The organism is Streptomyces sp. NPDC048288 (assembly GCF_043201555.1).
In the GTDB taxonomy this organism is placed as follows: Bacteria; Actinomycetota; Actinomycetes; order Streptomycetales; family Streptomycetaceae; genus Streptomyces.
On the sequence record NZ_JBICZD010000011.1, the window covers coordinates 169335 to 224228 of the forward strand.

Sequence of the window (54894 nt, forward strand, 5' to 3'; positions counted from 1 at the left end):
GAAGAAGATGGTCGAGTTCGGCCGGGACCTGCTGAGGGGGGCGGAGGGGGCCGAGTCGGCCGAGCCCGTCTAGCGGCGAGGCATATGCCAGGCGGGCAAGATACCCTCCTGCGCCCGATCCCGTCCCGATTTTCCGCAACTCACGGCGAGCGGCAGCTCACGATGGGTATCAATCTCCCATGAGCAGTCCGACGAGCAGCACACCGCACGAGACGCCTCTCCGTGGCCCCGGCGACCGCTCCGACGCGGCCGGGGTCACCCCCGAAGGAGCCGCCTGGCTCGCCTCCGCTGGAACGTATCCGCGGAGCACGCTCGCCCTCTGGGAGGAGCGGCCGGACGCCCCGGTCGTACTGCCCTGCGGTACGGCGTTCGACGTGGTGAACACCCCGGCGCTGTTCGGCCGCCGGATGCTGGACCGGCTGTGGGACGAGGGGCCCGGCTCCGGACCGGTCGCGGTGTTCCGGGGCCGCATGCTCCTGTTCGCCGCCCCCGGCACCGCCGCCCGACTGCCCTCGCTGCTGGGCTGGGAGGAGTGGGGCGGCCGCGGCCAGGCCGTACCGCCGCTGCTCTGCCACGGCACCGGCGACGCGGTGACCGTCCCGGCGCTGAACGCGGACCGGTCCCCCGCCCCCGCCGGCACCCGCTGGCTGGTCGCCCCGGACACCCGGCACCCATGGCTCCCCGGGCCGGAGATCCTGCTCTGGGCGGCCGTCCGGGCGGCCCGCTCGGCCGTGCGGATTTCGATTTTTCCTCCCGCCGATCAGGATGCTAAGGTCTACGACGTCAGCAGGCGCCGCTAGCTCAGTTGGTTAGAGCAGCTGACTCTTAATCAGCGGGTCCGGGGTTCGAGTCCCTGGCGGCGCACGCGAAGTAGCCGGAAGGCCAAGCTCCTGTGAGCTTGGCCTTCGGGCTTTTCTGCGGTCACCGCGGCTCACTCACGCCAGCGGCCCCGGCGTGATCCGCACGTTCCAGGACCCGGACGCCGTCCGCCCCTCCACCTCCACCTTCACGCCGTCACCCGGCACGGTGAAGGTCTCGCCGAGGGCGACCGGGGCGTCGGCCAGCGGCGGGTAGACCGAGTTCTCCCAGCAGGCCTCCGTGTGCGGGTGGGCGTCGATCACCTCGACGGGGCCGCCGCCGGAGGCGGTCTCGTCGCGGACCCGGTAGACGAGGATGCCCTCCCGGCAGGCCGCGCTGTCGTTGCCCAGGGTGCCGCGCGCCTCGAAGGCCAGCGCGCTGTCCGGCCCGGTGCGGACCACCGCCAGCTTGGTGCCGTCGCCGAGCCCGAAGGCCGGGGCGCCCGCCGCACCCTGCGCCGGGCCGCCCGGTCCGGCGGAGAGCGGTTCCAGGGTGAGCCGGGTCGGCCCGGCCCCCCGGACGCACGCCACCTGGCGCGGATCCAGCCATCCCAGCTTCCACTTGTGCCAGCCGAACAGATCCGGCGAGAGCCCGAACTGGCTGCCCATCAGGTCCCAGTCGCCGACATAGGTGTCCCAGTCGCCCTTGCCGTCCACCGGACGGTGGTAGAGGTCGGGGAGGTCGAAGACATGACCGGTCTCATGGGCGAGAACCAGCCGGTCCGGCGGATGCTTCTCGAAGACGGTGACGACCCGGCGGACATCCGTGCCGTCCACATGGAACGGGGTCGTCAGATTGACCACCTTCGTGGCGTCGGAGTCCACGCCGGGCGCGTCCGGGTCGGCGACGAAGTACACGATGTCGTAGCGCTTGAAGTCGACCTCCCGGTCGGCCGCCGCGAACGCGTCCCGCAGGTAGGCGGCCCGGAGGGCGATGCTCCAGTCCCGCTGTATCCCGTAGGCGACCGACGGCCTGGGCATTCTCAGCCAGTGCGTCAGCGGGTGCGGCCGGATGGTGAACTTCCCGTAGGAGGCCTGCTCGTAGTACCGGCTGGTGGCCGGGAAGTGGTCGGCGGCGAGCTCCGCGGGGGTGGTGCGGGGCGGTGAGTCCGGGAAGGACAGGAACACCATCACGGCCGAAAGCGGCTGGGTCGGGCGGGTGTAGGCCGCGTTCCAGGTGTCGACGCCCTCGGAGTGGTGCGCGTCGGTGCGGGGCAGGGCACAGGGGGCGGTGGAGAACGGCTCGGCGGCCGACGGTCCGGTCAGGATCGTCGTCGCGACGAGCGCCGCCATCGTGGTGGACACGGCGGCGGTGCTGCGCAGCGGGAGACGCGGCACGGAAGGACCTCCGGGGCGGTTCGCGGGACACCGCCACCCAGCCTGTGTGAGTTTGTCGCGTTATGACCTGTTTATCTGCACCAGAAGGGTGAGGAACCCCCTGCTCACCACGGGGAGACCCGAACGGCCGACACCCCGACACACTCACGGAACGTCACAAGTGGTCGGGCGCCTCAAGAACCCGTCCAGGTGCGGGCAGAAACGATCTGTCAGAACCGGTGCTTCATCGTGGACACTGGACAGTGGCTGGAAGGCCCTCGGGCCAGCCTCTATGATCGGCACACTTTCCTGCACGGACAGAGATCGAGTGCACTGCGGGAGCGAGCGGTGAGCGGAACGTCCGAAGGGCCGACGCCCGCGGCAGACCTCGACCGGTCCGCCGTCACAGAGAGTGACAAGAGCTATCAGAAGTCGTACGACGAGACGACCGACCCGAACACCTACGAGCACGCCTTCACGGCCGCCGCGCTGCCCATGGCCGTCGTCGACCGCGAAGGCCATGTCACCACCGCCAACGAGGCGTTCGGCACCCTGATCGGTGCCGACCCGGCCGGGCTGACCGGGCGGGTCGCCGCGGATCTGGTGGACCTGGCCTCCGACGCCCGTACCTGGCACGCGTACCGCGAGGTGCTGCGCGGCCGGCAGGCCAAGCTGCGCTGCACCCGCCGGCTGAAGCACCCCGACGGGCACTCGCTGTGGGTCCAGGTGACCATCGCCCCGTTGTCGAAGACGCGACCGGGCGTCCTGCTCTCGGTCTCCGACATCAGCGAGCGCCGTGAACTCCAGGCCCGGCTGCGCCACTTGCAGATGCACGACCCGGTGACCCGGCTGCCCAACCGGACGCTGTTCTTCGAGCGGCTGTCGGCCGCGCTGGAGGCGGAGGCGTACGAGCAGAGCGGCACCGGCCGGATCGGCCTGTGCTATCTGGACCTGGACGGCTTCAAGGCGGTCAACGACACCCTCGGCCACCGGATCGGCGACCGGCTGCTGGCCGCCGTCGCCGAACGGCTGACCCGGGTCGCCGACGAGGCCGGCTTCGCGCGGGCCGGGGCACCGCTGGTGGCCCGGCTCGGCGGCGACGAATTCGCCCTGCTGGTCGAGGACTCCACGGGCACCGAGCAGCTGGCCGACCTGGCCGAGTCGGCGCTGGCGGCCCTCCAGGCGCCGTTCGACCTGGCCGGCCAGCGGCTGTCCCTTTCGGCGTCGATCGGCGTGGTGGAGCGGCACGCGGCCGGCACCACCGCCACCGGCCTGATGCAGGCCGCCGACACCACGCTGTACTGGGCGAAGGCCGACGGCAAGTCCCGCTGGACGCTGTTCGACCCGGAGCGCAACGCGCACCTGGTGACCCGCCAGGCGCTCTCCTCCACGCTCCGACCGGCCATCGAGCGCGGCGAGTTCACCCTGGAGTACCAGCCGCTGGTGGGCATGGACGACGGCCGGCTGCGCGGTGTCGAGGCGCTGATCCGATGGAACCACCCGCAGTTCGGCACGCTGACGCCGAATCGGTTCATCGGAATTGCCGAGGAGGACGGCTCGATCGTCCCGCTCGGCCGCTGGGCCCTGACCACCGCCTGCCGGCAGGCCCGCCGCTGGCAGCTGGACCACCCCGGCGAGCCGCCGATCTTCGTCAGCGTCAATGTCGCCGTCCGCCAGGTCTGGGACTCCGACCTGGTCGCGGACGTGGCCGAGACACTGGCCGAGACCGGCCTCGCCCCGCACCTGCTGCAACTGGAGCTCACCGAGTCGGCGGTCATGGGCTCGGCGGGCCGCCCCCTCCAGGCCCTGCAGGCCCTCAGCGACATGGGCGTCCGCATCGCCATCGACGACTTCGGCACCGGCTACTCGAACCTCGCCTACCTCAGCCGCCTCCCGGTCTCCGTCCTCAAACTGGACGGCTCGTTCGTGAGGGGCTTCCAGTACGACGACCCGGGCGACCGCCCGAACCCGGCGGACGAGGTCGTGGTCGAGGCAATGATCCAACTGGCCCACCGCCTCGGCCTCACCGTCACCGCCGAGTGCGTGGAGACCTCGGCGCAGGCCTCCCGCCTGCGCCACATCGGCTGCGACACCGGCCAGGGGTGGCTCTACTCCCGGCCGGTGGCGCCGGATCGTATCTCCGAGCTGCTGGGCACCCGGAGCTACGCGGACACCCCGGTCGGCAACCCGTAGGCGTCGGCGACCAGTTCGTAGGAGCGCAGCCGCAGCTCGCCGCGGTGGGCGTGCGAGGTGAGCATCAACTCGTCGGCGCCGGTGCGCTTCTGCAGGTCGTCGAGACCGGCGCGGACCTCGTCGGCGGTGCCGTGCACGATGTTGGAGGTCCAGGAGTGCACGAACTCCTCCTCCATCGGGGAGAACTCGTGCTTCTCGGCCTCGTCCGGGTCGGGGAACAGCCCCGGCCGTCCGGTGCGCAGCCGCAGCATGTTCAGCGCGCCGGCCCGCACCTGGCGCCGGGCCTCGCGCTCGTCGTCCATCGCGAGCACGGAGACGCCGATGAGGGCGTAGGGCTCGTCGAGGACGGCGGACGGGCTGAAGGACTCGCGGTACAGGTCGAGGGCCGGGACGGTGTTCTGCGCGGAGAAGTGGTGCGCGAAGGCGAACGGCAGCCCGAGGATGCCGGCGAGCCGGGCGCTGAAGCCGGAGGAGCCGAGCAGCCAGATCGGCGGCCGGTGCGGCGACTGCGCCCCGCCGGGGGTGGTGGCCTGGACCGGGCCGGGGATCGCGTGGATCCTCCGGTACGGGTGCCCGTCCGGGAAGTCGTCGTCCAGGAACCGGGTGAGCTCGGCGAGCTGCTGCGGGAAGTCGTCGGCGCCCTCGCCCAGGGTCTGGGTGCGGCGCAGCGCGGCGGCGGTGGCCCCGTCCGTGCCGGGCGCCCGCCCGAGCCCCAGGTCGACCCGCCCCGGCGCCAGCGCCTCCAGCGTGCCGAACTGCTCCGCGATCACGAGCGGCGCGTGGTTGGGCAGCATGACACCGCCCGAGCCGAGCCGGATCCGCTCCGTGTGCGCGGCGAGGTGGGCGAGGATCACCGCCGGCGACGAGGACGCCACCCCGGGCATCGAGTGGTGCTCGGCGACCCAGTACCGGTGGAAACCGCGCGCCTCGGTGAGCCGCGCGAGCGCCGCGCTGGTGCGCAGGGCGTCGGTGGCGGTACTGCCGGTGCCCACGGTCACCAGGTCCAGTACGGAGAGGGGGACGGGGGCCGTCCCGTGCGTGATGCCCCGGATCTCGTCTGCCGACACGGTGAGAGCCTCCTGCTTTAGCGGCCGTGAACTGTCCTGGGGGGCGATAACAGGAGGATGGCTCCGCTTATTCCTGGGCTCTCTGTCATATCGCGGCTGCGGGTGGGTGGGGGCTGGTCGCGCAGTTCCCCGCGCCCCTTGGTCGGCTGCGCTGCCCGGCACTGAAAGCGACCGGGTCAGACCTGCACGAGGGGCTCGCGGGTGAACAGGGTGCCCAGCGCCGGCGCGTTCACTCGGCGGTCCGCCAGCCGCAGGCCCTCCCAGACGGTCACCTGGTTCGCCGTGAGCACCGGCTTCGACAGCGCCTTCTCCAGGAGGGACAGGTGCGCCGCCGTGTGCAGGGCGGTGTCCGGGAGCAGCACGGCCTCCGCGCCGGAGGCGTCCGCGGCACGCGCGAGGGTGAGGACCTCCTCCTCCCCCCACGTGCCCACCTCCGCCGCCGTGACGATCCCCGAGGAGCGGACCCCGGCCACCTCCAGGCCCGCGGCCCGCAGGAAGTCGGCGAAGAGGGCGGCCACGTCGTCCGGGTAGGTCGCGCCGACCGCCACCCGCCGCACCCCGAGCTCCCGTGCCGCGCGCACGAAGGCGAAGGAGGTGGAGGAGGCGGGCATCCCGGCGGCCGCGGCGAGGGCGCGGACCTGCCGCTGGGCGCCCTCCCAGCCGTACACGAAGCTCCCGCTGGTGCACGCCCACACCACCGCGTCGGCGCCCGCGAGCCGCAGCTGGGCCACTCCGGCGGCCAGCCGCGCCTCGGCGCCCATCTCGCGCAGCGCGTCCACCCGGTGCGCGTCCTCGCCGATGTCGGTGTGGACGACGTCCACCCGGACGTCGCTGCCCAGGAGCTGTTCGATCCGGGGGTAGTCGTCCTCGGCGGAGTGCCCCGGGTAGAGGAGTCCGAGCGCTGTCATGTCCACCCTTCCTGCTGTTCTTCCGGCAGTGCGGGCCAGTCACGCGACGCCGCCGATCCGTCCCGGTGGTCGTCACCGTGACGGATCAGCGCCTGGTACGGCCCCACGGCTCGGGTACCCAGCCTGCGCAGCGCCGCCCACATCGTGACCTGGTTGGCCGACAGGACGGGGATGCGCAGTTCGGCCTCCAGCTGGGGGATGACGTCGTAGGTGGGGAGGTTGGTGCAGGAGATGAACAGGGCGTCGGCGGCCCCGGGCCGTACCGCGCGCCGGGCCATGGTCACCACGTCCCGGTACGGCACCTGCCAGATGTGCCGGGTCAGCCCCATGAACGCGCAGCCGGCGACCCGTACGCCCGCCTCCGCGACGTACTCCTTCAGCACCCGGGTCACCGAGACCGTGTAGGGCGTGACCAGCGCGAGCCGTCGTACGCCCAGCTCGGTCAGCGCGTCGAGGAGGGCTCCGGAGGTGGTCACGGACGGCACGGCGCCGGACCGGGTCATCGCCTCGCACATCGCGCGCTCCCCGGCGATCCCGCCGACGAAGCTGCCGGAGGTGCAGGCGTAGGCGACCACCTCGGGGGCGACGGCGGTCAGCGCGCGGACCGCCTCGCCGAGGGTCTCGTGCTCGCTGACCAGCCGGGCCAGGTCGAGACTCACCTCGACCGGCACGAAGGGGGTCCTGGTCAGGTGCAGGGAGACGTCGTCCGGCACCCAGCGCCACAGCTCGCGGTCGAGCGCGAAGTCGAAGGGCGCCACGACGCCCACGCCGCGCTGGGGCCGAGGTCCGCCCAGAAAGGAGACGTCCATGGGAAGTCACCGGCCTCACCTTGGAGATCGAGGAGGTAACGGTCGACGGATACGCCCGTGTTGACGAAGGTAGGTTCGAGTGCCAGCGTGGTCAATCCGCGCATCTGAGACCTTGCGTCCGCCCATGTCAGACGCTGTCGGACACCGGGAGACCACCCCGAATGACGCCGCCCGTGCCCACCCTGCTGGTCCTCGACGCCGACCCGCCGCCGCGGCTGGGGCGGCTCACCGGCCGCGCCCGGATCGTCCGCACGGACGCGGCCGGCCTGGCGGCCCGGCTGCCGTCGGCCGATGTGCTGCTGGTCTGGGACTTCGCCTCGCACGCCGTTCGTGCGGCCTGGCCCGGCGCGGGGCCCAGGCCGCGCTGGGTGCACACGGCGAGCGCGGGCGTGGACCATCTCATGTGCCCCGAGCTGGCCGCGTCCGACACGGTCGTCACCAACGCGCGCGGGATCTTCGACCGGCCGATCGCCGAGTACGTGGCCGCGCTGGTGCTGGCCGTCGCCAAGGACCTGCCGGGGACCCTGGGCCTCCAGCGGGAGCGGACCTGGCGGCACCGGGAGGCGCGCCGGGTGGGCGGCACGCGCGCGTGCGTGGTGGGCTCCGGGCCGATCGGCCGGGCGATCGTCCGCACGCTCAAGGCCCTCGACATCACCACGGCCCTCGTCGGCCGCGTCCCGCGCACCGGCATCCACGGCCCCGCCGACCTGGACCGGCTGATGTCCCGCGCGGACTGGGTGATCTCGGCCGCACCGCTGACCGAGCAGACGTACGGCATGTTCGACGAGCACCGCTTCGGTGTGATGCAGCCGTCGGCCTGCTTCATCAACGTGGGCCGGGGGCAGCTGGTCGACGAGGAGGCGCTGGTGCGGGCGCTGACCCGGCGCTGGATCTCCGCCGCGGCCCTGGACGTCTTCGCGACCGAGCCGCTGCCCGCCGACAGCCCGCTGTGGGACGTGCCCGGCCTGATCGTCTCCCCGCACATGAGCGGGGACACGGTCGGCTGGCGGGACGAACTGGGCAGTCAGTTCGTGGAGTTGTACGAGCGGTGGGCGGCGGGCAGATCTCTGCTGAACGTGGTCGACAAGCAACGCGGATACGTGCCAGGTCACTGACCCTCGGGAGGGGCCCATGGAGCTCACCGACCTCACCGCCCGTCAACTCCTCGACGGCTACCGCACGGGCGAGTTCGGCCCGGTGGAGGCCACCCGGGCGGCCCTGGAACGGGCGGCGCGGATCCAGCCGGAGGTCAACGCCTTCGTCCGTCTCCTGGAGGAGGACGCGCGGGCGCAGGCGCGGGCGGCGGAGGAGCGGTGGCGGCGGGGCGAGCCGAGGGGTCTGCTCGACGGGGTCCCGGTCACCGTCAAGGACATCCTCCTGCTGCGCGGCCACCCGACCCTGCGCGGCTCCCGCACGATCCCCGCGGCCGGGTCCTGGGACGAGGACGCGCCCTCGGTCGCCCGGCTGCGCGAGCACGGCGCGGTGTTCGTGGGCAAGACCACCACTCCGGAGTTCGGCTGGAAGGGCGTCACGGACTCCCCGCTCTCGGGGATCACCCGCAACCCGTACGACCCCTCGCGCACCGCCGGCGGATCGAGCGGCGGCAGCGCGGCGGCCGTCGCGCTGGGGGCCGCGCCGCTCTCCCTCGGGACGGACGGCGGCGGCAGCGTCCGTATCCCGGCCGCGTTCTGCGGGATCTTCGGCCTGAAGCCGACGTACGGCCGGGTGCCGCTCTATCCGGCGAGCGCCTTCGGCACGCTGTCGCACGTGGGCCCGATGACCCGGGACGCGGCCGACGCGGCGCTGCTCCTGGACGTGATCGGAACACCGGACGCCCGCGACTGGTCGGCCCTGGGACCCGCGCCGGGGTCCTTCTCCGCGGCCCTCGGCGAGGGCGTGCGCGGGCTGCGCGTGGCCTTCTCCCCCTCGCTGGGCGGGCAGGTGGCGGTCCGTCCGGCGGTCGCGGCGGCGGTACGGCGGGCGGTGGCGGAGCTGGCCGGGCTCGGCGCGTACGTCGAGGAGGCCGACCCGGACTTCAGCGACCCGGTGGAGGCGTTCCACGCGCTGTGGTTCGCGGGCGCGGCCCGGCTGACCCAGCGTTTCTCCCCCGAGCAGCGGGCGCGACTCGACCCGGGGCTGCGGGAGATCTGCGGGCGGGGCACCCGGCTGAGCGCGCTCGACTATCTCGCGGCGGTGGACGTCCGGATGGACCTGGGCCGCCGGATGGGTCTCTTCCACGAGCGGTACGACCTGCTGGTGACGCCGACCCTGCCGCTCACCGCGTTCGAGGCGGGGGCGGAGGTACCGAAGGGCGCGGGCCACCGCAGGTGGACCGGCTGGACCCCGTTCACCTACCCGTTCAACCTGACCCAGCAGCCGGCCGCGACGGTCCCCGTCGGGACGGACCCCGACGGCCTGCCGGTCGGCCTGCAGCTCGTGGCCGCCCGCCACCGCGACGACCTGGTCCTGCGGGCCGCGCACGCGCTGTACGAGGCGGGGGTGGCCCCGGCACCGGCGGGCGTCGCGGCTATGCCCTCCGGAAGCTGAGCGTCTCCCCCGCCGCCCCGGTGCGCCACAGGTCGTTGCAGGCCTCGGCGATCTCCGCGAGGCCGTCCACCACCTGCCCCCACACGATCCCCGGCACCCATCCCACGTCCCCGTTGAGCAGCAGGTTGTTGCGCTCGTAGAAGAGGGCCAGGTCGACCACCGTCGTACCGGCGCGCACCTCGCGGTCGTAGCCGTAGGCCTTCGTGCCCAACTCGGTGCCGGCGAAGGAGAAGTAGCAGAGGTCGCCGGGGATGGGGGTGACGGTCGGGTTCTCCAGGGGCGGTTCCGTCGCGGCGAATGGCGGGAAAAGCGCGTAGATCTCGTTGCGGGCGTACTTGGCGTGGTAGACGTCCCCGGCCAGTGGCAGGGCGTCCCAGACGGCGGCGCAGGTGAGCGGGGCGCGGTCGTCGAGGAGGCGGGCGGTGGCCGTGACGCCACGGCTGACCAGCGAGACTTCGAGGTGTCGATTGCCCATGCAATCCATGGTGCATAAGTGGGTTGGGTCCGGGTAGCCGCGCCGCCATGGCTCCACCACATGCGAACGACATAGACACATCTGGGTACGAATCCAGACAAAGTAGGCGTGCCGTGCTCGCGGGTGTCGCCGCCGTCGGCGCACTCGCCGCCGCCGGGTGCACACGGGTGGCCACCGCGTCCACCGACAACGGCGGTGACCTGCTGCAACGGCTGCGCGCCCAGGGGGTCGTGCGGCTCGGCATCGCCGGTGAGATCCCCTTCGGATACATCGACAGGAACGGCCATCTGACCGGTGAGGCACCGGAGTTGGCGAAGGCGGTCTTCAAGCGGCTCGGGGTCGACTCGGTACAGCCGGTGCCGACCGAGTTCGGTTCGCTGATTCCCGGACTGAATTCGCAGCAGTTCGATGTCGTGGCCGCCGGGATGTACGTCAACCCGGAGCGGTGCGCGCAGGTGATCTTCGCCGATCCCGACTACCAGATGCTCGACTCGTTCGTCGTGCGGAAGGGCAATCCCAAGGGGCTGCACGACTACCGGGACGTCGTCGCGAAGAAGGCGAAGTTCGCCACGGGGACGGGCTACGCGGAGATCCAGTACGCGGTCGAGGCCGGGTACGAGGAGAGCGACATCCTGATCGTTCCCGACCAGGTCGCCGGGCTGAACGCCGTGGAGGCGGGGCGGGTCGACGTGTTCGCCGGGACCGCGGTCACCGTCCGCGCGGTCGTCAAGAAGTCCGCCAAGGCCGAGGCGACCGAGGCGTTCGCGCCGCTCGTGGGCGGCAAACCGCATGTCGACGGGGGCGCGTTCGCGTTCCGGTCGGCGGAGACGCGGCTGCGGGACGCCTTCAACGGGGAGCTGCGCAAGCTGAAGCGGAGCGGTGAACTGCTGCGGATCCTGCGGCCGTTCGGCTTCACCCGGGCCGAGATGACCGACCTGACGGCGAAGGAGCTGTGCGGGGGAGGCAAGAGCGGATGACCTCGGGGCTGTGGGAACTCGTGCTCAAGGGCGTGTGGACCACCGTCCAGCTCCTCGTGCTCAGCGGGTTGCTGATGACGGCCGTCGCCCTGGTGGTGGGCGTGGCGCGGACGAACCGGCACTGGATCGTGCGCTTCCTCGCCGGCTTCTACACCGAGGTGTTCCGCGGCACCTCGGCGCTGGTGATGATCTTCTGGGTGTTCTTCGTGCTGCCGGTCGCCTTCGGCTGGCAGCTGGTGCCGCTGTGGGCGGGCACCCTCGCGCTGGGGCTGACGTACGGCGCGTACGGCTCGGAGATCGTGCGCGGAGCGCTGAACGCGGTCGACCCGGCGCAGCAGGAGGGCGGGATCGCGCTCAGCTTCACGCCCTGGCAGCGGCTGCGGCTGATCCTGCTGCCGCAGGCGGTGCCGGAGATGATCCCCTCCTACTGCAACCTGCTCGTCGAACTCCTCAAGGGCACCGCGCTGGTGTCCGTCACCGGCATGGGCGACCTGGCGTTCAGCGGGAACCTGGTGCGGCTGGCGCTGCAGGAGAGCGCGCACATCTACACGTATCTGCTCCTCGTCTACTTCGTGATCGCGTTCGTCATCACCCGGCTGATGCGCGGTCTGGAGAAGCGGCTGAGGGCCGGGATCGGCAAGGACCCGGGGAACGAGTTCGAGGCACGGGCGCGCAAGCGCCGGGAGACGACCGGGGTCGGTGGTGTCGTATGACATGGGACTGGAGTGCCGTGCGCGCGTTCATGCCGCACTTCTGGGACGGCCTGGCGGTCACCCTGCAGGCGCTGGTCCTCGGCTCGCTGATCTCGTTCTCGCTGGGGCTGGTGTGGACGCTGCTGATGCGGACGCCGACCCGGTGGGTGCGCTGGCCGGTCGGGGCGGTCACCGAGTTCGTGCGCAACACCCCGCTGCTGGTGCAGCTGTTCTTCCTGTTCTACGTGCTGCCCGAGTGGGGGCTGACCTTCTCCGCGCTGACCACCGGTGTCCTCGCGATCGGCCTGCACTACTCGACGTACACCATGCAGGTCTACCGGGCCGGTATCGAGGCGGTCCCGGCCGGCCAGTGGGAGGCGGCGACGGCGCTCAGCCTGCCCGCGCGGCGGACCTGGTTCGCGGTCGTCCTGCCGCAGGCGCTGCGCCGGGTCGTGCCGCCGCTCGGCAACTACGTGATCTCGATGCTCAAGGACACGCCGATCCTGATGTCGATCACCGTCCTGGACATGCTCGGCCAGGCCCGGCTCTTCTCCCAGCAGCACTTCCAGTTCACCGAGCCGGTGACGGTGATCGGCGTCGCCTTCATCGTCATCTCCTACCTCGCCTCCCTTCTCCTGCGCACCCTGGAGCGTCGCCTTGTCCGTTGAGACCAGCAAGCAGCCGAGTACCACCGACACGACCCCCACCGAGCTGATCCGCCTGGAAGGGGTGACCAAGCGGTTCGGGGACAACACCGTCCTCGACGGGCTCGACCTGAGCGTGCAGGCGGGCCGGCACGTCACCCTGATCGGGCCCTCGGGCTCCGGCAAGACCACGATCCTGCGCCTGCTGATGACCCTGACCGAGCCGGACTCCGGCACCGTCACCGTGGACGGGCAGCGGCTCTTCCCGGCGTCGGAGAAGGAGCTGCGGGAGGTCCGCAAGAAGATCGGGATGGTCTTCCAGCAGTTCAACCTGTTCCCGAACATGACCGTGCTGCGCAACATCACCGAGGCCCCGGTGACCGTGCTCGGCCTGCCGAGGGACGAGGCGGAGGCGCGCGCCCGGGAACTGCTCGACCTGGTGGGCCTCGCCGACAAGGCCGACGCCAGGCCGACCCGGCTCTCCGGGGGCCAGCAGCAGCGCGTCGCGATCGCCCGGGCCCTGGCCATGCGGCCGAAGGTGCTGCTCCTCGACGAGGTGACCTCGGCGCTCGACCCCGAGCTGGTCGCGGGCGTCCTGGACCTGCTCAGGGACATCGCCCGCACCACCGACATCACGATGCTGGTCGTGACCCACGAGATGAACTTCGCCCGGGACATCTCCGACCAGGTCCTGATGTTCGACGCGGGCCGGATCATCGAGGCGGGCCCGCCGGAGCGGATCTTCAACGAGCCCGAGCACGAGCGGACGCGGGAGTTCCTCGGCGCGGTGCTGTAGATATATCCCGGTACGGCGCCGTAAAAGTTTCCCCGCGTGGCGCCGTGACTACAGGAAGTGAACGCTCGATCACCCGAGGTCCGGCGGCCGGGGCATTCCTCTGGCATATGCCAGAGGGTCTTTGCCGCAGGCGGGAGCGCTGGAATCTCGCCAACACCCCCTCCGTTTCGGGCTCTTGCCCGTTATCGTGGAGAGGATCCGCAGTCCGGATCGCGGCCCAAGCAGTGCTGACGAAGCAGCAACGCCGAGCGAGCGCAGGGGGACCACCGTGGCGCTGAAGCACGAGCCGACCGCCCCGTACCACTCAGCCCAGGACGCGCTCCGCGTCCTGGAGACGGTGGCCGGGCACTCCACCGGCGTCACCGACACCGAACTGGCCCGTCTCACCCGCCTGGACCCCGACCGGCTGACCACGCTGCTGCGCATGCTGCGCCGCGAGGGGTACGTCGAGCAGGTCGCCGACGGCGCGTACATCACCGGCGAGACCCTGCGCCGCCTCGGCTCCGCGCACGAGCGGGAGCAGGCCCTCGGCGAGCAGCTCCAGCAGACCCTCGACCGGCTGCGCGACTCGGTCGGCGCCGCGATCTACCTCAGCCGGTACGTCGACGGCGAGGTGAGGATCGGCCAGTACGCGGCCGGCCCGGCCACCCCCGCGGTCAACGAGTGGGTGGACTTCCGCTCCTCCGCGCACGCCACCGCGATCGGCAAGAGCCTGCTCACCCAGCTCGACCACAACGCCCGCCGCGACCACCTCTCCCGGCACAAGATGGCCCGCCTCACCTCGCGCACCATCACCAGCGACAAGCTGCTGCTCTCCCGGCTGGCGGCCCAGCCGCCGACGGTCCCGGTCCTGGACCTCCAGGAGTACGCGATCGGCACGGTGTGCGCGGCGGTGCCGATCACCGCGGGCTCGTCCGTGGGCTGCCTGGCCCTCTCCCTGCCGGTGGAGCACGCCCACCGGCTCCGCCAGGCCGCCGACGCCCTGAACCGCAGCGCGGCCCCGGTGCTGCTCTCCCTCGCGATCTGAACCCGGTCGAAAGCACCCCCGCGGACCAGGTAGTATTTTCTTCGTCGCCAGCCGCGAGAAGAGATTCACACGGTCGGCGGGAGTCATGCGCCGCTAGCTCAGTTGGTTAGAGCAGCTGACTCTTAATCAGCGGGTCCGGGGTTCGAGTCCCTGGCGGCGCACCGATGAAGGGCCTCTCGTGGACACGAGGGGCCCTTCGGCGTCCTCCGGGGTCAGCCTGCGGTACGTCTGCTCCCCCGGCGGCCGCCACCACACCGGGTCGGCACACCGCACCCCCTCCCGCCGCAGCGCCGCCCGCTGGATCTTGTTGGTCGCCGTCACCGGCATCCGCTCCACCACCCGGACGAACCGGGGCGCCATCTTCGTCCCCAGATCGGGCTGGGCCAGCAGGAACTCGGCGAAGTCCAGCGGCTCGAACCGCCCGGCGATCGTCGCCATCACCTGGTCCCCGGTCACCGGGTCCGGCACCCCGTACACGGCGACGGCGTCCGCCCCCTCGTACCGCGCCACGATGTTCTCGATCATCGCGGCGGCCAGGTTCTCCCCGTCCACCCGGATCCGGTCGTCGGTGCGCCCGGCGAAGTACAGGTAGCCCTCCCCGTCCCGGTAGAACAGGTCCCCGGTCCAGTACCAGCCTCCCCGCCGCCGTTCGGCCTCCGCCGCCGGGTTCCGCCAGTACCCCTCGAAGGGGTTCGGCGCCCGGTTCACCAGCTCCCCGATCGCCTCCTCCCCGTTGAGCAGCCGCCCCCCGGAGTCGAAGACGGCCACCGGGCACTCCTCCCCCGTCTCCTGGTCGAGTACGACGAGCCCGGCCGCCGCCCGCCCCACCGCCCCCGCCGGTGTCCCCGCCGACCACTGCACGGCCGCCCCACCCTCGGACGACCCGTACCCCTCCACCAGCCTGACCCCGAACCGCTCCCCGAAGGCCGCCGCGTCCACCGCGCCGGCCTCCGTCCCGAACCCGAGCCGCAGCGGGTTGTCCCGGTCGTCGGCGCGCGGTTCGGTGGCGAGGATGTACTGCACCGCACGCCCGACATACGTGAAGTAGGTCGCCCGGTACCGCCGCACGTCCGCCAGGAACCCCGACGCCGAGAACCGCCGCCGCAACGCCACCCCGGCTCCCGCCACCAGCGCCGGCGCCCAGTCGGCGATCACCGCGTTCCCGTGGAACATCGGCATGCAGACGTAGTGCACGTCGTCCGCCCCGACCCCGAACTGCCCGGCAAGCGACCGCCCCGCCGCCGCCAGCCGCCCCTGCGAACAGAGCGCGGCCTTCGGCGCCCCCGTGGAACCGGAGGTGAAGTAGAGCAGGATCCGATCGGCCGGAACGGCCCGGGACGCGTCGGGAAACACGCCCAGGTAGGGGGCGAGCAGCGCGCCGTACTCCGGTTCGTCCGTGACCAGGACCCGCACCCCGGGCAGCTCCAGCCCGCCCAGCAACGGCAACCACGCCCGCTCGGTCACCAGCACCGGGCACTCGGTGTGCAGGATGTCCCGGGCCAGCTCGGGCCCCCGCCGGGTCGGATTGATCCCGGCCACGGCGGCGCCGGCGAGCGCGGCGGCCCCCAGCCACAGCGGAAACTCCGGTGTGTTGTCGAGCAGCACCCCGACGTGGGGCACGGCACCGGCGGGCAGCAGATCGGCCAGCAACGCCGCCCGCGCCGCGGCACCCCCCGCCACCTCGTGATGCGTGAGCACCCGCTCCCCGCACCACAACCCCGGCCGGTGGTCACCCCACCGAGCGGCCACCGCTTCAGCGATCGTGCGTATCTCGGCGTCCATGGAGAGGCACAGTAACTGACACCTCGTCAGAAGTGCAGCGCCCCGAAGGGGCGCGGGGAACTGCGCGACCAGCCCCCACCCACCCGCACCCGACCGACGACCTCACGGCCCAAACTCCCCCACCGCCGAGAACATGATGTGCGCCACCCCCATGAAGACCAGCGCGAACGCGATGAACACCCCGAAGAACGCCACCGTGCACCCGGTCCCCACCGCCAGCTTCCCCGGCGCGGGCGGCTGCGACGTCGCCCCCTCGGGGTGCTCCGGCAGGTAGTACACCGTCACGAAGTCACCCTCGACCACGGTCGACCGCCCGCTCGCCTCGTCGAAGCGGACGACCCGCCCCTCGGCCGTCGTGAACTCGTAGACATGGTGCAGCGTGGTCGTCACGGACGTGTCCCCGCCACCGCCGCTGGTCCTCGTGTAGGACCGCAGACAGCGTGCCTCGGCGGTACGCCCGTGACGCCACGTCCGGCTGATCTCGCTCGACCGCCGCAGCGTCCTGACCAGCCCGAGGACCCCGACGACGACGAAGACGCCGGGAAGGATGTAGAAGAACGCTTCCACCAGGCCCATGAGAGTCCCCCGCTTCCGAACACCGGTCCGACTGACCGGTGTGGCGGGAACGTACCCCTCTGACCAGCGGCAGGTCCTCAAGCGAAGCTCAGATCAGCCGGGTGTTACCCAGTCGTCGAACGACGCCGGTCAGAACGTGACGTCCGAACAGGCGTAGAACGCGTTGCCCGTGTCGGCGATCGTCCAGACCGCCACGATCACGTGGTGACCGCTCAGCCCCGACGGCAGGGTGCCGCTGTGGCTGAGGGTGGCCGGCGGGCGCTGGCCGTTGTAGGGGACGGTGAGGAACGGGGTGGTGTTGAGGTCCGAACGGGCGAGGGCGTGGTTCTGGTTCCAGCCCTGCTTGGTGACGTAGTACTTGAAGTCGGTGGTCGCGTGCATCGCCGTGAACTGCCAGCGGAAGGTGTACGACTGGCCACCCGTCACCCTGGTCGTCGGCCAGGCGCCGCCCGACGGGGTGGTCGGCGAGCTGAGCTGGGCGAACCTGCTCAGCCCGCCGTTGCAGATCTGCCCGTCGGCCGGGCCGGAGGCCGGGAAGCCCTTGGGGCCCTCGACGCTCTGCGGCTCCCACTGGATGTCGCCGCAGTTGGTCACCGTGCCGTTGGCGCAGAGCTTCTGCCGGCTGATGGGGAGGTCGGTGTAGCCGTGCCCGCTGGCGCCGCCGGTGGAGAGCGCGAAGGCTCCGGCGGTCGCCACGCCGAGCACGACGGCCGAGATCTTGGTCCGTTTACGCATGCTGCCGCTCCTGGAGAACGTGGGGGAGGTTCAGTGAGCCGTGCAGGTCTAGACCAAGTCCCAGATTATTGCCGCTTGTTGAACATGTCCATACCAAAACGGGTACCCGTCACGGCACGGGCTCGGTCCGCCCCGAGCAGAACGCCACCGTCAGGTCCCGCACCAGCATCTTGCGGTCGTAGTCGTCGAGTTCGACCAGTCCGCGCATGGTCAGCCGGGTCACCGTGTCCTCGACCGAGTCCACTACCGAGGTGAGCATGGTGGCCCGCTGCCGGGCGTCGAGCGCGGCGATCCGGCGGCGCTGCATGGCCCCGGCCACCTCCGGGGCGTACTCCACCCGGACCGGCCGCACGGAGAACACCTCCAGGCCGATCCCGGCCGCGTCCGCCGAGACCAGCCGGGTCAGCGCGTCCCCCGCCACCTCGACCGAGCCCCGGGCGGTGCCCGGCAGCTCCACCGGCACCCGGGCCAGCGCGGCCTCCACGCACTCGCGCAGATACGTCTCGTGGTCCTCGACCCCGAGCACGGCCCGCGCGGTGTCCCGCACCCGCCACACCACCAGGACGACGACCCGCAGCGCGACCCCGTTGCCGTCCGCGGCCGGCATCTCCTCGCTGCGCCAGTGCCGCAGCCGGACGTCGACCCGGCGGCGCAGCAGCAGCGGGTTGACCCAGAGCAGGCCGGTGCGCCGTACCGTCCCCCGGTAGCGGCCGAAGAGGCCGAGCACCCAGGCCCGGCCGGTCACCCCGCGGGTGAGCCCCGCGAAGCCGAACAGGCCGAGTGCGCCGGCTCCGGCGTACGCGGCCCACTGCGCCGGGCCGAGCCCCGCGCCCGCGTACGCCGGGAGGCGCAGCGCGTGCACCGCGAGCGGCGGCAGCACCCCCGCCCACCAGGAGGTGGCGAGGCCGCCGGCCACGCCACCGAGCCCGGTGCACACCCCGGCCGCGCCGGGCAGCACCCGGGCGGGGCGTTCCACCAGTTCGGGGTCGACGGCGGCGGCCGGCCGGGGCTTGGTCATGGCCGGGCGGCGCAGCCGGGGCTGTTCGCCGGTGCCCTGCCGGCGGCCGACCACGGCGGGCCGCAGCGGCACCGACACCGGGTCGGGGTCGTCGCGGAACAGCAGGTGGACGGGGATCTCGGTGGTGACCTCGTTCTGGATCAGCCGGGGGGCCGGCCGGGCGGGCGTCCCGTCGTCCAGGGGGTCGTCCGAATCAGGGGTGTGCTCGGTGGTCGTGCTCATGCCTGCCTCCAGCCTCCGCGCCAGATGCTTCATTCAGGTGGTCGTCGGGTCCGTCACAGGAACAGGCGGCGCCAGGTCTCCGGCCCCGGGTAGCCGTCGGCCGCGCCGCCGCGCCAGCCCTGGGCGCGCTGGAAGGCCTCGACGGCACGCCGGTCCGCCTCGTCCCAGGCCGGCCCCGGGCCCTTGGGGTAGAAGCGGCCGTAGCCCTTCGCGACCAGCTGCCGGCCGAGCCGGGTGACGTGGTCGTTGCTCGCGCCCGGGCGGAAGTAGTTCTTGCCCGGGTAGCCCGGGACCCCGTGCGAGGCGGGGGCGGGCGTCGCCGTGGTGGCGGGTTTGATGTTCTTGCCCTTGCCGCCGGCGAGGAGTTCCCAGGTGCGCGGCCCGGGCAGGCCGTCGGCGGCGGCACCGGTCCAGCCCTGGGCCAGCTGGAAGGCCTTGGTGGCCCGCTGGTCGGCCGGGCCCCAGACCGGCCCGGGGCCCTTGGTGTAGTGGCTGCCGGCACCCCGGGCGATCAGCATCCGGCCGAGCAGGGTGACGTACTTGTTGTCGGCGCCGGGCCCGAAGTAGACCGCCCCCGGGAACGGCCCGGCCGCCTTCTGGGCCTCGGCGCCCGAGGCGCCCGGGTCCGCGACCACGCCCTTGTAGCGGTAGGGGACGTACTTGGCGGAGTTGCTCCAGTAGGCGTAGGGCGTGGACTGGCGGCGGGCGTGCGGGGGTGTCTGCTCGTACGCGGTGTAGGCGGTGTGGGTGTAGTCCGTCCAGCCGCCGAAGAGCACGACGTGCGAGCCCTTCTCGGGGTTGTCCGGGTTGTGGAAGAGCAGCATGTCGCCGGGTTCGAGCTCCTCCTTGGTGATCTTCGTGCCGAACTGGTCGAGGCTGCCGGTCCACTCGTTCCCGGTCAGGCCCCAGGCCATCGAGACATAGCCGGAGCAGTCCTGCCGGTACCCGTCCGTCCAGTAGAGGGTCATGCTGTACGGCACCTGGGCGGTGACCCAGGTCTTGGCGCGGTTGATGATCTCCGCGCGGGTGATGGGCGGTGTGGTGACCGGGCCGTGGACGGGCTTTCCGGCCGGGCCGTGCAGGGGGGACTTGGCGCCCTGCGGGGTGTCGGGCTCGCCGTCGTCGGGGACGGCGGGCCGGTGGGGGGCGGGCGGGGTGCTGTGGGCCGCGGCCGTGGGGGCGGACGCGGCGAGGGCGGCGGACGCGGCGGCGGCCACGACCAGGACGCTCCGGGCGGCCGGATGCCCGCCGAAGCGGCCGGGCAGCGGGGCCGCGCCCACCCGCCGCCAGTGGACGCAGCCGGGGCATTCGCAGTCGTTCGCGGGGTCGAATTCCTCGAATACCGGGGCCGGCATGCGATTCCCCTCACACTTCGGGTGGATATGTCCGGGACTGTGCACGTTGATCAGTTTCCCAACTGTCGTCCCGGTGCGCATGCTGACGGTCCGAATGATGTACGGCAGGGGGCCGACGGGGGTCGCCCCGGTGGCCTACGCCCCGTCCGCGGTCGGGAGCACCCTCCCCGGTCCGGTAGAGTTCTCGATGTCAGCAGGCGCCGCTAGCTCAGTTGGTTAGAGCAGCTGACTCTTAATCAGCGGGTCCGGGGTTCGAGTCCCTGGCGGCGCACAGACAGCAGAAGGCCCTCCGCAGCAGCGGGGGGCCTTCTGGCGTACACCCCACCGGTCACGTCAGACCACTTCGGTACCGTCTGCCCCTGTCTGTCAACAACCGACACGGTCGGTCCACAGAATCCCCACACGCTCCACAATGAACGCGTATGACCGGTAAACACCGTGTTTCGCTCTTGCGATCATGCTGAGCACCGTAGAACCCTGGTTGTCCAAAGTGCTGGTGTTTCGCGGCACTTGGGGGGTAGATAGCCGGTTGCCAGATCTGCGGGGTGAGGGGCCCCGATCAGGCGTCGGTGCCGAGGGGGGCACCTTGTGACGCGCCCAGCAGGGTCGAGGGGGATCCGAGCGGGCGGTTGGACCGATGAAACACGCGCTGATCTGCGTGTGGGGGGATGACTCATGACGTCGACGCCGATGGGCGCCCGGCAGGAACAGGAATACGACCCGTCACAGACCACACAGCTCCGGGTGCCCGCGCACCGCACCACCGCCGGTGCCCTGGGCCGCATAAAGAAGACACTGCCCAGATACGACTACGAGCACTACAGCCGGCTCGCGGGCCCCCTCACCCAGCCCGACCCGGGGACGCCGTACAAGGTTCAGTACCGCTCACTGCTCTCCCAGGAGCCGCACCGCCTGCGCGCCGCGCTGATGCTGGGCGCGGCCCCGCTGCTCTCACTGGTCCTGCTGACCTGGCTGCTGCAGCCCGAGCACTGGACCCAGCGGGACTACCCGGCGTACGACTTCCTGCCGGCCCTCGACATCGTGATGCTGGTGTCGATCGGCCTGATCGAGTTCTTCCGCTGCATGAACGTGCTGTCGAACGCGCACGCCACCCTGGTCGCCCGCGACCCGGTCCCGGTGGTCCCGGAGACCGGCACCCGGGTCGCCTTCATCACCACGTTCGTGCCCGGCAAGGAACCCCTCGACATGGTCACCCGCACCCTGGAGGCGGCCGTCCGGCTGCGCCACCGGGGCCTGCTGCACGTCTGGCTGCTCGACGAGGGAGACGACCCGGAGGTGAAGGAGGTCTGCGCGCGCCTGGGCGTGCACCACTTCACCCGCAAGGGCGTCGGCCGGTGGAACCAGGCCAAGGGCCCGCACCGCGCGAAGACCAAGCACGGCAACTACAACGCCTGGCTGGAGGCGCACGGCGACGAGTACGACTTCTTCGCCTCCGTCGACACCGACCACGTCCCGCTGCCGAACTACCTGGAGCGGATGCTGGGCTACTTCCGCGACCCGGACGTCGGCTTCGTCATCGGCCCGCAGGTCTACGGCAACTACGACACCTTCGTCACCAAGGCCGCCGAGTCCCAGCAGTTCCTCTTCCACGCCCTGATCCAGCGCGCCGGCAACCGCTACGGCGCGCCCATGTTCGTCGGCACCTCCAACGCCGTACGGATCCGGGCCATCAAGCAGATCGGCGGCCTGTACGACTCGATCACCGAGGACATGGCCACCGGCTTCGAGATGCACCGCGCCAAGAACCCGGCGACGGGGCGGAAGTGGCGCTCGGTGTACACCCCGGACGTGCTCGCGGTCGGCGAGGGCCCGAACGCCTGGACCGACTTCTTCACCCAGCAGCTGCGCTGGTCCCGGGGGACGTACGAGACGATCCTCAAGCAGTACTGGAAGGGCCTGTTCAGCCTGGGTCCCGGCAAGCTCTTCAACTACACGATGATGATCATCTTCTACCCGATGTCCGCCCTCAACTGGATCCTGGCCGCGCTGAGCTGCGCGCTGTTCCTGGGCCTGGGCGCCTCGGGTGTGAACATCGACCCGACCGTGTGGCTGATGCTCTACGGCAACGCCTCCGCGCTGCAGATCGGCCTCTACATCTGGAACCGCCGGCACAACGTCTCCCCGCACGAGCCGGAGGGCTCCGGCGGCGTGGCCGGCATGGTGATGTCGGCCCTGTCCGCGCCCGTCTACGCCCGCTCCCTCATGGACGCGGTGCTGCGCCGCAAGAGCAGGTTCGTGGTCACGCCGAAGGGCGAGTCGGCCAGCCCGGACACCCTGTTCGGGACGTTCCGGATCCACTGGTTCTTCATCCTCGTCTTCGGCGGCTCGCTCACCGCCGGTTTCGCCAACGGCCACGCGCACCCGGCCATGCTCACCTGGGCCTCGCTGGCGCTGCTGATCACGGCCGCGCCGATCTTCGCCTGGCAGTACACGCTGCGCAAGGAGCGCGGGGCGGCCGCGGCGCCGGCCGAGCCGGAGGACGCGGTGCCGGCCGGGTACGTGCCCGCGGGCCACGCGCCGCAGCAGCGGCCGGCCTGGGCACCGCCCGCGGGCGGCGGCACCGAACAGACGATGCGGATCGCGCTCGGCGGACTGGGGGGTCGTAAGGAATGAACGACAGTGCCGGCCGCCGCCGGGCTCGTCGTCTCGCGATCGGCACGGCGGTGGTGCTCGCCCTGGCCGGGATGAACGGGCCGTGGGTGTACCGCTTCGGGACCGAGCAGTACCACCAGTACAAGATCAACAGACCCGAGTACAAGGCCGAGAACGGCCACTGGGACGTCATCGAGTTCCCGAAGGAGTACCGCCAGGACACGATCCACGCGGTGCTCCTGCACACCGGGAAGGTGCTGCTCGTCGCGGGCTCGGGCAACAACCAGGACAACTTCGACGCGAAGATCTACGACAGCCGGATCTGGGACCCGGTCAAGGGCACGGTCAAGAAGGTGCCCACCCCGGCCGACCTGTTCTGCACCGGGCACACCCAGCTCGCCGACGGCAACATCCTGATCGCGGGCGGCACCAAGCAGTACGAGAAGCTCAAGGGCGACGTCAAGAAGGCCGGCGGCGTCATGATCCTCTACAACGAGAACCCGGACAAGCCGATGACCCTGCCCAAGGGCACCCGGTTCACCGGCAAGCAGAACGGCAGGACGTTCCTCTCCGACGACTCGGTGCTGATCCCGCGCGCGACCAAGGTCTTCGACAAGAAGACCGGCAGGTTCCTGCGGAACAACCCCGGTTACGCGCGGGTCGTCGTGGAGGCCCCCAAGCAGGGCACCCGGTACGAGACCGGCACCCAGGACAACTACAGCATCCAGGGTCTGACCGGCGCCGACGCCCGCAACACCTACGGCATCGCCAACAAACTCGGCATGGACAAGCGGGACTTCGAGGGCATCAAGAACGCCTACGAGTTCGATCCGGTCGCCGAGAAGTACATCAAGGTCGACCCGATGAACGAGGCCCGCTGGTATCCGACGCTGACGACCCTCTCCGACGGGAAGGTCCTCAGCGTCTCCGGGCTCGACGACATCGGGCAGCTGGTGCCGGGCAAGAACGAGGTCTTCGACCCGAGCACGAAGACCTGGACGTACACCAGGTACAAGCGCCAGTTCCCGACCTACCCCGCGCTGTTCCTGCTGGAGAACGGCAAGCTCTTCTACTCGGGCTCCAACGCCGGGTACGGGCCGGACGACGTGGGCCGCGACCCGGGGATCTGGGACGTGGACACCAACGCGTTCACCAAGCTGCCCGGGCTGAGCGACCCGAACATGCTGGAGACGTCCGGGACCGTGCTGCTGCCGCCGGCCCAGGACGAGAAGTACCTGGTGGTCGGCGGCGGCGGGGTCGGCGAGTCCGCGCTGTCCACCAGGAAGACCCGGCTGATCGACCTGAAGGACCCCGACCCGAAGTTCGTGGACGGGCCCTCCCTGGAGAAGGGCACGCGCTACCCGCAGATCTCGGTGCTGCCGGACGACAGCGTGCTGGTGTCGGGCGGCTCCGAGGACTACCGGGGGCGCGGCGACTCCGACATCAAGCAGGCGCGGATCTACGACACGGCCACCGACTCGTTCCGGCGGGTGGCCGATCCGCTGGTGGGCCGGAACTACCACTCCGGCTCGATCCTGCTGCCGGACGGCCGGGTCATGTTCTTCGGGTCCAACCCGCTGTTCGCGGACAAGGCGAACACCAAGCCGGGCGTCTTCGAGCAGCGGATCGAGATCTACACACCGCCCTACCTGTACCGGGACTCCCGGCCCTCGCTGAGCGGCGGTCCGCAGACCATCGCCCGGGGCGGGACGGGCACGTTCACCTCACAGCACGCCTCGACCATCAGGAAGGTCCGGCTGATCCGGCCCAGCGCCACCACCCATGTGACGGACGTGGACCAGAGGTCGATCGCCCTCGACTTCAGGACCTCCGGGAACAGGATCACGGTGACCGTGCCCAAGGACCGGAACCTGGTGCAGTCGGGGTGGTACATGCTGTTCGTGGACGACGACCAGGGGACGCCGAGCAAGGCGCAGTGGGTGAAGGTGCCCTAGCGCGCCCTAGCCCTTCTCCACCCGGGACAGCCAGGTCGTGAGCAGGGTTTCCAGCGTCTCGGCCTCGGCGGGCGTCAGCAGGTCGAGCAGCCGGCGCTCGTTGCGCATGTGGTCGGTGAACGCGCGGTCGATCAGTTCGCGGCCGGGTCGGGTGAGGGCGACGATCCGGCCGCGCTGGTCGTCCTCGGACCGGCGGCGGGTGACGAGTCCGGCCTCCTCCAGGCGGTTGATCCGCTTGGTCATCGCGCCGGTGGTGACCATGGTGTGCGCGGCGAGTTCCCCGGGTGCCCGCTCGTAGGGGGCACCGGCCCGGCGCAGGGCGCACAGCACGTCGAACTCCCCCTCGCCGAGGCCGTAGCGGCCGTAGACGAGGCAGAGCTCCTCGGTGAGCCGGTCGGCCAGCCGGTGCAGTCGGCCGATCACCGCCTGCGGGGCGACATCGACGTCGGGCCGCTCGCGGCGCCAGTCGGCCTGGATGAGGGAGACGCGGTCCGGCGCGTTCGGTTCGTCCATGCGTTCCATAATAGCTTCCCGGGAAGCTATATTGCCTTCCATGGAAGCTACTCTGCGCCGACGGGCGCTGACCGCGGTCGCGCCGGTGGCCTGGGGCGCCAACTACTACGTCACCCACCAGTTCCTGCCGGCGGACCGCCCCCTCTACGGGGCCGCCCTGCGGGCGCTGCCCGCCGGTCTCGTCCTGCTGGCCGTGTGCCGGCAACGGCCGCGCGGTGCCTGGTGGTGGCGGTCCGCGGTGCTCGGCCTGCTCAACGTGAGCGTGTTCTTCGTCCTCGTCTACGCCGCCTCCCAGCTGCTGCCGACGAGCATCGCCTCGACGGTCATGGCGCTGTCCCCGCTGGCGATGATGCTCATCGCGTGGGCCCTGGTCGCCGAGCGGCCCGGCACCGCGCACCTGGCCGGCGCCGCGATCGGGCTCGCGGGGGTCTGCCTCATGCTGCTCACGGGGGCCGACGGCGTCAGCGTGCCGGGAATCCTCGCCTCGGCCGCGGCCATGCTCGTGTCCTCCTTCGGCCACATCCTGACCAAGCGGTGGAGCGCCGGCACCGACGTGCTCGCCTCGACCGCCTGGCAGCTCACCGCCGGCGGCCTGTTCCTGCTCCCGGTCGCCGCCGCGGTGGAGGGGCCGCCGCCCGCGCTCTCCCCGACGGCGCTGCTCGCGTTCGGCTACGTCACCCTGATCGCCACCGCGCTGGCCTTCGTCGCCTGGTTCACCGGCCTGCGCCACCTGCCCGCGGGGACCGTCGGACTGATCGGACTCCTCAACCCCCTCACCGGCGTACTGCTCGGCACCGCGGTCGCCGGCGAGGTGCTGACCGGCCGTCAGCTGTGCGGGCTGGTCCTCGTCCTGGCCGGCGTCGTCCTGGGCCGGCCCGCACGCGCGGACGTCAGGAAGCCGACGCCAGCTTCAGCGCATAGGCCGGCCACCAGTCCCCCGCCTGCGGCCCGCCCTTGCACGTCCCGTCCGACTCCCCCGGGCGCTTGACCCACAGATAGGCGTCCACCAGCGGATCCGCCGTCTTCGTCGTCGGCGGCTCCCCCAGCGCCCGCCCCGGCGGGTTGCACCACCGCTCGTCCGGATTCCCGCCCGCGTAGGGCCCGTTGCCGTTCCTGCTGGTGTCGATCACGAAGTGCTTGCCGCCCACCTTCTGCGACAGCTGCTTGCCGTAGGCGATGGAGTCCTCGGTGGAGTAGAAGTTGGAGACGTTGACCGCGAAGCCGTCCGCCAGGTCGACGCCCGCCCGCTGCAGCGGCTGGTAGATCTGGTCGGGGTGGCCCCAGCCGGCGTTGCCCGCGTCCAGGTAGACCCTGGTGTTCTTCAGCGCCTTGAGCGTGGTGATCGCGCCGCGCAGCAAGTCGTAGCGTTCTTCGGCGAATTGGGCCTGGGTGCAGCCGTCGACCAGGTGCAGCACGGCGTCCGGTTCGAGGACGACGGTCGCGGGGCGGTCCTGGATGCCCCGGGCGACCCCGTCGATCCACGCCCGGTACGCGTCACCGTCGGCCGCGCCGCCCTGGCTGTACTGGCCGCAGTCGCGGTGCGGGATGTCGTACAGGACCAGCAGGGCCGTGCGGTCGGAGTTCTGCGCGGCCTCGGTGAAGCCGCGGGCCTCCTGCTCCGGGTTCTCCGGGCCGATCCACTCGCCGGTCGGCTGTGCCGCTATTCTGCGGATCCGCTCGGCGTCGGCGTCCTTGCCGGCCCGCGCGTAGGCCTTGACCTGGCGGGCCGCGTTGGAGTCGGGGTTCACCCAGAACGGGTCCGCCCCCTTGGGCTGTTGGGTGATCGCCGCGCCCGGGTCGGCGGTCTCCTTCTTGTCGTCCCCGCCGCCCGAGGAACAGCCGGCGAGCAGCAGCACCGCCCCCAGCGCCCACGCCCAGGCCGACGAGCGGGCCCCCCTGCTGTCGTACATCCAATTCCCCCCTGGGTGCACTTGGCCAGGCCCCAATCGTGACATACCCGCCGCACTCGCCACGAGATCGCCCAAGAGTTGTCCGCGAGCTGTTACAGCCCGCGCAGACGGGCGCCCTCGACGCTTGGCGGGCGGGGAGCTAGGCCCCGGCGTCCGTTGCCCTCTAGAGTCGTTTCCAGGCGGCCCCGGCCCCCGGTCTGCCTTCTTCGCCTCCCGCGCCTGACGCCGGGTTACTCCCGCAGCCCGAGCGCGCGCGGTCGAGGACCGGCCCGGTCGGCGGTCTCAGGGGAGCGGGTCGTCGACCGGGCCAGGTGGGTGCCGCGGCGGCAGCGCTATGCGGCGGTTCCGGTGAGGTACGCCGAGACGACCACGTTCGCCGTGTAGCTGTGGGTCGTCCGGTCGAAGGTGCCGCCGCAGGTGATCAGCCGGAGTTCGGCGCGGCCCGACTCCCGTGTTCCGTACGCCTGTTCCGCGTCGAAGTGGTCGCGGGGCAGGACCCTGATGTCATCGACGGTGAACTCGGCGACCGTGCCGTCGGCGCGGACCACGCGGACCGTCTCGCCCGGGTGCAGGGCGCTGATCTTGTAGAAGACGGCGGGCCGGGTCTCGGTGTCGACGTGTCCGACCAGGACCGCGGTGCCGGCCGCCCCGGGTTCGGTGCCGGAGCCGTACCAGCCGACCACGCCGGGCTGGTCGAAGGGCGGCGGGTCGACCCCGCCGTCCGGGTCGAGGCCGCGGGCGACCACGGGGGCCCGCACGCCCAGGTCCGGGATGTCGATGCGCTGGGGCGCGGCCGAGGTCAACGGCTTGGCGGCGGGCGGGAGTTCGGCGCCGAGGGGGCGGCCGACGGCGGCCACGTCGCCCGTAGTGGCGCCCGTCATGCCGTCGGGCACCTCGGTCACCCCGCGGCCCCACAGCCAGAGCCCGAGCAGCAGGATCGCCCAGGCCACGCCGGTCAGCAGCCGTCCGGTGCCGGCGGGCCGACCGGAGTCGTCGCGGTCGTCGGACATTCCGGTGCCGTCCTCAGCGCGAGCCACGGCCCCGGCGGGCGCCCAGCAGCCCGACGGCGATCGCGGCCAGCGCGGCGAGGACGAGTCCGACGACCGCCTGCGCGGTGTCGGGACCGGCCGAGCGGGACTCGACCGAGGCGAGCGGGGCGGTCCCCCCGCCGCCCGCGCGCACGGGCGCCATGGGCGAGGCCAGACCCTGCTGCCCGCCCTGCGGCGACAGGGACGGCTGTCCTACGACGGTGACGCTGCCGGTGAGGACGGAGCCGGCGCAGCTGACCTTCACGGTGTAGGTGCCGGCGCCGGTCGTGGAGCGGACCTGGGCCTCGCCGGTCAGGGCGCCGTCGAAGCCGGCCAGCCGGGCGTCCGAGACGAAGGCCGTGGAGGTGGCGCTGCCGGTCGTACCCGAGCAGCCGCTCACCCGCAGCGCGACGACGGAGCCGGGGGCCGGGGAGGCCGGGCTCACGGTGACGCCCCGGCCGTCCGCCGCATGGGCGGCCGCCGGGGAGAGACCGGCGGCGCAGGCCAGTAGTCCGGTACAGAGAGTGAGGCGTAGTGAGCCCATCGTGAACCTCCAGATATCTGGAGGCTCCCCCGCACCGGGCGCCCCCGCATCCTCGGGGGGCGCCTTCTTGCTCCGGACGAGTGAGATCAGGTTTCGTGCCCGGCCGGTCGGCCGGGCTCAGATCCGTTCGACGAGGTCCGCGATCGAGTCCACGACCTGCGACGGCCGGAATGGGTAGCGGTCGATGTCGTCCGGCTGGGTGACGCCGGACAGCACCAGGAAGGTGCGCATCCCGGCCTCCAGGCCGGCGAGGACGTCGGTGTCCATCCGGTCGCCGATCATCGCGGAGGTCTCCGAATGGCCGCCGATCGCGTTCAGACCGGCCCGCATCATCAGCGGGTTGGGCTTGCCGACGAAGTACGGCTCCTTGCCGGTGGCGGCGGTGATCAGCGCGGCCACCGAGCCGGTGGCGGGCAGGTCGCCCTCGGTGGACGGGCCGACGTTGTCGGGGTTGGTGGCGATGAACCGGGCGCCGTCGTTGATCAGGCGCACCGCCCTGGTGAGCGCCTCGAAGGAGTAGGTGCGGGTCTCGCCGAGGATCACGAAGTCGGGCTCGTGGTCGGTGAGGACGTACCCGATGTCGTGCAGCGCGGTGGTCAGTCCGGCCTCGCCGATGACGTAGGCGCTGCCGCCGGGCCGCTGGTCGTCCAGGAACTGGGCGGTGGCCAGCGCCGACGTCCAGATGTTGTCCACCGGCACGTCCAGGCCCATCCGGCGCAGCCGTGCGTGCAGGTCACGGGCGGTGTAGATGGAGTTGTTGGTGAGCACCAGGAACGGCTTCTCGGAGTCCCGCAGCTTCTTCAGGAACGCGTCCGCGCCGGGGATCGGGACACCCTCGTGGATGAGGACCCCGTCCATGTCGGTGAGCCATGACTCGATGGGCTTGCGGTCTGCCATGTCGTGCGTCTCCTGGCGTGCGTACGGCGTACATGCGGTCATGCGTGAGCTGGGGGCGCCGGAACCACGGCGTACCGACGCCCCCAGCCTAATCAGGACTGCGTGAGAGTGACCCCGTCGATCACCCAGTACCAGTTGTTGCCGCCGGTGTACCGGAAACGGAAGCTGGCCGTGGTCGCTCCGGCGGGGATCTGGAGGGTGACCGTTTCGGTGCGGGAGGGCACGTCGGCGGTGTAGGTGCGGACGGAGACGGGAGCGGCGCCGTCGTACGACACGAGGACCTCGCCGCGCTGCGGGGACTCCTGCCGGTAGAAGGTGGTGTAGGCGAGGGTGGCGGTGCGGCCGCCGGTCACCGGGTACGCCGGGCTGACCAGGGTGGAGTCGAAGGTGCCGGTCAGGCTCTTGTCGTTCCACTCGTCGCCGTCGGCGACCGCGAAGACGTTCCGGGCGCGGATGTTGCACTCGCGGTTCTGGTCGCGCTGGGCCTGGGTCCAGAACTCGTCGGTGGTGAAGGACCAGCCCCGCCACTCGGTGACCCCGCCGGTCCCCATCGCGGAGTTGTCCACCGACCAGCCGGTGGGCGGGGTGTGCGTGAAGCCGAGGATCGAGGCGCTGATCCCGGTCTCGTCGGCGCGGGGCAGGAGCCGGCCGCGCAGGCTGTCGAAGGCGTCGGCGGTGGGCTGCTGGACCGGACGGCCGTCCAGGTCCCAGGCCGGGTCGATCGCGACCCCGAGGTGGGCGAGGGCGGAGGCGGCGACGTCCGGCATCTTCACGTCGTGGCGCACCGAACCGGCCGCGAGCGTCGGCCCGGTGGCGATCAGGAAGGTCTGGCGTTCCTGGAGGGTGGAGCCGCCGTGGCCGCCCGCGTCGGTGTGCCCGTGGTCGGCGGTGACCATGACCAGCCAGTCCTCGCCCGGGTACGTCGCCCGCGCCTGGACCGCGGCGACCAGCTGCCCGACCTGGGCGTCCGCGCCGTGGATGGCGTCCAGGTACTGCTGGGAGGCGGCGCCGTAGCCGTGCCCGGCGTGGTCGATGTTGTCGAGCTGGACGAAGACCGCGTCCGGGTCGCCGTCCCGGAGCACGGCGACGGCCCGCGCGGTGGTCCCGGTGTCGTACTCGGCGCTCGGCGTGGACACCCGGGTGTCGACCTTCGCCGAGAACACGGTGTCGGTGATCGGCGCCCAGGAGGAGACGGCGTACGTGGACAGCCCCGGCTTCGCCGTCTCGACGCGGGTCAGGAAGTCCGGGTACTGCGTGAACCGGTTGCCGCTGAAGGTGTTGTCCTTGACGTTGTGCTTGTCGGGCCAGACGCCGGTGATGATCGTGGACCAGCCGGGACCGGACAGGGTGGGCGCGAGCGGGTTGGCGTAGATGCTGCTGGGCGCGGTGAGACCGGCCGCCGCCAGGGCGTCCAGGTGGGGCGCGTCGGCGTCCTCGACCCGGCTGAGCAGGCAGCCGTCCAGGCCGATGACCAGGACCTTGGGCGTCCTGGCCGCCGCCCGGGCGACGGCGGCGAACGGGCCGGCGGCGACGGCGACCGCGGCGGCGGAGCCGAGGAACGTACGACGGGACATGCGGTACGACACGGAGACCTCCGAAGGAGACAGGTGCGCGGGCATGGCGACGCCCCCGGCGGTTCCGGGGGCGTCGCGGTGTGGAGCGTTGCTCGGTGCGGCTCAGCTGCCGGTGGCGGACTTCCAGGCCTCCACGTACGACGTGAGGTTCTTGTCGATGTCGTTCCAGTCGGGCGTGAAGACGTCGACACCGTCCATCAGCTTGGTCAGCGCGATCGCGTTGGCGTCGACGGCCTTGACGTCGGTGCGGGCGCTGAAGCCGCCGCCGATCGAGCTGACCTCCTGCTGCTGCGTCCGCGCGAGCATGAAGTCGAGGAGCTTCTTGCCGTTCTCGCTGTGCGGGGCGCCCGTGAGCAGACCGGCCGCGTAGGGCAGCGCGAACGTGGTGGGCTTGCCGCCCTCGGCCGCCGGGAACCAGATGCCCAGGTTCGGCATGGTCTTGGACTGGGCGTAGTTCATCTGGACGTCGCCGTTGGCGACCAGCAGCTCGCCCTTGTCGACCTTGGGCGCGAGCTTGCCGGTGGAGGCGGACGGGCCGACGTTGTTGGCCTGGAGCCTGCCCAGGTACTCCAGCGCCTGCTTCTGGCCGCCGAAGTCGTGGATCGCCTTGATCAGCACGGCGGTTCCGTCACCGGCGACCCCGGGCGTGGAGTACTGGAGCTTGTTCTTGTACTTGCCGTCGAGCAGCTCCTCCCACGTCGTCGGCGCCTGCTTCAGCTCCTTCGTGTTGTAGACGAAGCCGAAGTAGTTGTTGACGACGGAGGTCCAGGTGCCGTCGGCGCCCTTGTCGGCACCGCCGACCTGCGCCGAGCCCGCGGGCCGGTACTTCTCCAGCAGCCCCTTGCTGTCGGCCTGCTGGATGAACGGCGGGAGCGTGACCAGCACATCGGCCTGCGGGTTGCTCTTCTCCCGCACGGCACGCTGCACCACCTCGCCGGAGCCGCCCTCGACGTACTTGACCTTGATGCCGGTCTGCTTGGTGAAGTCGGCGAAGACCTTGTCGTACCAGCCGTCGTTGTTCTCCCCCTTGAGCCCGTCGGCGCTGTAGACGGTGACGGCCTTCTCGTCGGCGGCGGCCGAGGAGCCACCGCAGGCGGAGAGCAGCGGAGTGGCGAGCAGCGAGACGGCTACGGCGATCTTGAGCGTGTTTCTGGACGTGATTCCGGGCATGGCGAAGCGAACTCCTTGCGTCGGTGAGGAACGGATCGGTGAGGGACGTGGGTCAGCGGTACGAGGCGCGGTTGCGGACGCGGGAGACGACGAACAGCGCGATCAGGGTCGCCGTCATGAGGACCACCGCGAGGGCGGAGCCGGCGAAGAGGGCGCCGCGGTCGGTGGCCGAGTAGATCAGGACCGGAAGCGGGGTCCAGTCGGGCGGGTAGAGCATCATCGTGGCGCTCAGCTCGCCCATGGAGAGGGCGAAGCAGAGCCCCGCGGCGGCGGTGAGCGAGGGCAGGAGCAGGGGCAGCCGGACCCGCAGGAGCACGTAGGCCGGGCGGGCGCCGAGCGAGGCGGCGGCCTGCTCGTAGGCGGGGTCGAGACGGGTGGTCGCGGCCGACACCGACTGGTAGGCGAAGGCCGTCACCAGCACGGTGTGCGCGAGGATCACGATCCACCGGGTGCCGTTGAGCAGGAACGGCGGCTTGGAGAAGGCCACCAGCAGCGCCAGCCCGACCACCACCGACGGCACGGCGACCGGCAGCACGAACAGGGCGTCGACCAGCTGCCGCTGACGTTTCCTCAGTGCCGCCCCGGCCAGCGCCGCCCAGGTGCCGACGACCAGCGCCAGCAGACTCGCGCCGACGGCCGTGACCAGGCTCGTGGTGAGCGCCTGGAGTGCGTCGCCCCGGGTGGCCGACCGGAAGTTGCCGGCCGTCAGCCCCGAAGGCAGCACGCCGGACCAGTGGGTGGCGAAGGAGGCGCCCAGGACGACCAGGAGAGGCAGGGCGAAGAGCGGCAGGAACAGCACGGTGAACACCGCCCACACCGCCCACCTGGCCCCACGGCTATGCACCAGCACGACGGCTCACCACCCGGTAGAGGCCGTACAGCCCCACAGAGATCAGGACGTTGACGACGGCGACGACACAGGCACCCGGATAGTCCGACTCCAGGATCGCCTTGCTGTAGACGAGCATCGGAAGGGTCGTGACCCCTTTCGCGCCGGTGAAGAGCACGATGCCGAACTCGTTGAGGCAGAGGACGAGGACGAGACTCCCGCCTGCCGCCAGCGCCGGCAGGGCCTCCGGCAGGATCACCTGCCGGACGATCCGCGGCGCCCGCGCCCCCAGACTCGACGCCGCCTCGATCTGCGCGGTGTCCACCTGCGAGAACGCGGCGAGCAGCGGCCGCATCACGAACGGCGTGAAGTAGGTGACCTCGGCGAGCAGCACCCCCCAGGGCGTCGTCAGGAACTGGAACGACCCGACGATCCCGGTGGTGCCGTAGATGAAGAGAAGCGCCAGCGTGATCAGGAAGGAGGGGAAGGACAGATAGACGTCGATGAACCGGGCGACGGCTTTCGCCCCCGGGAAGGGGATGAAGGCGATCACGAGAGCGAGGAGAAACCCGAGCACCAGACACCCGGCGGTGGAGGCGACGGCGATCCAGACGGTGGTCCAGAGAGCGTTGCGGAACGACTCCGAGGCGAAGACGTCGGCGTAGGGCTGAAGGGAGGTGCCCCCGGTGTCGGGGTGCAGCGATTGCTGGACAACGAGGGCGAGCGGATAAAGGAAGAAGATGCCGAGCAATGCAATGGGCGGCAGGACCAACGCGCCCCGAAAGGGGCGCGGGGCTGCATCTGATGTGCGGCTACCGCCGCGTGGGCGCGACAAGCCCCCACCGGCCCGCATCCGCCCCACAACCTCACCCACGGCCAACTCCAACCGGCAGCAACACCGCATCCTCCGGCGCGAAGTGCAATGCCACCTCGTCCCCGAACCCCGGCGGATCCCTCAACTCCCGCACATCCGCCATCACCGCATGCCCGTCCACCTCGACATACAGCCGATGGGTCGCCCCCCGCCACTGAATCTCTTTCACGACCCCCACAAGCCGATTGGGCCCCTCCCCCAGCCCCACCAGATGCGGCCGCACGCACAACGTCGCCCGAGCCCCCGCGACCACCCCCGCCGTGTCGACCTTCACCCCGACCCCCGCGAAGTCCACTCCCCCCGCCCCCACGGTCACCGGCAACAGATTCGCCCCGCCCACGAACGACGCCGTGAACTCGTCCGCAGGCGCCCGGTAGAGCTCCGTCGGTGTCCCACAGGCCCGCAGCCGGGCCTTGTCCATGACGGCGATCCGGTCGGCCAGCGTCAACGCCTCGACCTGGTCGTGAGTGACGTACAGGATCGACACGTCGGGCAACTCGCGGTGCAGCCGCGCCAGTTCCGCGAGCATCCCGGACCGGAGCTGCGCGTCGAGCGCGGACAGTGGTTCGTCGAGGAGCAGGACGCCCGGCCGGATGGCCAACGCCCGTGCGATGGCGACCCGTTGCTGCTGCCCACCGGACAGCTCCCGGGGATACCGCCGCGCGTACGCCGCCATCCCGGTCATCTCCAGCGCCTCGGCGACCCGTTCCCGGATCTCCTCCTTGGCCGCCTTCCGCGCCTTCAGCCCGAACGCCACGTTGTCGGCGACCCGCATGTGCGGGAACAGCGCGTACTGCTGCACCACCATCCCGATCCCGCGCCGGTGCGGCGGCAGGTCGGTCACGTCGCGCTCGCCGAGGAACACCCGCCCGGCTACGGGCCGTACGAACCCGGCGACCGCCCGCAGCGCGGTGGTCTTGCCGGAGCCGGACGGCCCGAGCAGGGCCATCACCTCGCCGGGCTCGACGGTGAGGTCGAGGGAGTCGAGGACGACGTTCCCGTCGTAAGCGACGCTCACCGAGTCGAAGCGGATGCCGCCGCTGGTCCCGCTGCTCATGCGAGCACTCCGGGCAACCGGTCCACGGACTCCAGCACATGGGTGGCCCCGGCGCCCCGCAGCGCGTCCGCGCCGTGCGCCCCGGTCAGGACCCCCGCGACCAGCCCGGCGCCGGCCCGGACCCCGGTGAGCATGTCGTACGAGGTGTCACCCACGACGGCGACCTGACGGACGTCGTCCGCGGCCCGCGTCCGCAGGAACGCCGTGAGGACCATGTCGGGGTACGGCCGCCCGCGGCCCCCCGCGTCGGCGGGGCACAGGGTGAGCGGGACCAGGTCCTGCCAGCCGAGGGCGGCGAGGATCGCGTCCTGGGTGGCGCGGGCGAAGCCGGTGGTGAGGACGACCGTACGGCCCTGGGCCTGGAGCGTCTCGATGGTCTCGCGGGCGCCGGGCAGGGCGTGGACCCTGCCGCCGTCGACGAGTTCGGCGTAGGCCGCCTCGAAGGCCTTGTTGGCCTCCTGGGCCTTCGCCTCCTCCCCGAACAGGTGCCGGAAGACGGAGATCTTGGACTCGCCCATGGTGGCGCGGACGTAGTCGATCATCTGCTCGGGGTCGGCGTCCAGATGGCGGGCGGCCGCCGTGAACGCCTGCTCGACGAGCCCGCCGTCGGCGACGGTCGTACCGGCCATGTCCAGCACGACGAGTCGGATGTCTTCGGTCAACTCTCTCACCAGCCCAGTTCGTTCGCGGTCGTCTCTGCTATCGCGGGCGAGCAGGTCATGCCGCGCCCGCCGGGCCCGGTGACCAGCCACACCCCGTCGGCCACCCGTTGCCGGTGCACGACCCGCGAGGGGTCCGTGCACTGCGCGTACACACCGGCCCAGCGGTGCCGGACGCGCGGCAGCGGCCGGCCGAGCAGGGACTCGACGACCCCGGCCAGGTGCTCGTACGGCTCCTCGACGGTGTCGAAGGCGAAGGGGTGCTCGTACTCGTGGGTGTCGCCGATGGTCAGGCCGCCGTCGGCACGCTGCACCATGAGGAGCTGCATGCGGTGGACGGCGGCGGTCTCCGGCTGCGGCTGGCGGGCGTTGAGCTCGTCCAGGGCCGGGGAGGCGTACGCCGGGTAGTAGCGGAAGCTGTCGGCGTCGGCGACCGAGGTGGGGAGGGGTTCGCCGAGCGGGTCGGTCTGCATCATCTGGAGGCGCACCCGGCGCACGGGCAGGTCGGGTCCGGCGAGTTCGCGGACCAGGCCGCCGAGCCAGGCCCCGGTGGCCAGGACGACGGCGTCGGCGCGGTGGACGTCCCCGTGGTCGTCGCGGACGGCTGCCGCGCCCACGACCTCGCGGACCTCCCGGCCGGGCAGGAACGTGTAGTTCGGGGACTTCAGCAGCTCGGCGCGGAGGGCGAGCTGGGCGGTGCGCGGCTCGACGGCCGCGTCGCGTTCGCAGTACAGGGCCGCGTCGAAGGCGCCGCGCAGGGCGGGGTTCAGGGCGCGGGCCTCGGCGGGGGTGAGCAGCTTGTGGCCGCGGGCGGCCGCGTCGGCGCGGGCCACGGCGGCCTCGGCGACGGCGAGTTCGTGTGCGCCGCGCACCGGGGTCAGCGACCCGTTGGCCCGGAAGCCGAGCCCGGGCACCCGCCCGCCGATCTCCTCCCACAACTCCCGGGCCCGCAGGGCGGTGTCGAGTTCCTCCCCGCCCGCGCGCCCGCTCACCCAGATCTGCCCGAAGTTGCGCAGCGAGGCGCCGCGGGCCTCGGCCTCGCGCTCGATCTGCACGACCTCGTGGCCGCGTTCCACTGCCTGCCAGGCGTGCATGGTGCCCACCACGCCTGCTCCTACGACTGTCACTCTCACGACCGCCACGCTCCTCGCGAACCGGTAACCGGAAAGGTCCGGATGCCAACGAGAGCGTGAACTGGTCATCACGTTTGGGCTAGACCCGTTATCTTTTCGTGATACTCCAGGGCGGTCGAGAGTCCATCAAATCGGTACTTTTCAGCCGCCGAGGTGGGTCGTGAACGAGAACCGGTCCCCCCGGTACAGCGACCGCACCCGCTCCAGCGGCGCGCCCTCCGTGTCCCGTGACACCCGGTGGATCAGCAGCATCGGAAGGGCCGGCGGGGTGCCGATGAGCAGCGCCTCGCGCGGAGTGGCCAGCACGGTCTCGATGCGCTCGTCGGCGTCCCCGAACGCGATGCCCTTCTCGTGCAGGTAGCCGTAGAAGGAGGAGTCGGGGTGGAAGTCGGCGTCGAGGTCGGGAACCCGGGCCACCGCGACATACGTGCTCTCCAGCCCGACCCGCTCGTCGTCGGCGAGCAGCACGCGCTCCAGGTGCCAGACGGGTTCGCCGCGCTCCAGGCCGGTCTCGGCGGCGAGCGCCGGCGGGCAGGGGAAGCGGTCGAGGGTGACCAGGCTGCGGCCGGGGGTGCGGCCCTGGCGCCGTACGCCCTCCGTGTAGCTGGCGAGGGACAGCGGCTGCTCCAGCTTGGGCCCCGCGACGACCGTGCCGCGGCCCTGCCGGCGGAGCTTGCCCTCCAGCACGAGTTCGCGCAGCGCCTGCCGGACGGTCTCCCGGGCGACCCCGTACTCCTCCGACAGATCACGCTCGGTGGGGATGAGGCCGCCCTCGCCGAGCGCGCCGACGAGATGGTCGATCCGCGCCTTCACCGCGTAGTACTTCGGGATGCGGCCGTGCTCGGGGATGCCGGAGCGGACGGGGGCGCCGGGGTCCTGGTCGTTCGGGTAGTCCACGCAGGGATCGTCGCAGACGGCGCTTTCCGCGTGGGAGACAGGTCACCGCCGCCGACGCGCCAGCAGGAACGCGCCCCCTCCCACCGTGAGCAGCGCGACGGTGGCCGCGAGCAGTCCGTGGGCCACGCCGAGGCCGGTGCGGGCCAGTTCGCGGGCGCGTTCCCCGGCCTCCGCGGCCTCGTCGACGAAGGGCAGGGCGCTGCCCGGGGCGGCGGTGGGGGTGGGGGTGAGGGTCCCCGGGGCGGTCCCGGTGCCGGGGCTGGTGCCGGGGCTGCGGCTGGTGCCGGGGCTGGGCCGGGTTACGGCGGAGGCGGTGGCGGAGGCCTCCGGATCGGTGGGGGCGGTGGGGTCGGCGGGGGCAGTGGGGTCGGCGGGGTCCGCCGGAGTGGCGGGGCCGGCGGGGGTCGCGGGGACGGCCGGGGTGGCCGGGGTGGCGGGCGCGGGGCCCGTGGGAGGCGGCGGAGGCGGGGGCGGGGGGTCCTCGCCGATGCCGAAGCGGTAGTCGTTCGACTCCCCCACCCACTGCCCGTCCGACCCCTGCCGCTGCACGGCGGCCGCGTTGACCGTGACCGCGTTCGTCACGGCGTCGGAGGCGACGGCGAGTCTGACCTTGACCGAGACGGTCGCGCCGGACGCGATGGTGAACCCCGGGAAGTCGTTCCCGTCGAACACGCCGACCAGCTCCGACTCGTCCGTCTCCGTCAGCATGACCGGGCGGGTGCTCGGACCGTCGTAGAACTCCAGCTCGGTCTGGGAGGGCTTGAGGGCCCTCTTGTCGTCGGCGAGGACGACGACCGGGTGGACGTCGGTGCAGGTGCGGGGCGTGGTGTTCGTGAGGTCGAGGTACCAGACACCGAATCCGCCACCGGCCTCGTAGGTCGAGGGGCCGTCATGGATCCGGGCGGTGAGGGGGAAGCCCTGCTCGTCGGCGCCCGCGCAGGACGCGTCGGTGACGGCGGGCGCGGCGGGTGCGGAGAGGGCAGCGGGCGCGGCGGGCATGGCGGGCATGGCGGGCATGGCCAAGGCCGTGGGGACGGCGGCCGCCGACGACACGGGGGCGAGAACGGCGGCTGCGGCCACGCGGAGGAACAGGGACGTGCTCAGTCGCATGATCATGTGATCCTGCCGCGCCCGGCCGCGACCGTCCGGCCGCCACTCCGCACAGCGGCACCAACTCCGCCCGATCAGCCCCCACCACCGGCTCTCCCATCACCACCGGCTCTCCCACCACCGTCAGCTCCCCACCGCCTCCCCTCCTGCCCATCCCCCCTCCGCCCGGCCGAACAGCGGGGCGAGCAGCAGGTGGGCCGCGCCCACCGCGACGCCCCGGTCCGCGCCGGGGGCGAGGCGTACGGGGACGGTCGTACCGAGGCCGCTCTCGCGGCGGGCGTGTTCGTCGAGGACGGCGGCGACGCCGTGGACGAAGGTCTCCGGGTCGGCCGCGATCGTCCGGCCGCCGAGCAGCACGAGGTCGATGTCGAGCAGCCCGGCCAGGTTCGCGGCCCCGACGCCGAGGATCCGCGCCGCCTCACCGGCCTCGCCGCGGGCCATCGCCGCCAGGCACAGCGCCTCGATACAGCCCCGGTTGCCGCAGTGGCACGGCGGCCCGTCGAGCTGGACGACCTGGTGCCCGAACTCCCCGGCACCGGTGCGCGCCCCCCGGTGCACGCTGTCGCCGATCACCAGGCCGGCGCCCAGCCCCGTACCGAGGAGCAGGCAGACGAAGGAGCCGTGCTCGCCGCCGACGGCGAGTCCGAGGGCGGCCGCGTTGCTGTCCTTGTCGACGACGACCGGCACCCCGAGCCGCTCCGCGAGCGCGTCCCGCAGCGGAAAGCCGTCCCACTCGGGGAACCCGGTGACCCGGTGCAGCACCCCGTGGATGTGGTCGAGCGGACCCGGCGCCGCGACCCCGGCCCCGAGCACCGAGTCGCCCCCCAGCCCGATCAGCTCCCCGGCCGGCTCCGCGACCGCCGCCAGCACGGCCTCCGCCCCGGCGCCCAGGTCCACCGCCGTGTGCCGCTCGGCGACGACCGTGCCCTCCAGGTCCACCAGTACGACCCGCAGCTCGTCGCGGTCGAGCTGGATGCCCACCGCGTGCCCCGCGTCCGGCACCAGCCGCAGCACGGTGGCCGGCTTGCCCCCCGTCGACGCGCGCCGTCCGGCCTCCGCAGCGAAGCCCTCGTCCCGCAGCCGGGCGGTGATCTTGCTGACCGCCTGGGGAGTGAGCCCGGTCCGCTCGGCAAGCTCCAGCCGGCTGATGCCGGCCCCGCCCGCCGTCCGCAGCAGATCCAGCACCAGCGCGGTGTTGTGACTGCGTACGGCCAGCAGATTCGCTCCGGCCGCGCCGCCCGGTCCGCTCCTCGTCCTGTTCACGCCATCCATTCTCCCCGCCACTTGCACTTTGGCAACAGCGTTGCGAAAGTGGGACCCATGACCCGCATGACAGCTGCTCCTCCCCTCCGCGTCGGCCTCATCGGCTACGGACTCGCCGGATCCGTCTTCCACGCCCCCCTGATCGCCGCCACCGAGGGCCTGGCCCTGGACACGGTGGTCACCTCGAACCCCGAGCGGCAGGCGCAGGCGAAGGCCGAGTTCCCGGACGTCCGGACCGTCGGCACGCCCGACGAGCTGTTCGACCGGTCCGCCGAGTTCGACCTCCTCGTCATCGCGTCCCCGAACAAGACGCACGTGCCGCTGGCGACGACCGCCCTCAAGGCGGGCCTCCCGGTCGTGATCGACAAGCCGATCGCCGGCACCGCCGCCGAGGCCCGCGATCTGGCCGCAGCCGCCGACGAGCGCGGCCTGCTGCTCTCGGTCTTCCAGAACCGCCGCTGGGACAACGACTTCCTGACCCTGCGGAAGCTGCTCGCGGACGGCGAACTGGGCGACGCCTGGCGCTTCGAGTCCCGCTTCGAGCGCTGGCGCCCGCAGCCCAAGGGCGGCTGGCGCGAGTCCGGCGACCCGGAAGAGATCGGAGGTCTCCTCTACGACCTCGGCAGCCACATCGTCGACCAGGCCCTGGTCCTCTTCGGCCCGGCCACCGAGGTGTACGCCGAGTCGGTCGTCCGCCGGGCCGGCGCCGAGGCCGACGACGACACGTTCATCGCCCTCACCCACGCGAGCGGCGTCCGCTCCCACCTCCACGTCTCGGCGACGGCGGCCCAGCTCGGCCCCCGCTTCCGGGTCCTCGGTTCGAAGGCCGGCTACGTCAAGTACGGCCTGGACCCGCAGGAGGCGGCGCTGCGCGAGGGCGAGCGCCCGGGCACCTCGGACGGCTGGGGCGTGGAGCCGGAGTCGCTGTACGGCCGTATCGGCGCGGGAGAGTCGCCGGTCACCGGCGGCGGCCGTATCGTCCCCACTGTCCCCGGTGACTACCCCGCGTACTACGCGGGGGTGGCCGCGGCCCTGCGGGGCGAGGGCCCCAACCCGGTGACCGCCCTGGAGGCGGCCGCCGCCCTGGACGTACTGGAAGCAGCGCGCCGCTCGGCGCGGGACAAGGTGACGGTGACCCTCTGATGCACCACCCGCAGATCACCCCGAGGTCCGCTCCCGAACTCACCCCGTCGGTGGAGGAGCTGGAGAAGCAGGAACACCGCCTGGTCTTCCGGCAGTTCACGAACGACGACGCGTGGGCGCTGGGCTCCCTGCTGGTGGAGATGGCCCGGGAGCGCCAGGCCCCCGTGGCCATCGACATCCACCGCGGCGGCCAGCAGCTCTTCCACGCGGCCCTGCCCGGCTCCACCCCCGACAACGACGCCTGGATCACCCGCAAACGCCGGGTCGTCGAGCGCTACGGCGCCGCGTCCTACCTGGTCGGCGCCCGCTTCCGCGCCAAGGGCACGACCTTCGAGGAGTCCTCCCGCCTCGACCCCGACACGTACGCGGCCCACGGCGGCTCGTTCCCGATCAACGTCGAGAACGTCGGCGTCATCGGCTCGGTGACCGTCTCCGGCCTCCCCCAACTCCAGGACCACCGCTTCGTGGTGGAGGCGCTGGAAACCTTCCTGAAGCTGTAGCCGCAGCCCTATGTGATCGCGAAACCGATACTGACGGCGTTCGCGGCCAGATAGGCGGCCGTGGTCGCCATGGCCACGAAATGGTTGACCCGCCGCACCGAGGCGTTTCTTTCGTGGTCGGCCCACCTCCAGACGATGTAGGTGGTGCAGCCCACGGCGATCAGCGTGTACAGCAGGGTGATCAACTGGATCTGATCGACCAGGGTGACGCCGAAGAGGGTTCCCGCCAGACTCGACGAGCGCATGTTCACCACGACGCTGAAGAGTGACGCGCCCAGAATCCCGTAGCGCGCCCCGATGATGGACAGCAGGTCCTTCGACCAGATCCAGTACGAGATCAAAGAGATGAGGAAAGCGACGTAGGCCGGCCAGGTCTCCCTGACGAAGCCGGCCACGTCGTCCCTGGCGAGCTTGAAGCCGATGACGAATTGGCTGTACCGGCTGTTCTGCCCGTGTGTGATCCGCGGGTCCCCGAAGGAAGTCTGGTACGTGTGCGTCACCACCCGCGTACCGAAGCTCCTGATCTTGAACCCGCCGAGTTCGATCTCGTGGTCATATCCGGAGTTCGCGGTGTCCGGCACGTAGGTGAACTGGGAGGAGTTGAACTCCGAGTCCTCGATCCGGATCTGGACGTCCTGCTTGTCGAACGGGTACTCACTGAGGTCGAACTGCTGCCGGAAGGTGCCGGACACCTTCACCTGGGACCAGTACTCGTCGCCGATCTTCTCCACGGACCGGTCGGTCTGGGTCACCTGTGTGGCGTTGACGAACTCCAGGCGCCTGGTGGCGTCGAGGGCGGCGCTCGGACACACGCTCCAGAGCCAGAAGTCCGCGTTGACGGTCCGCGGTGAGACATTCAGCCCGTACAGGTCCGTGACGTAGGCCCCGATGCGACAGCTGGACACGGCCGCGGCCGCCGCCCGGGGGGCGAGAATTCCGGAAACCGCCGTCACCATGGCGAGGTACACCAGGACAGCGGCAGAAGCGCGCCGGCACCAGAGCGGCCGGCCGGACTTCCCCATGGCCCCAAATTAACGGAGCGGCCCGGGACCTTCGGGTCCACACACTCCCGGGGACCCGTTGTCACCCGATTGCGTGCGCCCACCCGGGCCGCCGCCGAGGAGTCCTACGCGTCCTTGAGCTCCTGCCGCTGGCGACCGAGTCCGCCGATCTCCAGTTCCACCACGTCCCCGCCCCGCAGGAACGGCTTCGGCTCGGGCGCTCCCAGCGCCACCCCCGCCGGAGTCCCCGTGTTGATGACGTCCCCGGGGTACAGCACCATGAACTGGCTGACGTACCGGACGACTTCGGCCACCGAGAAGATCTGCTCGGCCGTCGTCCCGTCCTGCTTCAGCTCCCCGTTCACCCAGAGCTTCAGCGACAGCCCCTGCGGATCCCCGACCTCGTCCGCGGTCACCAGCCACGGCCCCAGCGGGTTGAACGTCTCGCAGTTCTTCCCCTTGTCCCAGGTCCCGCCGCGCTCGATCTGGAACTCCCGCTCGGACACGTCGTGCGCGACGGCGTACCCGGCGACATAGGCCAGCGGATCCTCGTCGTCGGCCAGATAACGGGCGGTCCGCCCGATGACGACGGCGAGCTCGACCTCCCAGTCGGTCTTCACGGACCGGCGCGGCACCAGCACGGTGTCGTTCGGCCCGACGACCGTGTCCGCGGCCTTGAAGAAGATGACCGGTTCGGCCGGCGGCTCGGCGCCCGTCTCGCGCGCGTGGTCGTGGTAGTTGAGCCCGATGCACACGATCTTGCCGATCCGCGCCACCGGCGGCCCGATCCGCAGCCCGGCCGCGTCGAGCACGGGCAGCTCCCCCGCGCCGGCGGCGGCCCGGACCCGCCCGAGCGCCGCGTCGTCGGCGAGCAGCGCCCCGTCGATGTCGTCGACGATCCCCGACAGGTCCCGCAGCACACCCTCGGCGTCGAGCAGCGCGGGCCGCTCCGACCCCGCCGTACCGACTCGCAGCAGCTTCATGGTCGTCACCATCTCCCTTGATAGCGGGCGCCCGACCGATGGGTGCAGCCATCGGAGGACTGGTCGATCCTCCAATGAGAGCGTGCAGCGGGCAAGAGCCTGTTCACGTACTGGACCGTAGCCACCGGGGTCCCACGGGCGCGGCAGCCGCTCCTGACCGCCTCGGCCTCACGCCTGACCGGTCTCCAGCGGCTCCAGGAGGCGCTTGGGCTTCAGGAGTGCCCGGCTGACCGGGTCGGCCGGATCCGGATCGAGTCCCGGTCCCGGCGTGACGAGAACGTCCGCGACGGGAACCACGGTTCCGCAGGCGGGGCATTCGCCGTACGAGCCGAGTTCGGTCCCGCACTCCGCGTGCCGGAAGTAGCGCAGCCGGCGGTCCATGAGGTGCTCGCGCCCCCAGACGGAGAGGGCGCGCAGGGCGGGCCAGAGGGCGATGCCGCGCTCGGTGACGACGTACTCGTCCCGGGGCGGCGACTCCTGGTAGCGGCGCTTCTCCAGGATCCCCACCTCGGTGAGGGTCTTCAGCCGGGCCGACAGGACGGCGCGCGGGATGCCGAGGTGGACGAGGAAGTCGTTGTAGCGCCGGACGCCGTAGAGCGCGTCGCGGATGACGAGCAGCGTCCAGCGCTCGCCGACGACCTCCAGCGCGCTCGCCAGCGAGCACTCCTGCGTCACGTAGTCCTTGCCCAGAGCCATGGGGCCACCTTAGTCAGTTTGCCTTGCTTAGGTTCAATGAACGAACCGACGGTGCTACGGTACCCCCATGACTAGGTTCAGTGAAAGAACCATGAAGCGTGCGAGCCCGTCGACACCCGACTCCGAGGCGCCGGGATCCTTGGCGGCCCCGGCCCGGGACGGCCGCCCCACCCTGGCACTGACCAGCGCCGCGACCGCCGTCGCCCTGATGACCTACACGGCCCCGATGGTCACGCTCCCGGACACGGCCGCCGCCCTGCACACCCCCCTCTCCGCACAGGCCTGGCTGCTGAACGGCACCCCGCTCGGCCTCGCCGCCCTCCTCCTGGTGGCGGGCACCCTGGCCGACGACTACGGCCGCCGCCGCGTCTTCGTCGCCGGCACCCTCGCCCTCGGCCTGACCACCGCCCTCGGCGGCCTGGCCGCCTCCACCTGGGCGTTCACCCTCGCCCGGGCCGCCCAGGGCGCGGCGAGCGCGGCGATCCTGGCGAGCAGCCTGGGCCTCCTGGTCGCCGCCTTCCCGAGCCCGCGCGGCCGGCTGCACGCGACCGGCGTGTGGGGCGCGTTCGTGAGCGGCGGCATCGCGCTCGGCCCGCTGGTGGCCGGCGCGATGCCCAGCTGGCGGGTGGCCTACGCGGTACTGGGCGCGGCCGCGCTGATCGTGGCGGGCCTCTCCTTCCGCGCCCTGACGGAGTCCCGCTCACCGCGCGGCGGCCGCCCGGACATCGCCGGCGCCGTGACCTTCGGCCTGGCCCTGGTCGCCCTCGTGGCGGCCCTGACCCTGGGCCGGGACGGCTGGCTACGGCCGCAGGTGGGCCTGCTGTTCGCGACGACGGTCGTCCTCCTCGCGCTCTTCACCCTGATCGAGCGCCGCCACTCCCCGACCCCGATGATCGACCTCTCCCTCCTGCGCAGCCCCCGCTTCCTGGCCTCCTCCCTCGGCGGCCTGGTCACGGGCCTCGCGGTGATAGGCCTGTTCAGCTTCCTGCCGGCCCTGCTCCAGCAGACGCTCGGGATGTCCGCGATGGACACGGCGTGGCTCTTCCTGCTCTGGTCCGGCCTCTCCTTCACGGTGGCGCTCCAGGCCAAGCGCCTCGCGGGCCGTGTCCCACCCCGGTGGCAACTGACCGTCGGCTTCCTGCTGCACGCGGGCGGCGCCCTCGCCATGCTGGGCGCCCTCGACGCGGGCTCCTGGCCCCGGCTCCTGCCCGGCCTGGTGCTGAGCGGCGCGGGCAGCGGCCTCCTCAACGCCGCGCTCCCCCTCCTCGCCGTGGAGTCGGTCCCGCCCGCCCGCGCGGCCATGGGCTCCGGCGCCCAGCAGACCTTCCGCTACATCGGCTCCTGCGCCGGCGTGGCCCTCACCATCGCCCTCGCCACCTCCTCCGGCGGAGGCCTGGCCCACGGCGCGGACGTGGCGATGGTCGTGTCGGCGGCCGTCGCGGTACTGGGCGCGGCGGGGGTGGCGGCCCTGCGGGAGCGGACGCGTTAGCGCATCCGGCGCCGAAGCGCCTCCGAAGCGCCTCCCGTCAGCTGCGAGGGAGTGTCCGACGCGTCGGACACTCCCTCGCAGCGAGCTCGAACTCAGCTCGGATCGGGCCCTGTTCCGCCGGTCACCGGGCAGCCCGTGCGGCCGGCCGGGCAGCGGGCGGCTGGACGTGCGGAGCGGGAACGGCAGCGGGCTTCCGCATGGGGGCGACCCCGTTCGGCGTGACCTCTTCGAACCCCGACGCGACACCGTTGCCTCGCCACGCGGAGCCGTCCCAGACGAACGCCGCGGCCACCGTCCGGTAGAAGCCCGGCGAGCACGAGGCCCACCCGCCCCAGTCGAAGACAACCTCCGGCCCGTACAGGCCCCATCGGTTCACGCCGGTGCCACCGAACTTCCAGGCGCTGGTACGGCAGTCCACCCACGTGGACCCGTTCCACCGCTGAACGATCGCTCGCGTGGCGGCCCAGCCGTCAGGCTCGGTCAGACCGGTACCGCATCCCTGCTTCAACGCGTAGGTCTCGCTGTAGGCGAGGTTGCCGGACAGTACGCCGGGCTTCTTGTGGTCGATTCCGGCGTCTCCCTGGACGCACAGGCCGGCGGCGTTGTACACGGTGACCCTGCGGGCCCAGGTGTACGCGCTGGCCGGCTGGGTCCACAGCGCTGCCGTCAGCAGCGCCACGAACATGCACAGCGTGGCTTTCAGAGACAGTCGGGACATGGTCCTGCTCCCTCCGGTACTTGAACTCACTTGCGACTCGGCGACCGCCGTAGGACACATCACGTCCTCGGCACGCCCGACTCCAGGAATCCGCTGGAATCAACGAGAGTGCGCGAGATCCGCCCAGGTGGTCCTGCGGCCGAGGGGCGGGACAGTGGGGCGGCCATGACGTACCAGGCCCCACCGGTGTGTCCGCGACTGCGGACGTGAGTGCTCCGAGATCGTGGACCACGGGCTCACTGACTCATACAAGGTAGGCGATGCGGTCGTCCGTCGCCTGTCGGGAGCCCGGCGCACCGAACCGCGGGCCCCGGCGCCCTACGCGCGCGGCCGCATCGACACCAACTTCCCCCACACCACCATCCGGTACCGGGAGGTGAACTCGGGCGTGCAGGTGGTCAGGGTGATGTAGTACCCGGGCTGCTTGTACCCGTACGACGGCTTCACGATCGACCGCGGTACGGCCCTGACGACCCCCGAGTCACGGGCCGACGTCTGCGGCAGGATCTGGTCCACGGCGTAGGTGTAGGTCGCCGCCTTCGTCTCGACCTCGATCGTGTCCTTCCGCCTCAGCCGCGGCAGGTACCGGAACGGCTCACCGTGCGTGTTCCGGTGCCCCGCGAGCGCGAAGTTCCCGGCCTGGCCCGGCTGCTGGGTCCCGGGATAGTGACCGACGTACCCGTAGTTGAGCACCTTCGGCTTGCTGACCCCCTCCGCGATCGGCACCCGCAGACCGAGCCGGGGAATGACGAGGATCGCGTACGCCCGGGAGTCCACCACACGGGTCGTGTACGACGTCTGCCGCCGCCCGCCGCCGGAACCACCCGCCCCCGAAGCCGACCCGGAAGCCGACCCGGCCGAACCGGAGCCCCCTTTCACCGCGCCGCTCGACCCCCCACCCCCTCCCGACCCCCCGGAGTCCCCCCACTCCCGCTCCAGCGCCTCCACCTTCCGCTCGGCCCCCTGCTTCGCCTCCCGGTTGGTCCACCACAGCTGATGCACCACGAGCAGCATCAGCACCACGCCCACGGTGACGAGGAGTTCGCCCCCGGTCCACACCACCCGTCGCCGCCGCGCCCGCCACCGCCGGTCACCGTGCCCCACGACCCACCGCACCGCGCACCTCCCGCCGCCCCCGGTCCGACCCCCGGTTGGGCCCGCACGATAAGACGACCGCCACCAAGTCACCAGAGCCATAGGGCTTCCTCTCACGCCCCCTCCCCACGATCACTTCCTCCACGGGTTTTAGAAAGCGGTGTCACAACTCTCGACAACCCCACACGCCACACCTGATGCTTCCTGTTGGCATGCGGGGGGACGAGTCAACGCCGGTCCGGGAACCGGTGCTTGAGCCGCAACGGAGAGGTTGAGAAGCAGCCATGATCCGACGCAGAACACTCCTGGCCGCCGCGGGCGGCGGCCTCCTGGGCAGCGCCCTGGCCACGGGCACGGCCCACGCCGACGCGACGATAGCCGTCAGTCCGTCGACCTCGTGGGGCACCTGGGAGGGCTGGGGCACCTCCCTGGCCTGGTGGGGCAATGTCTTCGGCACCCGCGACGACTTCGCCGACATCTTCTTCACCACCAAGTCGACGACGTACAACAGCACATCGCTCCCCGGCCTGGGCCTGAACATCGCCCGCTACAACCTGGGCGCGTGCAGCTGGAACAGCGTGAGCGGCGAATCGATGGTCGCCTCCGCGAACATCCCCGCGTTCAAGCAGATCGAGGGCTACTGGCAGGACTGGAACAACGAGGACCCCACCTCCTCGGCCTGGGACTGGACGGCGGACGCCACGCAGCGCGCGATGCTCGTCAAAGCCGTCAACCGGGGCGCCACCGCCGAACTCTTCGCCAACTCCCCCATGTGGTGGATGTGCCTGAACCACAACCCGTCCGGCGCGTCCGACGGCGGCAACAACCTCCAGTCCTGGAACTACCGCCAGCACGCCTCGCACCTGGCGTCGGTGGCGTTGTACGCCAAGAACAACTGGGGCGTGAACTTCGCGACGGTCGAGGCCTTCAACGAACCGTCCTCCTCCTGGTGGACGGCCACCGGCACCCAGGAGGGCTGCCACATGGACTCGACCGTCCAGTCGGCCGTACTCCCTTACCTCCGCAGCGAGTTGAACAGCCGGGGCCTGACCACCACCAAGATCTCCGCCTCGGACGAAACCAGCTACGACCTGGCCCGCACCACCTGGAGCGCCTTCTCCTCCACCACCAAGGGCTACGTGGACCGCGTGAACGTCCACGGCTACCAGGGCTCCGGCGGCCGCCGCGACCTCCTCTACACCGACGTCGTCACGACGGCCGGCAAGGCCCTCTGGAACTCCGAGACCGGCGACAACGACGGCACCGGCTACACCCTGGCCTTCAACCTCCTCTACGACTTCCGCTGGCTGCACCCCACCGCCTGGGTCTACTGGCAGGTCATGGACCCGTCCTCGAACTGGGCGATGATCGCGTACGACGCGGACACCCTGGCGGCCGGCGCGGTCACCACCAAGTACTACGTGATGGCCCAGTTCAGCCGTCACATCCGCCCCGGGATGAAGATCCTCGACACGGGCGTCAGCAACGCGGTCGCGGCCTACGACAGCTCGGCCAAGCGCCTGGTGATCGTGGCCCTGAACACCGCCACCTCCGCCCAGACCTTCACCTTCAACCTCTCCGGCTTCACCACGGTGACCGGCGGCACGAGCGGCCTGGTCCCCCGCTGGAACACGGTGACGACGGGCGGCGACGCGTACAAGTCGTACTCCGACACCTACCTCTCCGGAAAGACGGTGGCGGTGTCGGTCGCGGCGAAGGCCGTCCAGACCCTCCAGATCGACGGCGTGACGATCTGACGACGACGCCAGAGCGGGACTCCCGGGGGGACGCCCCCCGGGAGTCCCCCCGGGGAGACTCCCGGGAGTCCTCCGGGAGTCCCCTCACAACCGCACACTCATCTCCACCCGCACCACATCCCCCTCCCCCAACCCCCGCGCCTTCCGCACCGCGCTCTTCAGCGGCAGCAGATACCCGCCGTCCTTCGGAAACAGCGACGTCTCGAAGACCACCCCGCCCACCACCGCCTCGACGGGAATGACCCCCCACCCGTACGACGCCATGGCGGCGACGGCCCGAATCTCCTCGGACTCCTCCTCGGGCACCGGCACGAAGTAGTACGGAGAAGGCCCCCGCCACTCCACCACGCTCCCACCGAACACAAACCGCACAGTGCGCCCCTCCTCGTCGCTCACTACCCCCATCTCTATCTCTTCTTTGTCGCTCATGGGCAGTACGGTGTCGTTCATGCGCCCCGACACGCCCGCCGAGAACGTCGACCACACCGCCGAAGCGGCACGCCTGGAGCGGACCGCCGGCCTCTACCCCGAGGACGCGGAAGCACTGCTGCTGCAAGCCGCGGCCCACCTCGAACTGGCCGACGCCCGCCCCGCCGCGACCGCCCTCTACGACCGCCTCCTCGCCACCCCGGACACCCTTGAGAACGCGCCCCTGGTCCGCGCCCTCAAGGCCTCGAACCTCTGGGAGTACGACCACGAGGCGGAGGCACGCGCGATCATCGACGGCATCCGCGCCACGGCCCCCCGCGACCCGGCCCCCTGGGTCATCGTGGCCGAGTCCCTCGAATCCCACGACGAGCTCGAAGCGGCGCACGACACGTTCACGGAGGCGGCCACCCTCCTCCTCACGGACGCGACGGAACCCCCCTACGCCACGCACCCCCTGCTCTTCGGCCGCCACAGGGTCCGCCGCATGCTCGGCCTCCCCCACGACGACTGGGACGCCCGCGCCGACACCCTGCACTCCGCCTCGGTCTCCCTGGACGAACTCCACGACCCCAAGCGCGTCTGGTCCCTCGGCTCCGACAACCCGGCCGAGCTGGAAGCCGAGATCTCCCGCCTCCGAGCAGAACTCGGCGCCTACCGCGAGGCCCTCTCCCGCCCCTTCCCGGTGGCCGTCCTGCACTGGCCGGCGAACGAGCTCTCGGAACTCCTCTCCGCCTACCCGGACCTGGCCACGGAGTACCCCTCCCACCCCGAGCACCTCTCGACCATAGAGTCCTCCCTCCGCGAACTCTCCACCTCCGGCACCCCCAACCTCGGCATCGTCACCGCCACCGTCCCCTCCTACGAGGCCTTCGCCGCCTCCGAAGGCACCACCCCCGCCGACCCGACCCTCCTCCCCCAGTACGCCACCACCCTCGCGGCCCGCGGCCGAGCCGTGGTCTGGCCCCCTCAGCGCACCTCCGACTGCTGGTGCGGCGAAACCCAGCCGTACGCCACCTGCCACGGCTCCTAACCCACCTCCCGCACCCGCTGAGACCACCCGGCGTGCCCCCCAAGCACCCGACGCGCCCCAACCCCGCCCCGCAACGCAGCCGACCCCCAGACACACCCCGCCAAGCCGCCCACCTTCCCGGGGCCGCCCGCTCGCTTCTCCCCCGTGCCGGAGCGCCCCGGGTCAAGGGTGGCCCGCAGGGCCATCGGCGCAGCCGACGCGGACGCGGAGCGCAGCGGAGCGGGAGCGCCCTTGAGGCGGGGCGCGGAGGCACGACACTGACAAAGGAAGCGGGCGGCCTTGCCAGGCCAAAGATCACCGCTCCAGCGAGGCAGATACCTCACTGGCTGCACGCCGATCCAGCAACGCCGGCAAGATAATCCCGTGCCAGATGTCACCCCCTCCTCTCTTGCCGTCTCCGCCCGCATGAGCAAGCAGGTGAGCAAAGACACGGAGGCTGAGCTGGCCGTACGACGGCTGTTGCACGCAGCCGGGCTGCGTTATCGCGTGGAGTACCCCGTGCCGGGCATGCCCCGGCGACGGATCGACGTGGCCTTCACGCGGGCCAAGGTCGCGGTCCTCATCGACGGCTGTTTCTGGCACGGCTGTCCCCAGCACGCCACTCACCCCAAGGCCAACGCGGACTGGTGGCGCCGAAAGCTGGATCGGAACATGGCCCGCGACCGAGAAACGACCGAGCATCTGATCGCGGAAGGCTGGATGGTGCTGCGATTCTGGGAGCACGAGACTCCTGGAGAAGTGGCCGTACGCGTGGCGGCGGCTGTGGAGCATCGCCGAACGGAAGCAGTACGGGGGAGAAGAGAATGAGTGGACTGACTTTCGTTGACGTGTGCTCCGGGGCCGGTGGGCTCGCACTCGGACTGGAGCAGGCAGGATTCGAGCCGCGGCTGTTGCTGGACGACGACGAACTCGCAGTCAGCACTCTGCGGGCGAACCGCCCACGCTGGAACGTGCTGCACACCGATTTGATGGACTTCGATCCGGCGGAGCATCCCGAGAGCCTCGACGTGGACCTCCTCTCGGCCGGCCTGCCGCGGGTGAAGTCGAGTGCGACCGTCGGACGCGCGGATTCGGGAGCCGAGGAGCGCTTGCTGACGGCCACGGTCTATCTCGTCCATGCGATCAGGCCTCGCGCGGTGCTCATCGAGAACGTGCCCGGGCTCGCGCACTCGGACGCCTACCAGCACTTCCGTGACTTCGCCCGAGCCGAACTGGCCCACCTGGGCTACGAGTTCAGCTGGTTCGTCGTGAACGCCGTCGACTTCGGCGTGCCCCAGAATCGCAAACAGGGCGTCCTGGTCGCCATCGAGCGGAAGTGGGCCGCAGCGTTCCGGCCGCCAGCAGCGACCGTGCGGCAGCCGACGACTGTCGGTGCCGTTCTGGGGTCGTCCATGGCCGCACGCGGTTGGCGGGACGCCGCCCGTTGGGCCGCCCAGGCCGATCGGCCGGCTCCGACTCTGGTCGGTGGTTCGAAGAACCGGGGCGGCGCGGACCTGGGGCCGACGGGAGCCAAAAACACCTGGGCGACCATGGGTGTCAATGGTCACACCGTGGGCGACGAGGTTCCCGACGCGGACTTCGTATGGGATCCCACACGGGGCAGGGACCACATGGTGAAGATCACGCCCGGGCAGGCTGCGCTGCTGCAAGGCTTCCCCGCGACGTGGGAGATCACCGGGCGCAAGACCGCCCGGTACCGCCAGATCGGTCACGCCACACCACCGCCCGTGGGGAAGGCGCTGGGGCAGGCTGTCGCCGCAGCCCTCATTCCGGAACCAGCAACCACGCCGGCCGGCTAGAATCCGCTAATGACCAGCACGGCGTCCCACAAATACGTCCTTGACCAGCCCCGAATCCTTGACCTCTTCGCGGGGCCCGGAGGGCTGGACGTCGCCGGTCACTCACTCGACATCCCGAGTCTCGGTATCGAGTGGGACAGAAGCGCATGCCTGACCCGGTACGCCGCCGGGCTGGACACCCTCCACGCCGATGTGAGCGCGGTACGCAGGGACGCCTTCGAGACACTCCCGCCGGAGATCAACGTGCTCGCCGGCGGTCCTCCGTGCCAGACGTACTCGGTGGCCGGGCACGGCGCCGGGCGTCAAGCTCTGGACAGGGTCAAGGGATACATCGAGCAGCTGATGGCGGGAGTCTCCGACCAGGAGATCGACGAGAACCTGAAGACGCTCACCGATCCCCGCACCGCGTTGGTCCTCGAACCCCTCCGATACGCGATTCAGGCGACCCGGAGCCCGAACCGGGAGCACCGCCCGTACGACGTCATCGTCCTGGAGCAGGTCCGCGAGGTCGAGGCACTCTGGAAGCACTACGCCAAGGTGCTGGAGGAGACAGGGCTGCCCGACGGGACCAAGTACAAGGTCGTCGTCGATGTCCTCGACACCGAGACCTACGGGGTTTCGCAGACGCGATCCCGCGCGGTGCTGATCGCTCGGCGCGAAGGACTTGGTGAGCCCTCGCTTCCCTCGCCGACCCACCATTCCTACGAAGCCAAGGGATGGCACCGAAAGAACGGGAAGAACGAACACCACCGGGCCGCAGACCAGATCCAACAGGCGACCCTCTACGACGGCACCGAACCGGAGACCGACGGGCGCCAGTCGGCGGGCGGCGAGGGCCTGCAGCCCTGGAGGTCGATGGGTGATGTCCTCGCGAACCAGGTGGGCTCACATCCGGGGCGCCGCACTCCGTTCCTGGTTCGCTCGAACTACGGCAGCTCCAACAACTCCGGACGACGAGGCGTGCGAAGCGACCAGCAGCCCGCCTTCACCGTCACCGGCAAGATCAGCCGCTTCGTGGTCTTCCAACACCTCGACGAGAACATCGTCTACGAAGGCGCACGGTTCAGCATGAACGAGGCGGGGATGCTGCAGAGTTTCCCGCCGGACTACCCGTGGTCCGGTATCGCGCAGGCTCAGCAGGTGGGCAACGCCGTACCGCCCCTGTTCGGTGCACACCTGCTGAGCGCAGCTCTCGGGCTCCCCACTCCGGACCCGGAGACACTGAGGAAGCCGTGGCAGCCGGCTACGGAAGAGCAGCGGGCCAAGCTGCGAAGCAACGGCTGCGGGGCCGCCGACGCCTGCACCGACAGGTGCCCGCAGCCCAAGGATCAGGTGGCACCGCCGTCTTCCGTGCGCCCGCGCAAGGCCAAGACCACGAAGGCGTCGGCGAAGTAGCCCGAGCATGGCGCCTGCGCCTGGTCAGTCCCCGCTCTTCCTGCCCCTGACCGGCGCGGTCTCGAACAGCTCAGCAAAGTAGTCAGTGAGCGCGACCACGGACTTCTCCGGGACGGGGTCCTCGTCGGGTCCGTTCGGGAGTTCGTACCGCTCGACCGGTGGTGCCGATTCCGCTTCCGCGATCCAGTCCCGCAGATGGACGGGGTCGCGGGGCTGGTCCGGCGCGAGGACGTCGTAGATCAGGGTCGCGCCGGCCGCGTTGATCGCGACGCTGAGGCCATTGACCTCTCGCCCGCCGGATACCTGACCGCTCTTCAGGAGGCGGACCAGGGCCTGGGCAGTGGGACGGTGGTCGACCAGCCCACTTCGGAGAACGGTGTGGATGAGGTCCTGATTTCCACAGGCGACCTCGACCGGCCCGTAGTCCGGCCCGTTCCGGAAGAGTTCGGCCGCCCACCACAGACGGGAGAAGCACTGCCGGTCCGCAGGACCACGGAAGCGCTCCGCGGCGATACGCCTCTCCGGCCTGTTCGCGGTCGGCTCCGACAAGTGCCGCCAGGCGACGTAGTCGGGGGCCACCGCCAGGGCCAGGTGGTTCCACAGGCGCTTGTCCGCCGCTTCGCGCCGCGTCAGGCGCAGCGTGGCGTGGAGCCGCGGCGCGAGCCACGCGTCAGCTCGGGTACGGTCCTGCCGGAACTCGAACATGGCGTCCTCGACCAGGCTTCGGATCGGCTCGACCCACCACCTGGCGTCGTCCTCGGGAAGCGGCTCGACGACCTTGGCGAGATCGATGCCGCCATGGACCTGTTCGCCTCGGAGCAGTTCCTCGGTGAGGA

General features: G+C 71.4%; 53 protein-coding genes and 3 tRNA genes (2 of these 56 running past the window's edge). 24 read left to right on the forward strand and 32 right to left on the reverse strand.

Translation table 11 applies throughout. From position 1 onward, the window contains the following. The 3 genes from ACGFZS_RS35000 to ACGFZS_RS35010 form a co-directional block, all read left to right on the forward strand. Positions 1-73, forward strand: partial view of a hypothetical protein gene (locus tag ACGFZS_RS35000; protein ID WP_393660506.1) — the 3' end only. The gene continues 293 nt to the left of window position 1, outside the view; 73 of the gene's 366 nt are visible here — the last part of the coding sequence; its start codon lies beyond the left edge, outside the window; the stop codon is at positions 71-73. 106 nt (positions 74-179) lie between these two features. Further along, complete coding sequence (locus tag ACGFZS_RS35005) at positions 180-800, forward strand: bifunctional DNA primase/polymerase (protein WP_393660507.1); 621 nt, start codon at positions 180-182, stop codon at positions 798-800. Further along, positions 791-864, forward strand: a tRNA-Lys gene (locus ACGFZS_RS35010). Before ACGFZS_RS35005 ends, ACGFZS_RS35010 begins: the two co-directional genes overlap by 10 nt. 71 nt (positions 865-935) lie before the next feature. On the opposite strand, the gene ACGFZS_RS35015 is transcribed toward ACGFZS_RS35010, so the two are convergent. Beyond that, positions 936-2150: a M6 family metalloprotease domain-containing protein gene (locus ACGFZS_RS35015; protein WP_393798643.1), complete on the reverse strand. Its 1215-nt coding sequence runs from the start codon at positions 2148-2150 to the stop codon at positions 936-938. 372 nt (positions 2151-2522) lie between these two features. On the opposite strand from ACGFZS_RS35015, the gene ACGFZS_RS35020 reads away from it, so the two are divergent. Next, a complete protein-coding gene (locus tag ACGFZS_RS35020; RefSeq protein WP_393660508.1) occupies positions 2523-4367 on the forward strand; it encodes a putative bifunctional diguanylate cyclase/phosphodiesterase in 1845 nt (614 codons plus the stop codon). Here ACGFZS_RS35020 and ACGFZS_RS35025 read toward each other — a convergent pair. From ACGFZS_RS35025 to ACGFZS_RS35035, 3 genes are all read right to left on the reverse strand, one after another. Beyond that, positions 4337-5434: an LLM class flavin-dependent oxidoreductase gene (locus tag ACGFZS_RS35025; protein ID WP_393798471.1), complete on the reverse strand. Its 1098-nt coding sequence runs from the start codon at positions 5432-5434 to the stop codon at positions 4337-4339. The genes ACGFZS_RS35020 and ACGFZS_RS35025 overlap by 31 nt on opposite strands. Positions 5435-5610: 176 nt before the next feature. Continuing rightward, complete coding sequence (locus tag ACGFZS_RS35030) at positions 5611-6342, reverse strand: aspartate/glutamate racemase family protein (protein WP_393798472.1); 732 nt, start codon at positions 6340-6342, stop codon at positions 5611-5613. After that, the gene (locus ACGFZS_RS35035) at positions 6339-7151 is read right to left on the reverse strand and encodes an aspartate/glutamate racemase family protein (RefSeq protein ID WP_365682131.1); all 813 of its coding nucleotides are present in this window, start codon (positions 7149-7151) and stop codon (positions 6339-6341) included. Before ACGFZS_RS35035 ends, ACGFZS_RS35030 begins: the two co-directional genes overlap by 4 nt. A gap of 161 nt (positions 7152-7312) precedes the next feature. Between ACGFZS_RS35035 and ACGFZS_RS35040 the strand changes: the two genes are divergently transcribed. Together ACGFZS_RS35040 and ACGFZS_RS35045 are read left to right on the forward strand one after the other, a co-directional pair. Continuing rightward, on the forward strand, positions 7313-8266 hold the full coding sequence (locus ACGFZS_RS35040; protein ID WP_393798473.1) for a D-2-hydroxyacid dehydrogenase: 954 nt from the start codon (positions 7313-7315) through the stop codon (positions 8264-8266). 16 nt (positions 8267-8282) lie between these two features. Beyond that, on the forward strand, positions 8283-9698 hold the full coding sequence (locus ACGFZS_RS35045) for an amidase (RefSeq protein ID WP_393798474.1): 1416 nt from the start codon (positions 8283-8285) through the stop codon (positions 9696-9698). Here ACGFZS_RS35045 and ACGFZS_RS35050 read toward each other — a convergent pair. Beyond that, positions 9679-10173: a DUF3830 family protein gene (locus ACGFZS_RS35050; RefSeq protein ID WP_393798475.1), complete on the reverse strand. Its 495-nt coding sequence runs from the start codon at positions 10171-10173 to the stop codon at positions 9679-9681. The genes ACGFZS_RS35045 and ACGFZS_RS35050 overlap by 20 nt on opposite strands. Positions 10174-10220: 47 nt before the next feature. On the opposite strand from ACGFZS_RS35050, the gene ehuB reads away from it, so the two are divergent. The 6 genes from ehuB to ACGFZS_RS35080 all read left to right on the forward strand — a co-directional run bounded on the left by ehuB (position 10221) and on the right by ACGFZS_RS35080 (position 14470). Further along, positions 10221-11150, forward strand: a complete 930-nt coding sequence (gene ehuB, locus ACGFZS_RS35055) for an ectoine/hydroxyectoine ABC transporter substrate-binding protein EhuB (protein WP_393798476.1) — start codon at positions 10221-10223, stop codon at positions 11148-11150. Next, a complete protein-coding gene (ehuC, locus tag ACGFZS_RS35060; protein ID WP_393798477.1) occupies positions 11147-11863 on the forward strand; it encodes an ectoine/hydroxyectoine ABC transporter permease subunit EhuC in 717 nt (238 codons plus the stop codon). Before ehuB ends, ehuC begins: the two co-directional genes overlap by 4 nt. Continuing rightward, the gene (ehuD, locus tag ACGFZS_RS35065; protein ID WP_393798478.1) at positions 11860-12510 is read left to right on the forward strand and encodes an ectoine/hydroxyectoine ABC transporter permease subunit EhuD; all 651 of its coding nucleotides are present in this window, start codon (positions 11860-11862) and stop codon (positions 12508-12510) included. Before ehuC ends, ehuD begins: the two co-directional genes overlap by 4 nt. Beyond that, on the forward strand, positions 12500-13282 hold the full coding sequence (gene ehuA, locus ACGFZS_RS35070) for an ectoine/hydroxyectoine ABC transporter ATP-binding protein EhuA (RefSeq protein WP_393798479.1): 783 nt from the start codon (positions 12500-12502) through the stop codon (positions 13280-13282). The genes ehuD and ehuA overlap by 11 nt, the downstream gene beginning before the upstream one ends. Before the next feature lie 268 nt (positions 13283-13550). Continuing rightward, entirely contained in the window at positions 13551-14309 is a 759-nt protein-coding gene (locus ACGFZS_RS35075; protein WP_393798480.1) for an IclR family transcriptional regulator, read from the forward strand. Between the two features lie 87 nt (positions 14310-14396). Further along, positions 14397-14470, forward strand: a tRNA-Lys gene (locus ACGFZS_RS35080). On the opposite strand, the gene ACGFZS_RS35085 is transcribed toward ACGFZS_RS35080, so the two are convergent. From ACGFZS_RS35085 to ACGFZS_RS35105, 5 genes are all read right to left on the reverse strand, one after another. Further along, positions 14436-16091, reverse strand: a complete 1656-nt coding sequence (locus tag ACGFZS_RS35085) for an AMP-binding protein (RefSeq protein WP_393533663.1) — start codon at positions 16089-16091, stop codon at positions 14436-14438. The genes ACGFZS_RS35080 and ACGFZS_RS35085 overlap by 35 nt on opposite strands. 102 nt (positions 16092-16193) lie before the next feature. Beyond that, positions 16194-16667 (reverse strand): DUF3592 domain-containing protein, encoded by a 474-nt coding sequence (locus ACGFZS_RS35090; RefSeq protein ID WP_393798481.1) that lies wholly within the window; start codon positions 16665-16667, stop codon positions 16194-16196. Between the two features lie 129 nt (positions 16668-16796). Next, a complete protein-coding gene (locus ACGFZS_RS35095; RefSeq protein WP_390977017.1) occupies positions 16797-17402 on the reverse strand; it encodes a lytic polysaccharide monooxygenase in 606 nt (201 codons plus the stop codon). Between the two features lie 109 nt (positions 17403-17511). Next, on the reverse strand, positions 17512-18642 hold the full coding sequence (locus ACGFZS_RS35100; RefSeq protein ID WP_393798482.1) for an SPFH domain-containing protein: 1131 nt from the start codon (positions 18640-18642) through the stop codon (positions 17512-17514). Between the two features lie 53 nt (positions 18643-18695). After that, on the reverse strand, positions 18696-19997 hold the full coding sequence (locus ACGFZS_RS35105; protein ID WP_393798483.1) for a peptidoglycan-binding protein: 1302 nt from the start codon (positions 19995-19997) through the stop codon (positions 18696-18698). Positions 19998-20194: 197 nt separating this feature from the next. Here ACGFZS_RS35105 and ACGFZS_RS35110 point away from each other — a divergent pair. From ACGFZS_RS35110 to ACGFZS_RS35120, 3 genes are all read left to right on the forward strand, one after another. Beyond that, positions 20195-20268, forward strand: a tRNA-Lys gene (locus ACGFZS_RS35110). Positions 20269-20672: 404 nt separating this feature from the next. Beyond that, positions 20673-22631 (forward strand): glycosyltransferase family 2 protein, encoded by a 1959-nt coding sequence (locus ACGFZS_RS35115; RefSeq protein WP_393798484.1) that lies wholly within the window; start codon positions 20673-20675, stop codon positions 22629-22631. Further along, positions 22628-24565, forward strand: a complete 1938-nt coding sequence (locus ACGFZS_RS35120; RefSeq protein WP_393798485.1) for a galactose oxidase-like domain-containing protein — start codon at positions 22628-22630, stop codon at positions 24563-24565. The genes ACGFZS_RS35115 and ACGFZS_RS35120 overlap by 4 nt, the downstream gene beginning before the upstream one ends. A 6-nt stretch (positions 24566-24571) precedes the next feature. Here ACGFZS_RS35120 and ACGFZS_RS35125 read toward each other — a convergent pair whose 3' ends face one another. Next, the gene (locus tag ACGFZS_RS35125) at positions 24572-25078 is read right to left on the reverse strand and encodes a MarR family transcriptional regulator (protein WP_365695744.1); all 507 of its coding nucleotides are present in this window, start codon (positions 25076-25078) and stop codon (positions 24572-24574) included. A 40-nt stretch (positions 25079-25118) separates the two neighbouring features. Here ACGFZS_RS35125 and ACGFZS_RS35130 point away from each other — a divergent pair, with 40 nt between their 5' ends. Beyond that, positions 25119-26066: an EamA family transporter gene (locus ACGFZS_RS35130; RefSeq protein WP_393798486.1), complete on the forward strand. Its 948-nt coding sequence runs from the start codon at positions 25119-25121 to the stop codon at positions 26064-26066. On the opposite strand, the gene ACGFZS_RS35135 is transcribed toward ACGFZS_RS35130, so the two are convergent. The 14 genes from ACGFZS_RS35135 to ACGFZS_RS35200 all read right to left on the reverse strand — a co-directional run bounded on the left by ACGFZS_RS35135 (position 25969) and on the right by ACGFZS_RS35200 (position 40032). Next, positions 25969-26988, reverse strand: a complete 1020-nt coding sequence (locus ACGFZS_RS35135; RefSeq protein WP_393798487.1) for a glycoside hydrolase family 6 protein — start codon at positions 26986-26988, stop codon at positions 25969-25971. The genes ACGFZS_RS35130 and ACGFZS_RS35135 overlap by 98 nt on opposite strands. Before the next feature lie 332 nt (positions 26989-27320). Next, the gene (locus ACGFZS_RS35140; protein ID WP_393798488.1) at positions 27321-27998 is read right to left on the reverse strand and encodes a class F sortase; all 678 of its coding nucleotides are present in this window, start codon (positions 27996-27998) and stop codon (positions 27321-27323) included. Between the two features lie 13 nt (positions 27999-28011). Further along, positions 28012-28560: a hypothetical protein gene (locus tag ACGFZS_RS35145; protein WP_393798489.1), complete on the reverse strand. Its 549-nt coding sequence runs from the start codon at positions 28558-28560 to the stop codon at positions 28012-28014. A 117-nt stretch (positions 28561-28677) separates the two neighbouring features. Next, the gene (locus ACGFZS_RS35150; RefSeq protein WP_359215686.1) at positions 28678-29457 is read right to left on the reverse strand and encodes an HAD-IIA family hydrolase; all 780 of its coding nucleotides are present in this window, start codon (positions 29455-29457) and stop codon (positions 28678-28680) included. Positions 29458-29549: 92 nt separating this feature from the next. Then, positions 29550-31076, reverse strand: a complete 1527-nt coding sequence (locus ACGFZS_RS35155; protein WP_393798490.1) for an alkaline phosphatase family protein — start codon at positions 31074-31076, stop codon at positions 29550-29552. A 57-nt stretch (positions 31077-31133) separates the two neighbouring features. Beyond that, on the reverse strand, positions 31134-32201 hold the full coding sequence (locus ACGFZS_RS35160) for a 2-aminoethylphosphonate ABC transporter substrate-binding protein (RefSeq protein ID WP_393798491.1): 1068 nt from the start codon (positions 32199-32201) through the stop codon (positions 31134-31136). A gap of 52 nt (positions 32202-32253) precedes the next feature. Next, positions 32254-33051: an ABC transporter permease gene (locus ACGFZS_RS35165; RefSeq protein ID WP_393798492.1), complete on the reverse strand. Its 798-nt coding sequence runs from the start codon at positions 33049-33051 to the stop codon at positions 32254-32256. Further along, positions 33038-33883 carry a 2-aminoethylphosphonate ABC transporter permease subunit gene (locus tag ACGFZS_RS35170; RefSeq protein ID WP_393798644.1) on the reverse strand — a complete coding sequence of 282 codons (846 nt, stop codon included), beginning with the start codon at positions 33881-33883 and terminating at the stop codon, positions 33038-33040. The genes ACGFZS_RS35165 and ACGFZS_RS35170 overlap by 14 nt, the downstream gene beginning before the upstream one ends. Before the next feature lie 13 nt (positions 33884-33896). After that, positions 33897-34961 carry an ABC transporter ATP-binding protein gene (locus ACGFZS_RS35175; protein WP_393798493.1) on the reverse strand — a complete coding sequence of 355 codons (1065 nt, stop codon included), beginning with the start codon at positions 34959-34961 and terminating at the stop codon, positions 33897-33899. Beyond that, entirely contained in the window at positions 34958-35623 is a 666-nt protein-coding gene (locus ACGFZS_RS35180) for a phosphonatase-like hydrolase (protein WP_393798494.1), read from the reverse strand. Before ACGFZS_RS35180 ends, ACGFZS_RS35175 begins: the two co-directional genes overlap by 4 nt. A gap of 5 nt (positions 35624-35628) precedes the next feature. Continuing rightward, positions 35629-36714, reverse strand: a complete 1086-nt coding sequence (locus tag ACGFZS_RS35185) for a TIGR03364 family FAD-dependent oxidoreductase (RefSeq protein ID WP_393798645.1) — start codon at positions 36712-36714, stop codon at positions 35629-35631. Positions 36715-36894: 180 nt separating this feature from the next. Further along, complete coding sequence (locus ACGFZS_RS35190) at positions 36895-37650, reverse strand: GntR family transcriptional regulator (RefSeq protein ID WP_393798495.1); 756 nt, start codon at positions 37648-37650, stop codon at positions 36895-36897. A 42-nt stretch (positions 37651-37692) separates the two neighbouring features. Next, a complete protein-coding gene (locus tag ACGFZS_RS35195) occupies positions 37693-38760 on the reverse strand; it encodes a hypothetical protein (protein ID WP_393798496.1) in 1068 nt (355 codons plus the stop codon). 123 nt (positions 38761-38883) lie between these two features. Continuing rightward, positions 38884-40032 carry an ROK family protein gene (locus ACGFZS_RS35200; RefSeq protein WP_393798497.1) on the reverse strand — a complete coding sequence of 383 codons (1149 nt, stop codon included), beginning with the start codon at positions 40030-40032 and terminating at the stop codon, positions 38884-38886. Between the two features lie 48 nt (positions 40033-40080). Here ACGFZS_RS35200 and ACGFZS_RS35205 point away from each other — a divergent pair, with 48 nt between their 5' ends. Both ACGFZS_RS35205 and ACGFZS_RS35210 read left to right on the forward strand, forming a co-directional pair. After that, positions 40081-41166 (forward strand): Gfo/Idh/MocA family oxidoreductase, encoded by a 1086-nt coding sequence (locus tag ACGFZS_RS35205; RefSeq protein WP_393798498.1) that lies wholly within the window; start codon positions 40081-40083, stop codon positions 41164-41166. Continuing rightward, positions 41166-41666 (forward strand): heme-degrading domain-containing protein, encoded by a 501-nt coding sequence (locus ACGFZS_RS35210; protein ID WP_393798499.1) that lies wholly within the window; start codon positions 41166-41168, stop codon positions 41664-41666. Before ACGFZS_RS35205 ends, ACGFZS_RS35210 begins: the two co-directional genes overlap by 1 nt. An 8-nt stretch (positions 41667-41674) precedes the next feature. Here the strand turns inward: ACGFZS_RS35210 and ACGFZS_RS35215 are convergent, their stop codons facing one another. The 3 genes from ACGFZS_RS35215 to ACGFZS_RS35225 form a co-directional block, all read right to left on the reverse strand. Beyond that, positions 41675-42688, reverse strand: a complete 1014-nt coding sequence (locus ACGFZS_RS35215; protein ID WP_393798500.1) for a hypothetical protein — start codon at positions 42686-42688, stop codon at positions 41675-41677. Between the two features lie 104 nt (positions 42689-42792). Next, positions 42793-43650, reverse strand: coding sequence for a fumarylacetoacetate hydrolase family protein (locus ACGFZS_RS35220; protein ID WP_393660539.1), 858 nt, complete (start codon positions 43648-43650; stop codon positions 42793-42795). 168 nt (positions 43651-43818) lie between these two features. Continuing rightward, positions 43819-44346 (reverse strand): winged helix-turn-helix transcriptional regulator, encoded by a 528-nt coding sequence (locus ACGFZS_RS35225; RefSeq protein WP_393660540.1) that lies wholly within the window; start codon positions 44344-44346, stop codon positions 43819-43821. A 91-nt stretch (positions 44347-44437) separates the two neighbouring features. Here ACGFZS_RS35225 and ACGFZS_RS35230 point away from each other — a divergent pair, with 91 nt between their 5' ends. Then, the gene (locus tag ACGFZS_RS35230; protein ID WP_393798501.1) at positions 44438-45835 is read left to right on the forward strand and encodes an MFS transporter; all 1398 of its coding nucleotides are present in this window, start codon (positions 44438-44440) and stop codon (positions 45833-45835) included. Between the two features lie 121 nt (positions 45836-45956). Here the strand turns inward: ACGFZS_RS35230 and ACGFZS_RS35235 are convergent, their stop codons facing one another. Continuing rightward, positions 45957-46553 (reverse strand): hypothetical protein, encoded by a 597-nt coding sequence (locus ACGFZS_RS35235; RefSeq protein WP_393660542.1) that lies wholly within the window; start codon positions 46551-46553, stop codon positions 45957-45959. Positions 46554-46871: 318 nt separating this feature from the next. Beyond that, positions 46872-47669, reverse strand: a complete 798-nt coding sequence (locus ACGFZS_RS35240; protein WP_393660543.1) for a class E sortase — start codon at positions 47667-47669, stop codon at positions 46872-46874. A 263-nt stretch (positions 47670-47932) separates the two neighbouring features. Between ACGFZS_RS35240 and ACGFZS_RS35245 the strand changes: the two genes are divergently transcribed. After that, complete coding sequence (locus tag ACGFZS_RS35245; RefSeq protein ID WP_393798502.1) at positions 47933-49405, forward strand: beta-1,6-galactanase; 1473 nt, start codon at positions 47933-47935, stop codon at positions 49403-49405. A gap of 84 nt (positions 49406-49489) precedes the next feature. Here the strand turns inward: ACGFZS_RS35245 and ACGFZS_RS35250 are convergent, their stop codons facing one another. Further along, positions 49490-49777 carry a DUF1905 domain-containing protein gene (locus tag ACGFZS_RS35250; protein ID WP_393798646.1) on the reverse strand — a complete coding sequence of 96 codons (288 nt, stop codon included), beginning with the start codon at positions 49775-49777 and terminating at the stop codon, positions 49490-49492. A 76-nt stretch (positions 49778-49853) separates the two neighbouring features. Here ACGFZS_RS35250 and ACGFZS_RS35255 point away from each other — a divergent pair, with 76 nt between their 5' ends. The 4 genes from ACGFZS_RS35255 (at position 49854) to ACGFZS_RS35270 (ending at position 54058) form a co-directional block, all read left to right on the forward strand. Beyond that, positions 49854-50864: a hypothetical protein gene (locus ACGFZS_RS35255; protein WP_393798503.1), complete on the forward strand. Its 1011-nt coding sequence runs from the start codon at positions 49854-49856 to the stop codon at positions 50862-50864. Between the two features lie 405 nt (positions 50865-51269). After that, a complete protein-coding gene (locus ACGFZS_RS35260) occupies positions 51270-51671 on the forward strand; it encodes a very short patch repair endonuclease (RefSeq protein WP_393798647.1) in 402 nt (133 codons plus the stop codon). Further along, on the forward strand, positions 51668-52663 hold the full coding sequence (locus ACGFZS_RS35265) for a DNA cytosine methyltransferase (protein ID WP_393798504.1): 996 nt from the start codon (positions 51668-51670) through the stop codon (positions 52661-52663). Before ACGFZS_RS35260 ends, ACGFZS_RS35265 begins: the two co-directional genes overlap by 4 nt. Before the next feature lie 9 nt (positions 52664-52672). Beyond that, positions 52673-54058, forward strand: coding sequence for a DNA cytosine methyltransferase (locus tag ACGFZS_RS35270; RefSeq protein WP_393798505.1), 1386 nt, complete (start codon positions 52673-52675; stop codon positions 54056-54058). Between the two features lie 24 nt (positions 54059-54082). Here ACGFZS_RS35270 and ACGFZS_RS35275 read toward each other — a convergent pair whose 3' ends face one another. Then, positions 54083-54894: the 3' portion of a DUF6339 family protein gene (locus ACGFZS_RS35275; protein WP_393798506.1), read on the reverse strand. It continues 67 nt past the right edge of the window; only the last 812 of its 879 coding nucleotides appear in the window; the start codon falls outside the window, past its right edge — the gene reads right to left on this strand; it ends in the stop codon at positions 54083-54085.

Coding starts and splice junctions, on each gene's coding strand:
- ACGFZS_RS35005 (WP_393660507.1), top strand. CDS start 180: ATGAGCAGTCCGACGAGCAGCACACCGCACGAGACGCCTCTCCGTGGC.
- ACGFZS_RS35015 (WP_393798643.1), bottom strand. CDS start 2,150: ATGGCGGCGCTCGTCGCGACGACGATCCTGACCGGACCGTCGGCCGCC.
- ACGFZS_RS35030 (WP_393798472.1), bottom strand. CDS start 6,342: ATGACAGCGCTCGGACTCCTCTACCCGGGGCACTCCGCCGAGGACGAC.
- ACGFZS_RS35035 (WP_365682131.1), bottom strand. CDS start 7,151: ATGGACGTCTCCTTTCTGGGCGGACCTCGGCCCCAGCGCGGCGTGGGC.
- ACGFZS_RS35040 (WP_393798473.1), top strand. CDS start 7,313: ATGACGCCGCCCGTGCCCACCCTGCTGGTCCTCGACGCCGACCCGCCG.
- ACGFZS_RS35045 (WP_393798474.1), top strand. CDS start 8,283: ATGGAGCTCACCGACCTCACCGCCCGTCAACTCCTCGACGGCTACCGC.
- ACGFZS_RS35050 (WP_393798475.1), bottom strand. CDS start 10,173: ATGGGCAATCGACACCTCGAAGTCTCGCTGGTCAGCCGTGGCGTCACG.
- ehuB (WP_393798476.1), top strand. CDS start 10,221: ATGGCTCCACCACATGCGAACGACATAGACACATCTGGGTACGAATCC.
- ehuC (WP_393798477.1), top strand. CDS start 11,147: ATGACCTCGGGGCTGTGGGAACTCGTGCTCAAGGGCGTGTGGACCACC.
- ehuD (WP_393798478.1), top strand. CDS start 11,860: ATGACATGGGACTGGAGTGCCGTGCGCGCGTTCATGCCGCACTTCTGG.
- ACGFZS_RS35085 (WP_393533663.1), bottom strand. CDS start 16,091: ATGGACGCCGAGATACGCACGATCGCTGAAGCGGTGGCCGCTCGGTGG.
- ACGFZS_RS35090 (WP_393798481.1), bottom strand. CDS start 16,667: ATGGGCCTGGTGGAAGCGTTCTTCTACATCCTTCCCGGCGTCTTCGTC.
- ACGFZS_RS35095 (WP_390977017.1), bottom strand. CDS start 17,402: ATGCGTAAACGGACCAAGATCTCGGCCGTCGTGCTCGGCGTGGCGACC.
- ACGFZS_RS35100 (WP_393798482.1), bottom strand. CDS start 18,642: ATGAGCACGACCACCGAGCACACCCCTGATTCGGACGACCCCCTGGAC.
- ACGFZS_RS35105 (WP_393798483.1), bottom strand. CDS start 19,997: ATGCCGGCCCCGGTATTCGAGGAATTCGACCCCGCGAACGACTGCGAA.
- ACGFZS_RS35115 (WP_393798484.1), top strand. CDS start 20,673: ATGACGTCGACGCCGATGGGCGCCCGGCAGGAACAGGAATACGACCCG.
- ACGFZS_RS35120 (WP_393798485.1), top strand. CDS start 22,628: ATGAACGACAGTGCCGGCCGCCGCCGGGCTCGTCGTCTCGCGATCGGC.
- ACGFZS_RS35125 (WP_365695744.1), bottom strand. CDS start 25,078: ATGGACGAACCGAACGCGCCGGACCGCGTCTCCCTCATCCAGGCCGAC.
- ACGFZS_RS35130 (WP_393798486.1), top strand. CDS start 25,119: ATGGAAGCTACTCTGCGCCGACGGGCGCTGACCGCGGTCGCGCCGGTG.
- ACGFZS_RS35135 (WP_393798487.1), bottom strand. CDS start 26,988: ATGTACGACAGCAGGGGGGCCCGCTCGTCGGCCTGGGCGTGGGCGCTG.
- ACGFZS_RS35140 (WP_393798488.1), bottom strand. CDS start 27,998: ATGTCCGACGACCGCGACGACTCCGGTCGGCCCGCCGGCACCGGACGG.
- ACGFZS_RS35145 (WP_393798489.1), bottom strand. CDS start 28,560: ATGGGCTCACTACGCCTCACTCTCTGTACCGGACTACTGGCCTGCGCC.
- ACGFZS_RS35150 (WP_359215686.1), bottom strand. CDS start 29,457: ATGGCAGACCGCAAGCCCATCGAGTCATGGCTCACCGACATGGACGGG.
- ACGFZS_RS35155 (WP_393798490.1), bottom strand. CDS start 31,076: ATGCCCGCGCACCTGTCTCCTTCGGAGGTCTCCGTGTCGTACCGCATG.
- ACGFZS_RS35160 (WP_393798491.1), bottom strand. CDS start 32,201: ATGCCCGGAATCACGTCCAGAAACACGCTCAAGATCGCCGTAGCCGTC.
- ACGFZS_RS35170 (WP_393798644.1), bottom strand. CDS start 33,883: ATGCGGGCCGGTGGGGGCTTGTCGCGCCCACGCGGCGGTAGCCGCACA.
- ACGFZS_RS35175 (WP_393798493.1), bottom strand. CDS start 34,961: ATGAGCAGCGGGACCAGCGGCGGCATCCGCTTCGACTCGGTGAGCGTC.
- ACGFZS_RS35185 (WP_393798645.1), bottom strand. CDS start 36,714: ATGCACGCCTGGCAGGCAGTGGAACGCGGCCACGAGGTCGTGCAGATC.
- ACGFZS_RS35195 (WP_393798496.1), bottom strand. CDS start 38,760: ATGCGACTGAGCACGTCCCTGTTCCTCCGCGTGGCCGCAGCCGCCGTT.
- ACGFZS_RS35200 (WP_393798497.1), bottom strand. CDS start 40,032: ATGGATGGCGTGAACAGGACGAGGAGCGGACCGGGCGGCGCGGCCGGA.
- ACGFZS_RS35205 (WP_393798498.1), top strand. CDS start 40,081: ATGACCCGCATGACAGCTGCTCCTCCCCTCCGCGTCGGCCTCATCGGC.
- ACGFZS_RS35210 (WP_393798499.1), top strand. CDS start 41,166: ATGCACCACCCGCAGATCACCCCGAGGTCCGCTCCCGAACTCACCCCG.
- ACGFZS_RS35215 (WP_393798500.1), bottom strand. CDS start 42,688: ATGGGGAAGTCCGGCCGGCCGCTCTGGTGCCGGCGCGCTTCTGCCGCT.
- ACGFZS_RS35220 (WP_393660539.1), bottom strand. CDS start 43,650: ATGAAGCTGCTGCGAGTCGGTACGGCGGGGTCGGAGCGGCCCGCGCTG.
- ACGFZS_RS35225 (WP_393660540.1), bottom strand. CDS start 44,346: ATGGCTCTGGGCAAGGACTACGTGACGCAGGAGTGCTCGCTGGCGAGC.
- ACGFZS_RS35230 (WP_393798501.1), top strand. CDS start 44,438: ATGAAGCGTGCGAGCCCGTCGACACCCGACTCCGAGGCGCCGGGATCC.
- ACGFZS_RS35235 (WP_393660542.1), bottom strand. CDS start 46,553: ATGTCCCGACTGTCTCTGAAAGCCACGCTGTGCATGTTCGTGGCGCTG.
- ACGFZS_RS35245 (WP_393798502.1), top strand. CDS start 47,933: ATGATCCGACGCAGAACACTCCTGGCCGCCGCGGGCGGCGGCCTCCTG.
- ACGFZS_RS35255 (WP_393798503.1), top strand. CDS start 49,854: ATGCGCCCCGACACGCCCGCCGAGAACGTCGACCACACCGCCGAAGCG.
- ACGFZS_RS35260 (WP_393798647.1), top strand. CDS start 51,270: ATGAGCAAGCAGGTGAGCAAAGACACGGAGGCTGAGCTGGCCGTACGA.
- ACGFZS_RS35265 (WP_393798504.1), top strand. CDS start 51,668: ATGAGTGGACTGACTTTCGTTGACGTGTGCTCCGGGGCCGGTGGGCTC.
- ACGFZS_RS35270 (WP_393798505.1), top strand. CDS start 52,673: ATGACCAGCACGGCGTCCCACAAATACGTCCTTGACCAGCCCCGAATC.